We start from the raw sequence: 57671 nt of genomic DNA, 5'->3' as shown, positions 1-57671 counted from the left end.
GAGCCTCTTTCATTTTTGCGAGATAAAACACAACTTGCTTGCCATTTAGGCATATTAGACGGCAACTCAGCGATTTATTTAGCCAAAGTCGAAAGCTCTAGCGCAATTCAGGTCAAAAGCTGGCTAGGTCGCAAGCTTTCATTGCATAGCTCTGCTCTTGGTAAAGCGCTTTTAGCATGGGAACCTGAACAGCGTATTGATGAGTTATATCCAAACGAAAACTTAGTGATTAAAACACAATTACCACAAAAACGGCATACAAAAAGGAACTTAAAAAAATACGCGAACAAGGTTGGGCATTTGATAACGCCGAAGACTTTGACGAAGTGACCTGCTTAGCGGCACCAGTTTATGATAAAAGTGGCAAAGTCATTGCCGCAATTAGCACATCAGGGGTTCGATTTCAAATGCCAAGTGAAAGAATCAACGAGTTTGTTCAATATTTACTGAGTGCAACGAAAATGCTATCTGACAAAATAAAAAGCTAATCTATTTTATTTGTCCATATTCAGTTGCTGATCAAAATGACCAAAGCTTAACCTAATGGTGCCAAGTTCGTCACCAAAATCGGCACCTTCCGATACAATTATCCCTTTTGACAGCAATTGATTAAGCAAGGTTGATTCTTGCGCCACCGTGCTCACGGGCAAATGTGCATACAGATGAAAACCACCCAACGGCGCTTGATAAGTAATGTCACCACCAAAATAGCTATCTAACCACTGCATTAACTGTTCAGCTTTGATTTGTAGCGCTTGACGTAATTGTTGTTGGTGTGAAGCGTGATAACGTTGTAAATATTCTTGAGCTAATAATTGTGGCAATATACTTAAACCTGAATCAATATGGTGACGAATTTTGGCTAAATTTTCGATAATATTATGCGGAGCTAACATCCACCCGACACGAATATTACGCCCAATATATTTTGATAACGACCCTAAATAGATAACTTGATTATGCTGATCATACTTTTTCATTGGCGTTACAGCTAAATCAGAAGTAAATGCTAGACGGCTATAAGCATCATCTTCAACAATCCCGATACATTGTAGTCGGCAAAATGCCAATATTGCCAACTTTCGCTCATTGCTCATAACAAACCCTGTTGGATTTTGAAAAATAGGATTTAAAAATAACCATTTTATTTGATGTTGCCGTACACAATTTGATAGGCTATCAAGCGTTATGCCTTCATTATCGCATTCAATACCATATAAACGTAATCCCGCTGCTTGAAACAAAGGTAATGAGTAAAAATAAGAAGGAGACTCTATACCAACTGCATCGCCAGGTTTAAGTAAGCCCTGTGTAATAAGAAATAATGATTGTTGCGTACCTGATGTAATTAAAATTTCATTAATATCAACTTGCATAGCAAACTGGCTTTGCATATAAAGTGCAATTTGTGCTTTAAGTGATGGCAAACCTAATTGCAACATATCACTGTTTTTTTCGTGCATAATTAATTCATTTAACGAAATATTTGGCAACTGGAGCTTGGGGATTAAATGTGTTGGTAAATCACCATTAGCCAGATCACAAATACACAATTGTTGTTCGCGAATTTGTGCTACTTTTTGCTGATAAAATGATTGTTTATTATGATAAAAATGTGCAGGTAAACGCCAATTAATCGATGAATAAGTTTGCATGCCCCATTTTTGCTTATTAACATAGGTGCCACTCCCTTGACGGCGGATCAGCACCCCCCGTTCTGTTAACAACTCCAGCGCATGAACCACGGTTGAGCGATTAACACATAATTTTTTTGCCAGATCACGTTCTGAAGGTAGCCTTTCACCCGCGAACAACACGCCCTGCTCAATATAGTGTTCTATTAGCTGCGTCACCTTTTTAAAAAGCGCTCCAGTAAATGGTACCAGTTTTTGTTTATCCCACATTATTATTCCACTTTAATGGTTTAGCCCGTTTTTTAATTATTTTTGTTACAGCAAATTTACCCAAAATTGGATGGTTTTATTATAGTCCAATTGGCTGTTTTTTATTGTGCTTTATTTTTGAATAATACTCCACACTAATTAAAGTTAAACAATATTGCCATTATAAACCTAAAAAGGAGTAAAAGATGAACCAAGTTACAGGCACACAAACCGTTAAACGAGGCATGGCACAAATGCAAAAAGGCGGTGTAATTATGGATGTTGTTAATGCAGAACAAGCCAAAATTGCCGAACAAGCTGGCGCAGTTGCAGTGATGGCACTAGAACGAGTACCGTCGGATATCCGCTCGGCTGGTGGCGTAGCTAGAATGGCTGACCCAACCATTGTTGAGCAAGTGATGAACGCTGTGAGTATACCTGTTATGGCTAAAGCTCGAATTGGCCATATTATTGAAGCCCGTATTCTAGAATCGATGGGCGTTGATTATATTGATGAAAGCGAGGTATTAACCCCTGCCGATGAACAGTACCACTTACTTAAAGATGAATTTACCGTACCATTTGTTTGTGGATGCCGTGATTTAGGTGAAGCACTACGCCGAATTGGCGAAGGTGCATCAATGCTACGCACCAAAGGTGAACCCGGCACGGGTAACATTGTTGAAGCTGTGCGCCACATGCGTAAAGTCAATGAACAAATCCGCCTAGTGGTCAGTAAATCAAAAGATGAATTAATGACCTTTTCCAAAGAAATAAATGCACCTTACGAACTGATTTTACAAATCAAACAGCAAGGAAAATTACCCGTTGTTAATTTTGCCGCAGGCGGCATAGCAACCCCCGCCGATGCGGCATTAATGATGCAACTTGGTGCCGATGGTATTTTTGTTGGATCTGGAATTTTTAAATCACAAAACCCTGAAAAATTTGCCAAAGCCATTGTACAAGCCACGACTTATTTTGATGATTATCCACGCTTAGCTCAGCTTTCAAAAGGTTTAGGCGAAGCAATGAAAGGCATTGAAATTAGCACACTGACTCAATCTGAAAGAATGCAAGATCGGGGTTGGTAATAATGTATTCATCAAAACCAAGTATCAAGCATATTGGTGTGCTCAATTTACAAGGTGCGGTAAGTGAGCATATGACAATGTTAAGTAGTATCAACAATGTACAAACGTCTTTAGTTCAGAAAGCTGAACAATTAGCAAGGTTAGATGGTTTAATTATTCCAGGTGGAGAATCCACAACAATCAGCCGTTTAATCAAACAAAATGGGCTTTTAACACCCATTCAACAATTTGCTAAACAAGGCAAAGGTATTTTTGGCACTTGTGCTGGGCTTGTGCTTTGCGGTAAAAGCACAACACATAACGAAGTAGAGTTATTAAATTTAATCGATATAAGTGTTGAAAGAAATGGATTTGGACGCCAAGTTAACAGCTTTGAAACAACCTTAGATATACCAGTTGTTGGTCTACAAATACCCGCTGTATTTATTCGAGCCCCCTATATTGCCAAAGCAGGAAAAGCTGTTCAACAACTCGCATTTGTCCAACAGCATTGTATTATGGCAGAACAAAACAATATCCTAGTTTGCGCCTTTCACCCCGAACTAACTAATGATAATCGCATTATGCGTTACTTTGTTGATAAATGCTAAATTAAATAAGGGATTTTATATAAAATCCCTAAAGGCTATCCTTATCTAATAGCTAATTTATTTCAGTTAATTAATGGTTGATTACTCATGTTAATCAATAAAAATCTATAGCTAATTGTCCTTTAAATTCCCAATAGATTTTTACTGCCATTATAAACGCACCCGCCTACACGGCGGTAAACTGGAGTTACGCGCTATAAACGGGGGGAAAACTTTTCTAAACCGCCTACACGGCGGTAAACTAGAAGCAAATATACTATAAACTTTGTTTGGCAAAAGGCAAATAGGATTTTTGTCTTCAAAAACCCTTTTTGAAAAGGGTTTTATAACCAATTGTTTTTATTAGTTTTAATTTTTTGTTAAAAAAAAGGGTAGCAAGTTTTTAAATTTTTATATGATAACTTAATTTTTTCACCAAAAAACATCAGATACCATATTGGTTTTATTTCTATTTTAAGATAAAACCAAGGGATAAAAAATTAATGACACTAAATCAATCAATAATAAGATATCTAACCAAATAGTTTCTTGCAATTTGCTGCACAATGCCCATACTGCTATAATTTTGTTATCTTTCAAACTTGGATCTCTATTATGTACATCATCTATGGCATTAAAAACTGCAATACAATGAAAAAGGCCTTTACTTGGCTTGATAATCACCATGTCAGTTATCAATTTCATAATTATAAAACTGATGGTCTTTCTGAAGATCTTTTAGATATTTTTTTGCAATTAGTCGATTGGCAAAGTTTACTTAATATCCGAGGAACAACTTGGCGAAAATTAGATGAGTCCGTCCGTTCACAAATAAATGATGTGCAATCTGCAAAAAAGATTATGTTAACCAACCCATCCATTTTAAAACGCCCTTTGCTTATTGACGGTGGCAAGCGTGCTGTGTTGGGGTTTTCAAATGAACTTTATTCGCAATTTATTTCGCAATCTAAATAAAATCGAGACTATTATGACTGAACCTGTTATTGCGCTAACCAAAGCACTCATTGCTGAAAAATCAATAAGCCCTGACGATAAAAACTGTCAAAAGATGATTATTGAGCGATTAAAACCGCTTGGTTTTATTATTGAAGAAGTGAATATTGGGCAAACCAAAAATTTATGGGCTTATCATGGTGATGCCACCAGTAAAACTCTTATGTTTGCTGGACATACCGATGTTGTGCCAGTTGGTGATGAAAGCAAATGGCTATACCCGCCGTTTACACCGACCATTGATGAACACGGTGTGCTTTATGGTCGTGGCGCATCTGATATGAAAAGTGGTGTTGCAGCAATGGTTTGTGCCGCAGAAGATTTTGTTAAGCAATACCCAAATCATGCTGGGCGAGTGGCCTTTTTAATTACATCAGATGAAGAAGCCGATGCAAGTGATGGCACAGTTAAAGTCGTTGATTTGCTTATTAAACGAAAAGAACGTGTTGATTACTGTATTGTAGGCGAACCATCCAGTGACGTTGTACTTGGTGATCAGATTAAAAATGGACGCCGCGGATCACTCACTGCCAATTTAATTGTACATGGAATTCAAGGTCATGTCGCTTACCCACACCTTGCGGATAATCCTATTCATCGTTTTGCCCCTGCATTAGACGAGCTTGTTAACACTATTTGGGATGAAGGCAATCAATACTTTCCACAAACGACAATGCAAGTTGCCAATATTAATGGTGGCACTGGTGCTGAAAATGTTGTACCTGGTGATCTGAGTGTGCAATTTAACTTTCGTTATAGTAGTGAATTGACTGACATGGCAATTAAAACACGCGTAGAGCAGATCTTACAAAAACACAATTTAAATTATACGTTAAATTGGCGATTATCAGGGCACCCATTTTTAACCCCACAAGGCGATTTAACTAATGCAGCGGTTAGTGCCATTAAAGAATTTACCGATATTGACACTAAGCTATCGACCAGTGGCGGCACATCGGACGGACGTTTTATTGCTCAAATGGGATGCCAAGTTATTGAACTTGGCGTACTTAATAAAACTATACATAAGGTCAATGAAAACGCTAATTGCCAAGATATTATTACCTTAACTGCGATTTATCACCGCATTTTAGAAAAATTGTTGCTAACATAGCTAACATAGCTATCATTGTGTCGTTATCCAATTAGTTTAAAAGGAAATAGCATGGAGTGGTTAAAAGATTACTGGTGGATGATTGTAGTGATTTTAATTGGGATTTTTATTAATGCTATTAAAGCACTGAATCGGCTAAGTTACAAAGCATATCTTGAAAAAAAGAAAGGGATAAAACCTATCCCCTATCAAGATGATGACGACGATTGGCCATCAAAAAATTCAACTAACAAAAAGTAACACCTGCCTTAGCGAAAATCTTGGGCACTACTATCAAATAGTGCTTGATGACGATAGCGATCAACCCACATTGCTGTTGCGCCACACACAGCAATAGGCATAATAATTAAATTAAGCACCGGTACCATAGTAAAAAAGCTGACTAATATGCCAAAAGTTAAATTATCACCCCGATCTTGTTTAAGTAACTCACTCATCCGCTGAAAAGTTATTTTATGGTTATCAAAGGCATAATCAGCATACTGAATATTAATTTGCCAAGCAGTAAATAAAAACCAAACCACAGGCGTTATTGATTGTCCAATAACAGGAATAAAATAAGTTAACAATATGGGGATCGCCCATAATAGATAATTGGCGAGTTTGTGTATTTCTCTGCCAAAAATACGTGGCAGATCTTTAATGATACTAATCCACGATGTATCTGGAGCAGGGATACCCGTTAACTGCGCCTCTACCTGCTCGGCCAATAAACCGTTAAACGGTGCGGCAATAATATTAGTTATAGTGCTAAAAAAATAACAAAATAGGACAACCAACATCAATATAACCATTAAAATGAGGATATACCCTAACCAATGTAACCAACTTGGCATATACGATAATCCCCAATCGACCATGCCCGAGATGGTATGAAAAAACCAATAAAATAATATCGACATAACCACCACATTGGCGATTATGGGTAAAAAAACAAATCGCTTAATACCTGGGCTAAACGCCAATGACCATCCTTTAAAAAAATACCCAACACCTGTTGTTGGTTGATTTTTTGGTTGATTGGTTTGTGAATACCGATGTTGCGATCGGATTTCTAAATTATTATGCGCCACATTCGATTCCTTTTTAATAAAAACGAATTGAGTTAAAACAAACTAAATTGAAACATGATGATCATTGTAAACATACCCCATAGGGGTCTGCAATAATGATCAGCTAACTTTATTGGGTATTTTGTTAAAAATCACATTATCGCCTTGCCTTACCAACCATGTTTTGACCTCGTGCTTAATGGCCTGCATTAACGCTGATTTACCCGCAAGTTGATATAAATTCACGATCAATGGTTGATTATTTTTGTTTTTTATCAATGCTGACAATATCTGCATTGATAATGGTTGCTGGTGGGTTTGATTATAGTGATTCAATCGGCACAGCGCCGCATAAGTCGCTTCAAACGGTCGGTGATAGTAAGCAAATCCAGCCAGTTCATCTAAATCTTGCCCATCTAAATCTTGTGAAAGCATGGCGTTACTGTCTTTTGTGATCATCTCGCTGAAAGGCAAATCGATGATATCTTTAAGCCAGTATGCGTTGCGCTGTAGTTTTTGCTCTAGCTTAGCGGTTAAATGCAACCCAGATTCAGTTAGTGGTTTAAGCGCCATAACAGAATAACTGCCACTACTTGCCTGTTTATGGCTACTAACGTGAACCAAAACAAATCCACAAGCAGTCCAAAATTGATAATTAGTCGGGCTATAAGCAAAACTGACTGACAAAAAATCATTATGCTGTGTTTTAGCATGATCAAATAGGGTTTGTATAAGTTGGCTGGCAATATGTTTGCGCCGATAGGTGCTTAGCACCGCAATGCGGTTAATTCTAACCGAACGCAGTTTAGCTGCCAGCCGTTCTCCCGCATGTGCAACAAGCGATTGCGCAACTAAATTGCCTTTAGGTCGACGAGTTCCTTTCCACACTTCATCGATCAGGCTGTCGGGCAAGTTACCTTCATCAACGGTGAGCGCTGCAGCAACTTGCTCATTGCAAATTGTCGCCTGCCAAACCGACAAGTTTTGTGCGTCAAACAAGCGCCTTAAATCCGTTAATGTGGTTTGATAATGCGCGATTTTTAATAAATAAAAGATAGATCTTAATGCATTAATATCATTGCGTTCAATCTTTGAATATTGTGCTAATAACACATTGAGCTCGGAGCCAGCTTTTTGCTCTAATAAACCATTTAGCAACAACCGATCACTAAATTGCTCCAACTTATCACCCGCATGCCAACGAATAGGTGTGTGTAGGTAGAAATATTGACATGAATTGTCTAACAACAATTTCAACAAAAAGCCCTGCCCAGTACCTTCATAACCTTCAGCTGTAGTAGTTAATAACACTCGGCTATTATTGGCAATTGCCTGTTGTAGCAATTTTTTTAGCATTGGCAAAGGGATCATTGCTGCTTCATCAATAATCAAATAATCCGCAAAATTATTATGAGAACATGCAATTAATTCATCAGGAGCAAAAAAGGGGGTATTCGGCTTAGCAAAAGTAAAAAAGGTAGTTAATGCTGATTTATTGGGTGCAGTAACAATGCAACGCCGATAGTGGCTAAACTGCCCAGCTAATGCTGATTTTCCTCGCCCACGTTTGGCAACTACAACACTAATAGGCTTATTGCTGTTTAACAATTGCTTTAATGTGTTTTGTTGTTCGGTTAAATCGCAATAATTTTCGGTAATAACGGGTAAAGATGGAATCGAGAATGTCGCGGGTTGGGGAAAATATCTGCAATTAGAAGATAAACCACATTCCGCCAAGGTCTGCATTAAATGTGCAATAAAATTAGGCACAGTGATAGCGGTTGGATTTTCGTTCCAGCGCAAGCTGTCCTGATCATGCCAACGGGAAAAGTCGTTAGGTAATAACAAAATTAGCATACTACCTTTAACGAGTGTGCCAACCAGCATAGCAAAGGCATCAAGATTGAATCCTGCTGTTGCATCAAATATAGCATGTCGAAACTGGCGCCCTAATAACTTTTTTGTTTGGTTAGGGGGAAGCATATTAAAAACAAATTCATTTGGGCAATTAGCCTGCGAGGTGATCGTTAGCCAATCTCCAGCATAATTACCGATAATATGACTAAGTTGTGCAAATAATTGCCTAGCTTCACCCTGTAGCACCCATAGCGTTCTTGTGCTGTTGGCGTTGTACATAGACTAACTTTTTCCAATCAATAACGACAACAAACCAGCCGCAATCAACGGACCAACAGGAATGCCTTTGAAAAAAGCCACACCAACTAATGTGCCAATAATTAAGCCATTAATAATGGTTGGGTGTGCTCCCATTAGCGATACACCACGAGTACCAAGCCACGATACCAAAATACCCACAAAGATTGCCAATAAAGATTGCCAAGAGGTAAACGATTTGGCAAGATCGCCAATCTTTAATGATCCATCCGCCAATGGCACCATCATAGCTGCCGTTAAAATAACAATACCGATAGTTAAACCATATTGATTTAAAAATGGAAAGTAAACAGCTAATGGCGTTAGCTTAAATAATAACAATAATAGTACTGCAAATGTCACTGTGTTATTATGTGTTAAATAACACAGTGCGGCTAACCCTAAAAGAAGAAAAAAAGAAATATCAAACTGCGCAAACATTACAAAGGAACACCTATACGTTTTGCCACTTCTTCATAGGCTTCAATTACGCCACCTAAACCTTGTCGAAAGCGATCTTTATCCATTTTTTTTAGTGTATCTTTTTTCCATAAACGACAACCATCGGGTGAAAACTCGTCACCTAAGGTAATTTCATTGTTAAATAAGCCAAACTCAAGTTTGTAATCAACCAATATTAGCCCCGCTTTATCAAATAAATCAGTTAAAATTGTGTTAATTTTAAAACTGAGCTCTTTCATTTTAACTAATTGATCTTCACTAGCCCAGCCAAAGGCTTTGCAATGCGATTCATTTACCATTGGATCATGCAATGCATCGTTTTTGAGAAATAATTCAAATGTAGGAGGATTTAAAACTTTGCCTTCCTCAACACCTAAACGTTTAACTAAAGATCCCGCTGCACGATTACGCACCACGCATTCCACAGGTACCATTTGTAGCTTTTTAACTAACACTTCATTATCTGATAGTAAAGCTTCAACTTGGGTTGGAATACCTGCTTCACGCAATTGAGTCATAATAAAATAGTTAAATTTATTATTAACCATTCCTTTACGTTCTAACTGTTCAATACGTAAACCATCAAATGCCGATGTATCATTGCGAAACTCAAGGATTAATAAATCAGGGTTTTCGGTTGTATATACCGTTTTTGCTTTACCACGATAAAGCTCAGCCAACTTTTTCATGCTTATAACCTTATATCAAATTGCCAATAAAGAATTAAGGAGCTATTCGCTCCTTAAATTCCAAACTTATTATTGATTTTCACCACTCACGGCTGTTGCGGGTTTCTTGCCCTCGGTCTTGTCTTTCGCAGCATCATCACTTTGCGCTTTTGGTGGTACAACGCGCAATGAATCTGGTGCAACATCATCCATTATGCCATTAAATAAGCCAACAACATAACGCTGTACTTCAATAGGCTGCGAAGTTAAATCATCAGCCCCACGCGTTAGCGAAAGCGTTGAAATCACTATCGTTTCGGTATCACCCACTAATTGTCGTTTGAATGAATAAGCCGCTTCAACGGTTTGATCTTCATCTGCACGTACCATAAATGCTTTGCCAGTTTTTAGCGTATTATGATCTTGACTAACAATGGAGATATTTCTTTTGCTTAAACTATTCGGGATACGCTCCCACACGTTATAACTTAATGGCACGTTAAACGTCACCGCGCCGTTATTATAAATTGCAAAGGCTTCTTGAATAGTCGGAATCGGTAAAATGGGTGGGCGGATATCCACTCGTTTGCCTAAATCACCGCTAAGTTCAGCATTATTAACATAAAATTCACCACTTTCAGCTGGCACAGAAATGCCATCAGGAATAATTAGCGGTTTTAATGTAGGCGCTTTAAGGTAATCTTCATTTCCATCGACTTCACGCTTATAGTTTTGATTGCTCCCACAGCCAACAAGAAATAAAGAAGTCATAATGGTTAAAACAGCCACTTTTTTAATGGCTTTGTTTTTAAATAAAGTTCTGTTCAATGTGTGATTTAACATAGATATCTACTTTTTAAAATAAAGGTTATACAACACTAATTAGAGTAAATTTGCTTCTTTTAACGCTTGCTCAACTGCGGGGATCGATGATGCACTGAGTGATACCATTGGCAATCGAATTGTTGCATCTTGCATTAAACCTAATTTTGCACAAGCCCATTTGACTGGAGTTGGGTTCGGTTCGATAAATAAATTATGATGTAAAGCCATTAAGGTATCATTTAAAGTTCGGGCTTCTTGAATTTGGTTATTGGCAGCAAGTTGACATACAGTTGCAACAGCTTTAGCTGCAACATTAGCGGTAACGGAAATAACACCATCACCACCTAAAATCATAAAATCCAAAAATGTTGAATCATCACCACTAAGTAACTTAAAGTCAGGTCCAACCAATTTACGAGTAGGATAGACTCTAGAAAGATCGCCTGTTGCATCTTTTAATGCAACAATATTTTTGATTTTAGCCAAGCGTCCAACCGTTTCAGGTTTAATATCACTACTGGTGCGACCTGGCACATTATATAAAATCTGAGGCAGAGCGGTGCTTTCGGCAATGGCTTTAAAATGCTGATACATACCTTCTTGAGTAGGTTTGTTATAATAAGGTGCAACCGTTAAACAACCTACAACACCAATATTTTCAACCCGATGAGTTAATTCAATAGCCTCTTTAGTTGCATTAGCCCCTGTGCCCGCAATAATGGCTATACGACCGTCAGCATAATCAATGGTTCGTTTAATAACATCAATATGCTCGTGATGATCAAGTGTTGCTGATTCGCCTGTTGTTCCAACCGAAACAATAGCCGATGTCCCATTAGCAATATGATATTCAACCAATTTTTTTAAGCTTACATGATCAACATTTCCTTTGGTATCCATCGGAGTAACAAGTGCGACCAAACTTCCTGTAAACATAAAATGACCTCTCATATTATTGGTTTATAACACAACGTAAAGAATAAAAAATCTGCGAACAAGTATGCGATATTTCTAAAGTAAATTCAACTTTTGTTACGCCGGATTATCAATATCAATAAAAATAACTTCAACACCATGATTATTAGCTAACCATTCGCCTAATTTTTTAATGCCGTAACGCTCGGTAGCGTGATGCCCAGCAGCATAAAAATTAATGCCGTACTCGCGCGCAATATGAATAGTGCGTTCCGAAACTTCGCCAGTAAAAAAAGCATCCACGCCATTTTGCGCTGCCTGCTCAATATAATCTTGCCCTCCACCACTACACCACGCAATACGATTAATCACTGCTGGTGCATTATCACCACAAAATAACACTTGTCGCTGATTATTGTGTAACACTTGCTCTAGGTGTTGTTTAAATTGTAGCGCCGTCAGTGGCATGTTTAACGTGCCAGTAAAAAGCAGATCAGCGATATCATTAGGCTTATCGACCGCAATCCCCAACAAATTAGCTAACTCAATATTATTACCAAAAATGGAGTGTCCATCTAATGGCAAGTGATAACTGTATAAATTAATATCATGCGTTAATAGTGTTTTAAGCCGTTTATATTTAATACCTGTAATGGTTTGTGGTTCACTTTTCCAAAAATAGCCATGGTGCACAAGTATAGCATCGGCTTGTAATTCAACCGCTTTATCCAATAATAACTGACACGCGGTCACGCCAGTCACAATCTTATGCACCTGTTCGCGCCCCTGCACTTGCAATCCATTTGGTGCATAATCACGATAACGGGTAATTTGTAGTTCATTATTAATTATCTTTTCTAATTCAAAGTTGTGCATAATTCACTCGGTTTTAAGATCATTTATATGATGATGATTGATTATAATCACTTTAATCAATCAGCGCATCTTCTTGTTCGTTTTAATCTCTATTTTGCCAAAATGGCTACAATCCTTGCCACAATAAAAGCGCATTAAAATTAACTATTCAATAGCAAATCTCAATGCCAATGCTAGGCGAAATAATCAAAAGCTGTCATAATAGTCTTTTTTTGACAAATTAAGATAGATTAACGTGCCAAACGCCAAATTATGTGAACGCTTTCGTGGGTTTTATCCTGTTGTTATTGATATAGAAACATCAGGGTTTGATCCAAAACTCAATGCTATTTTAGAAATTGCCGCTATTACTTTAAAAATGACACCCGACGGCTGGCTAGAGCCAGATCAATCCTTGCAATTTAATGTTAATCCATTTAGCGACGCGATTTTAGAGCCAACAGCACTGGCTTTTAACGGAATCGATCCGACTAACCCTTTACGCTCAGCGGTAGATGAAAAACACGCTTTAGACGAAATATTCAAAATGGTTAGAGCCGGCATAAAAAATAACGAATGTACCCGCGCAGTCATTGTGGCACACAACGCACACTTTGATCACAGTTTTTTAATGGCTGCCGCTGAACGCTCAAATATCAAACGTAATCCATTCCACCCATTTGCCACCTTCGATACGGCATCACTAAGTGGCTTAGTTTTTGGGCAAACCGTACTGGCCAAAGCTTGTCAAGTAGCACAAATCGAATTTGATCATAAACAAGCTCATAGTGCGCTATACGATACGCAAAAAACTGCAATACTCTTTTGCAAAATCGTCAATCGACTTAAAACGTTAGGTGGATGGCCTTTAACAGCTATAGATGATAGAGAAGTAACGTCAATCATGGATTGTGAAAATACTTAGTAACACGAAGCATTCATCAACACAATAACAAAAAATTACCGATAAAAAAGCGCGCTTAATCTGCACGCTTAATGCTATTTAGAAATTAAGGTTTATGTTTTTCGGCAGTTTGTTGAATAAGTGTTTGCAACTCGCCAGCTTGAAACATTTCTAGTAAGATATCGCACCCTCCGACTAATTCGCCTTCAACCCATAATTGTGGGAACGTTGGCCAATTAGCAAATTTAGGTAATTCGGCACGAATATCTGGGTTTTGCAAAATATCAACATAGGCAAATGGCTCTCCACATTGTGATAAAACCTGCACCGCCTGTGCCGAAAAGCCACAACTTGGTAATTTTGGCGAACCTTTCATATAGAGAATAATTGGATTATCGGCAATTTGTTTTTTGATTTTATCGAGCGTTGTCATTTCAGTGGTCATACGATTTCCTTTATCATTTTTCGTAATAATACTGGCTATTTTAACGTACAATGAGTATTGTTCCCACTGCTATCTTAAGTCCCCATTGTTTAATGCGTATTTTTAAAACAAACAAAGAACAATAAATAGCATCAGTTTATGATTAATCGTATCATTTTAAGACTTACTTCTCATTAGTAAAAAATAGCAAAATAATTTTTAAGCTAACAAAAGATTAATACGTTTTATTATCAAAAATCAGTCAGAAAACCTATTGATTTTATTAATGTTTTTATTCTTGATTTTTATTTGAAGTTTTTATATGAGGTTTTTAACGTTATTTTTTAGCCATAATATGACAGGTCGTCATTTGATTAACAATCCCTTTTCTTGCTACTACACTTGCTACTACAAAAGCGCTTAACTGGGATGGTAATTAACTAAAGCGCCACCTGACTACAGAACGTTTGGCGCTTTACTGACTTTGCTTAATCGAATTTGATATTGCTTTTTGCAAACTTAGAATTTTTATCAATACCCAACGCTAAGGATAAGTGCACAAGGAATACCAATTGTCGCCATCCCAGTGGGAATAAACAGTAGCTTCCGCTGGACTTACCACAAAATGGCTGCTTCTATCGAAAACGTCACTAGTCCAATGCCAATCGTAGTTATCGTTGAAAAAACTAGAACCAATGTAAAAACTAACATCGCCCCACTCCGTACTAAAGCCAGCATCGATTCTACGTTGGCGAAACCAAGAGTTTGATGTTGGCACCGTCCCATTGATGCCATTTACACAAGGAAAACGGTCATCTAAACCGCACTTGGCATTGGTTATATCCTTAATTTTTGGCTGACGATACCCCAAACTATTACACCATGCTAATGAGTCAGAATAGGAAGCCCTTTTTGTACCACGATGAACAAACCACTGCTTCAACACAAATCCATATTTGATTACCACATTATTACTTTTATCATAACCCTTTAGTACAAATAGTTGCGGTAAAGTTGGCTTAGCTATTGTCCCTGGATTGCTAGATTGTCTTTGAGCTGCCGTTACCGTAGGACCTGTAAGGGTGACCTTTACCCCGCCTAAACGCTCAAAGTGATAACCGTCACCGGCTGATGGTTTTGGCGGCTCTACTGTCATGCTAGCGGTTATCCCCCCCTGACTTACCGAAGGCCAACTTAATTCGCTTGGGTTTACGCCATCATCCATATCTAAATAAAAATACAGCCCATTAGCGCCTGTTGTCGGAAAATTTTGTTCATATGTAGCCAACTTAGTTGATTGGACTAAAAATCCGCCTCTATCATTGTCCGTGTACGGGTGGCTCCAAAGCGCAAGCTGATAAGAATGACCAACAGTCTCAAAAATGCCTAATGCACCTTTTGGTGCCAAATTATTATGCAATAAATTTGGCCTTACGTATTTGATGTCATCATCATGACAGCGGGTTGATCCCTTTGGTTTGATATAGTAAACAGCACTACCACTATCAAATGTACTATTATTGGGCATGCCATAACGTGTACTTAAGCTACCGTCACTGCTTGTTAATACTACTTTATAAGGTGCATCACATATATTTAATACCGTATTACGATTCACGGCATTATCATCTTTATCGGTGATATCAACCGTTAAAGTCCCTGTTGCGCTAGCCCCATTAGCGCCTTGACCGTCGCCATCATCATCGCCCCAATAATGATATGGCGGACCGAGTAATGCATTTAGCGCTATTGAATTCACGTCCACTGGAACGAGCATAGCAATATCACTAAAACTATCACCCAGTTGCGGTAACTCAATGGGATTTGTTGGACTTGACATATTTTTTTGTGGCGTGATAATTTGACCGTCTGATAGCTTAATACTTAATAATTCCTCGGTGGTTGAGATCTTCGTTTGCCCACCATCATACGTAAAATACGGCGCACTACCTTGTATTACTTTTGTGCTTTGCGCGGATAATGCCTGCACATCCAATGAACATAATAGCAACAACGGCAACAAGAAGCGTGGCGGTAGCAATTTTTTCTTTAACGAAAAAGACAGTTTTGTGAATTTAATTAAGTTGCGTGCATAAAAGCAATTTTTGGAACTAGCTACAAAAGTTAAGATATAGGACATCCAGTGTCTAAAATAATACTGCATTACATTTCACCCATCTCGTGATTTTTGTTTTATTTTAATTTTTTTCTGCGTGTAATATCACTGTCTAGTTTAGTTTTTAAACAGCGAAATTATAACCACTAAAATTTTTTTTGCTACCTTTTTGTTAATTTTTTGTTTGTTTTTTGTTTAATTATTGATAATAAATGGCGTAACGACTTTTAAGAATTGGCTTTGTGGGAAATCGCATTATTCTATTCGATTTTATGGGATACGTTTAAGAGATTAACGCTTCATAGGTTTTCACTAATAACACACGTTACTGACAAAACTTAAAACACCTTAAACCCTACAAACCTTAAAATAAACTATTGTCAGCCTAAAAAATCATTCAGAAAACCCATTGATTTTATTAAATTTTTTTCTTGGCATTTTTTTAAAATAAAAGAGAATAGAGATACCAGCAAAATATCGACCACAAATTCTTAACTGAATAGGCGATTTAGAAAAAGGCGGTAGCAATCAAGGCATAGGACTACTAGCATTGGTGCCCTAAATAATACAGCATCACATTTCACTTACCACACAAACCTTTTTTTATTTTTATGGTTTACCACTTACTTGATAAGATTGTCTTTCAACAATTGAAATTGTTACTTTTCAAAAAAATTTAGCCCGTTTTTTTGTCAGTTTTTTGTAAATTTTTTAATGGATGGCGTACCTTTTAAAATAATTAGGCTAAAGCGTTTTAAGCTCGTTATTTTAAATGGAAGTTTTTATTGTGACTTTTAGATATGATTGATTCTTAGCATATTATTGTGTCAAAAAAACCAACCGCCGCTTAGTAATGGTAAAAATGGGCGAATTTTTTTGATGAAAAACCAGTCAGAAAAACCATTGATTTTATTTAATTTTTTATTTTCGCTTTATAAAGAATGACAATTTATGCCTACTCTTCCACAAATCCCGACAATATAGTATGCTACCAACCACCATTTCAACTCACACTAAACCGTATACACCGTGCACGCATTCATTTTGACTTTACGTAAAGTCTTTTACAGCAGTAATCTTCTTTTTAGTCTTCGAATGTTAATTAGTTTAACGGGATCGACGTTGGTTCCGTGGTATTTAGGACACACTTCGCTGGTTATTCCGCTGACTCTTGGCGTTGTCGCGGCAGGTTTAACTGAAATCGACACCCGCCCATTAAGTCGCTGTATTAATATCATACTGACATTGTTCTGTTTTTCTATTGCGACTTTTTCGGTCGAATGGTTATTTGATTACCCGGCATTGTTTATTGTGGGGCTGATGTCTTCAACGTTTATTTTTATTATGCTAGGTACGCTTGGGCAACGTTATGGCGTCATTGCTTTTGGGTCACTTTTGATTGCTGCCTATACCATGCTTGGGCATAATTTATATACAGATAACTATACATTACCCTGTTTTTTGTTGTTAGGAACACTTTGGTATAGTATTGTTTCGTTTATTGAATCAATGATTCAACCAATTCGGACAACACAACAAGGCTTATCTTACTGTTTTTTAAAGTTGGCACAATATCTTGATGATAAAGCGGCCATGTTTGATCCCGATGAAACCAATCATTTTATCAAACAAACACAACAATTGGCCGATAGCAATAATCAGTTGGTTAATGCTTTTAATCAAACCAAAAGCACACTGTTTAATCGACTAAAGAGTTACAGAGGGCAATCTTCTGTCAAAAAGATGCTTAACTATTATTTTGTCGCACAAGATATTCATGAGCGGGCTAGCTCGTCACATAGCAATTATCAAACTTTAAGCCAGCATTTTAAGCATAGCGATATTTTGTTTCGGTTTGCCCGTATTTTAAATTTGCAAGGCAAAGCTTGCACTAAGTTAGCTGTGTCAATTAAGCTAAATCAAACTTATCAGCACGATCCCCTGTTTGTGCATTACTTTTCGTACCTTGAAGAAGCTATCAAACAATATCAAATTCGTGATAAAAACAATGCATTATTGGTTAAATCTTTGCAAAGCTTATATCAAAACTTGCTATCTATTGATCTATTATTAGCCAATGTTGATACTGAGCAACATCTATCAAAAGAACAAGAAGATAACCAATTAGTTGACGAAGAGTTAACAAGCTTTCATGATATTTTTAGCAAAATTAAACGTAATTTGACGGTTAAATCAGCATTATTTCGCCACGCAATTCGTATGAGCCTTGTCTTATTTGTTGGCTATATGGTACTTTCCTTTTTCCAACTTACTCATGGCTATTGGATTATCTTAACCAGCCTATTTGTTTGCCAGCCTAATTACTCAACGACAAAACACCGATTAAAATTACGTGTAATCGGCACTCTATTAGGTATTATTATTGGCATTCCTCTTACTTATTTATTTCCTAGCGTTGAAGAGCAGTTAGTGTTAATTATCATTACTGGTTGGTTATTCTTTTTATTTAAAAATTCACAATATGCTTACGCCACCGCCTTTATTACATTGTTAGTATTTTTTAGCTTTAGCCTGATTGGTGAAAGTAGCATTTCTGTGGCTATTTCACGCATTATTGCCACCTTAATAGGGTGTTTTATTGCGTGGTTTGCCGTTAGTTTTATTTGGCCTGATTGGAAATTTAGAAACTTACCGAAATTGATTGATCGAGTTTGTCATGATGACAGCCATTATTTAGCGCTAATTGGTAGCCAGTACTTATCAGGAAAAACCAACGATCCGCAATATCGATTAGCAAGGCGAGCCGCTCATGATAGCAATGCCGATTTATCGTCTTTAATTAGTTTGATGACAAAAGAGCCTCATATGAACCCAACTGTTATTGATCAAGGATTTCGTTTATTAACCCTTAATCATACATTGATTAGTTATCTTTCTACCTTAGGCGCACACCGAGATAAAGGGATTTCGCCCCACACACTTGAACTGTTTGACGATCTATCCGTGTATATTATCAATCTGTTAACAGATAAAAAACTGGATGAAAAATATCAATTAATAAAAAAATCGACCACAGATTATATTGAAACGCTCTCGATCAATGATAATCTAGCCAATAATGATTTGTTAGTTATGCAACAGTTGGTGTTAATTTTAGATATTCTGCCAGAGTTAATTGCTCTGGCTGGTAGCCTAAAAAGCTAAGTTATACTAAAGCAAGGTTACACTAAAGCAAGGCGAATTTTCTTATAACGTTTTTCATTATTTCTTTACTTACTAAAAAACGATTGATTAATTTATCAGATTGAATCACCACTTTTACTTTTTATAGAGTTTAATCATTTTTACGATTAATGCATTGGCGATTCATTTTGGCATCAATAACAACCATTTTAACGACTTTAAAATGATTTAGGATGAGAAAGCAATTGCGCCAAAAAAACTTCAATAAAATCAATAGCTTTTCTGAAGGATTTTTAAGCTAACAATTCGGCTTAATAAGCTGTATAGGTAATTGATAATGCATTTTTTTTAATAGATAACATAAATAAACCGCTTGTAATAGATGCGTTATCGAGATGAGTTGATTGCTAAGGATTTTGTTTAACACTAAACTTAACGAGTTTAATCCTAAAGTGTCACAATCATGTTGAATCGCTTTCAATCGCTGTTTTTGATCGATAAATAATTCAAGTCGTCCTGAACAAGCCACACTTTCAAGTATTGTTAATAGTGGCTGAATAATAAAAGTTGAAAGCGAATCTTTAGTGTAATTATTTTCGCTTAACTGCATTTTTCGCATTGTATAAGTATTTGAGAGAAACATGTGTTCGGCCACTACGGTTTTTCTTCGGCGCCAAGAATCTTCAAAATCAAGATTTAAGGTTTTTATTTCATTTGTTTTTTGTGCTTTATAAAGTAAAGCGAAAGGTTCTAAATCTAAAAAACTCTCGTTTTTTACGACTTTCACTAATATGGTTAAAGGCTGATTTTGTGTTTCTAGAAAACTACGTAAAACCTCAATGCGTGATTTTCTATATTCATCCCAAAACAGCCGTAAAAATAACTGGTTTTTCTCGGCATCTTTTACGCACCAAACTAAACTTTGCCTAATTTCATCAAAATACGGTTTATCGTTATTTTGTATATGAACAAATACTACCTCATTAAAAAGCACGTCATCCAAATGGCTATTTTGCAAATAACCATTTAATACTGACCAATTTTGGAAGCCTGTAGTTGCTTTAAATTTAAGATAATTTTCATCATTCCACCCGTTTTGTTGTAACGTAGCGGTCGAACCACTACTGGCTAACTCGCCATCTTGGGATATACGTGGGTGATGAAGTGTTATGGCATTTTGCATTAACCTATCAGGGGATGTTTGCCATATCGACATACTGTTCCAAATTGTTACACGGTTAAAATTGATATTATTTTTATCAGATCTGGCTAATGTCGTTTCTTGGTATTGTTGTTGTTTTATATCCCAAAAGTAAAATGTCGCACCAACGGCTCCTGTTCTACTTTGCCACCAACGTCCCCCTAATGGTAATAAGTCAAGTGCTTGCTCTGTTGTTTTATATTGGCGCGTTATCTTACCTCGCAATTTGCTAAGCGGTTCACCTTGATTATGTAATAGCATTTCGGTATAAGTTTTTATCTGCCCCAAAAACAGTAAAATATCTTGTTCTTCAACGGTAAAATGGCGGTTAGCCAGTAACTCAACCAATTGACATAGTTGCCTAAGCATTGCCGCCAACCGCGGTAAATTTTGTGTTTTGGCTGATATATTAAATAATTGTAAATGCGATAGTTGATTATGACTAATATGAGATAAGCCTTGATAAATAAGCTTATAAATATATGTTTGAATCTGTTTTATGAGGGTAATTTCTTCAGGTGAAAGTAGTTGAGTCTCATTTTTTATCTGATCTACGGTTACTGGCCATTGCCATGCTTGATTATTTTGCTCAAAAAGATAAGCAATAATGGCTAAATGCACAGCCATTTTTTGTTTTATGGGAAGTGCTGAGATCATCCCATCAAAACCTGTTCCTGCTATATAAATAATAGGTTCAGAACTTTCAGGTACCGTAATACGTAGTTGCGATTGTTGCGATTGTTGGTATTGAATTGTCAGTAAATTATTGTTTTGCCAATTGCATACAAGTTCATAAGCCGTCAGTGTGTTCGCTTTACCTGCTTTTTTTAAAAGCTTGCTGGCATCTAATGATAATAATTCAGTTAACACGTTAGTTAAAGGCGTGATTGGCTTAATCTGATCTTGTTTAGCCTGATTATTAACTTTATTCAAATCATCTAATGGCGTTAATGGTTTTATTGGGCTTTTATCATCTCGTTTAGTGCAATGAGGGGGAGTTTCTTCTGGTAATGAGTTATTTGCTGAGTTATTTGCTAAACTATTTGCTGAACCATTCGCTAAACTATGCTCTGAATTATGCGCTTGCAACCATAAAACAGCCGATATGATATGCTTACAATGCCCATGCGCTGGGCAACTGCAACTGGCAGCTTGAATCCCTTGTGCAGGCAAACAAACTTGTTGTCCATCAGCATTGAATTGCAAAACATTATTATTTTCTTGCTGAATAAATTCAATTTTATTTGCCTCAATATCTTTACGAGCGCGGCGAATTAAACCAATGTTAGCATAAAGCGCTAAAGCGTCTTGATCATAATTTAAATAAATTTGCTGCCAACTCATTACATAACCTCCGCTAACCAAGTAGCAAAATGTTCAGGCGTTAATGCAGCAATTTGCATACCTCGATTAGCTAATTGCTGTGAGATTTGCAAATCATAAACCGGCTCGGCATTGTCGTCTAATGCGGCTAATCCTAACATTTTAATGCGGTTACTATTCATCCTTGACACGGTGGTATAAAGTTCAATGAGTGATCCCCCTTCGCAAAAATCACTAACCAATACCATAATAGTTCGATGCGGGGTTTTGACTTTTTGTTCAGCATAATTAAGCACTTTTGCAATATTTGTTCCGCCACCTAACTGAACGCTCATAAGCACTTCAACAGGATCGTGAGCTAAATGAGTAAGATCAACAATTTGCGTGTCAAAAACAAACAAGTGCAAATTAATTGTAGGTAATTTCGCCAAAATACTTGCACAAACCGCAGAATAGATAATTGAGTTATTCATTGATGCACTTTGATCAACACATAAAATAATATCCCAAGGTAAATGCCTATTCATTCGCGAGTTGAAAATGACATTTTCAATCATCAGTCGCTGGTTGTTTTGATCAAAATGTTTTAAGTTGGCTTTCATTGTAGCTCGCCAATCGAAGTTTTGGCTACAACGTATTTGGGAAGGTCGAAATCGATGTTTTTTACCGCTTATCGCATTAATAAAATTGGGTTTAATTTTTTGTAAGATCTGATCAACAACCCTTTGAATCAATTCTTTTACTGCCAAATAAACCTCTTTTTTTAATTGCCCCCGAAAATTCATTAATAAATGCAGCGAATTCATATTGGGTTCTAACGCATTAATAACGCTAGGATCGTTTAAGATCTCGTGTAATTGATAACGTTCTATTGCCTGCTGTTGCATTCGTTCAAAAGTGCTTTTAGGAAATAGTTTTCGCGTTTTATTTAACCAACTAATGGTGTTAAACACAGAATGATGATTGCTACCGCCCTTCCCTTTGTGCTTTGTGTGATCTTGTTCATCCACGTTTAACCCTCGTTGACGGTATTCATGCCGATAAAGGAAATCTAATGATTGTGCTAACCTAAGATCATTTTGATCGAATGCTATTTGATTAAGGTGATGATCAGCATATTTACCTAAAATCAACCGCCATCGTTTAATATGATTAACGGTTTGCGTGTCGATTATTGGTTTATTATTATTCATGTTTATACCTTACCGTTTAAACCAATCTTGGAGTTGTTGTTGATTAATATACTGGCAAATAGCAAATTCTAAAGCGAGTGTTTTTTGTAAGTCGTCATCACTAAATTTATATTGTTCAAAGTCCATGCTCTGCTTTTTAATATGATATTTTTTAGCAATTTTTTCAGCAATTGTCGCATTTTGTTTCGGCGTCAACTTTGCAAAGGCATATCGTAAATCAGGCAGTATTTGTATAAATTTTTCTTGATCCCAATGTACCAACAATTCATCAAGGCTCATTAGCAGTTGCGACGATTGAATAAGTAATTCTGGTGAACATTGAATCAAGCCAGTTAAATAACTACTTACCTGTTCATATTGAGCACCTAAATCAAAAGCAATTTTTATTTTTTCATCAAGTTCTGATTGGCTAATTTGCGAATCTAGGTAGCAGAGACTATCAATGGCACCACGAATTAGTGGCGCTTGGGTTAATAAAGGCTGTAAACGTTGTAAATTAAAATAAAAATCCTGCTTAAGCTTTTTCGAGTTAAGTTGCTCAGGTAAATTATTGAGTAGATCTCTAAGTGATAATAATGTATTGAAATTTTCTTGCTGTTGTTGCTCATCTGATTGCTTTAATGTATCTAGTAAGAAAAAAGCTTGCCTTGGTACTTTAGCTAATAAAGCTAACAAAGTGGCACTATCATTAAGCGCTAAAAAATCACGCCCCTGCCATAAATAAAGTAATCGATGCCCACAATCAACTAATGATGACAACGTATTATCCGTATCTAAGTATTTTGATAGCTTTGTCAATAACGCTGTAAAATAGGATGGAAATCCCATTAAAGCCGCTTTTAGCATAATTTGAACAACAAGTTGGCAAGGTTGGGTTATGCCATCTTCGGTTAATGACTCCATCAATAGATGTAGTTTTTGTAAAGCGATGTGTTCTAACCGAGTGCCTTGTTGTGATAGCTCAATTAACTTGGCTTCAACCATTGGTGTCCATTGGTATTGCCAATCTTCAAACATGATGGTTAACCGTGTTCCATACTGGTAATTGGGACCATCAAGGCGCTCGGCAAAGCCAACATCTAAAAAAGCCAGTAGATGTAAAAAACGGCTCCGTTGCCGATGTTCAGGTTTACGGTAAATATCAATATGTGCAATTTTAGGTAATGTATCGTCTAATTTAAAACGATACTTTTTGAGCATTGCATAAACTTCATTGACTAACGGCGGTGAAGCAATGTTACTTGGGATTTTGCCAAATTGGTTGCCCGATAAAGTACGATGAATTATTTGCCAAAATTCTCCACGCACATCATGAATGCTACCCTTGATAAAGGCTGACTGTATACCATCAAGTAAATCATATCGTCCTGGACCACAATGCCCTCGTAACTCGGCTAATAAATAGGTTTGTTCAATCGCAGATTTTAAGGGTACCAAGCCAATTTCATTATTGGCACCATTATCAACACTTTGCTGTTTTCGTAATTGCTGCACAATATTTGATAAAAATTGTAAGGCTTGTGCTTGTCGGTGATCTTGTGTGGTTTGTGATTGATTTTGTTCATAATTTTGTTCATAAGTTAGCATTGACTGCCACACTTCTTGATAATAAGCAGGAGAAGGCATACCGGCAAAATAGCCGTTTAATGCATCAAGGCGCTCAAAACTATAACGAATAAGCCAAGTTCGATCACCATCATTTTTATTTTGCCATTGTTTCGCCTCGCGCTGTTGATTTACTTTATTAATTTTTGCTTTGTTCGGTACAATGAGTTTTGCGTTCGCCAATCCCTCATACAGTGCTAAAGTGTGAAATCCTCCTGTGACAACGACAATTTTTGCCTCTGGCATGGACTGTTTTAATTGCCTAATAGCCGTTATCATATGCTGTTCTCGTTGGCTAGAGCCCTCTAATTCAAGCGATGAAGCAGTATATTCTAGCCTTGCCATGGCACACCAAATGAAAGTATCTTCAAAAAAAGTGCGCCAGTTAGCAATATCAGCAAAATCACGTAATTCAAACAAATGTTCCCAAACTTCGTCATGATCACGACAGTGTAATTTTCTAGCTAATTGCGTAATATATTCACTGTGTTTCAAATAGGTTTCACATAACAATGATGCATCATGCTTTGGCATCATTTCTTGAACAGCTTGCTCAGCCCAAGGTAGATCAATAAATTGAATATTAGCATGGTATTTTTTTGCCAATTGCATTGCTTGCCATTCAGGTGAATAACTACAAAATGGGTAAAATGCGGTGCGCGTAATCAATTCCGTTTCTGATAGCAATTCATTATCGTTATCTTTTTCGTTATCTTGCTCGTTACCTATCGCCTGTTCTTCATTATTTAGGTATTTTGCTATTTGGATATCAGCTTGACAAAGTATGGCTATAGGTGGCTCAGTTTCGTGATGTAATAATTCATCGAGTATGGATGAAAAGCTCGCAGGCGCTTCAATTAAAACATGGGTAGGTTTAATTTGGTTAATCAGTTGCCTAACAGCATAGCTACAAGCAGGACTATGATGACGTACAGGCGCAAAATAGATCTGCTGTTGTTGCAAAGCATCTTTACCTATTAAAGCATGTTGTAGGCGTTGTGGTAATTGTGATCGGCTCATTATCATTATTGATTAATTATTTCCAAAAATGTTTAGATACCTGATAAAACGAGTGCCATTGCGATGAATGTTTAGCCCGTTCACGCACCACATTATCCATATAAAATTGAATTCGTTTGATATCGTCAGCATTATCTTTTAAAACAACACCTATCAGTTGTTTGGCAATCTGCCCCCCATTTAGTGTGCCATCACCAAAATAATAAGCATCTAATGCTGAAGCATACACAATATTCACAGCTTCAGCCGTTGACATCACGGCATCAGGCACTTTAAGGTGAGTGCCATTTTGCGTTTGCCCTTGTCTTAGCTCTTGAAATGTGGTCACTAGCAGTTCAATGACATCAATAGGGACAATGACTTGTGATTTTAATTCGCCTAATTCCTGATTAAGTTGTGTTTGAATTAATTCTATTTCGAAATTTTTATCTGTAATAGGATTAATCGTTTCAAAATTAAAGCGACGTTTTAATGCAGCCGACATTTCGTGCACACCACGATCGTGCAAGTTTGCCGTAGCAATAAGATTAAATCCAGGCTTAGCACTCATTTTTACACTTTGCCCCATTTCAGGGATCATCATTTGCTTTTCAGACATTAATGATACCAGTACATCTTGAATTTCGGGTGGGCAACGCGTGATCTCTTCAAAACGAACAATTTTACCTTGTTGCATACCATGGTAAATAGGCGAGCCGATTAATGCGCGCTCTGTTGGTCCTTCAGCTAATAGTAAAGCGTAATTCCAAGCATATCGGATATGATCTTCACTGGTGCCAGCCGTGCCTTGAATAGTCAGATTTGAATCGCCACTAATTGCTGCCGCTAGCAATTCAGACAACATCGATTTAGCGGTCCCCGGCTTACCGACTAACATCAAACCTTGTTTACCAAGTAAAGAAACAATTGCCCGATCGACCAGTGGATCATCACCAAAAAATTTACGACTAATGCCCAGCTCTTTATTACCTAAAATAAATTGCCGTACTAATTTGGGTGATAAGTTCCAACCTTGAGGTTTATTGTTTGCATTATCTAATTCAAGTAGCGTATTTAGCTCATCAGCATAACGTTGTTCAGCACTTAAACGAATAGCTTGTGCGTTTTTTACCATAATAGCTTCTGCTCCCATTTTGGATCAAAACCACTGCTGGCCTTAGCAACAGCCATATAATCAGCATAGCCTTCTGCAAGCAATACGGGTGGCACTTGATTAAGTTCAATTGCTCGGTGTTTTAAACCGGGTTTTTTACTAAAATACAGGTTAAAAAGTGCCACAGGAACATTTTCTTCGGGTACCATACTGCCGCTAAATTCAATATTGATATACAGATTAAGGCCAACAAAATATTTATAGTAGCCATAAAAACAACCTGCGTCTTCAACAGCATCACGTTTATAGCCCAATTTTGTTAAAATGCCACGTAGGGTAAAGCTATCAGTTAACCAGCCAAAGCATTCATTGATAATATTATTTTCAACTTTACTCACATCGGGTAATGAGTGTGTAAACTGCTCAAATAGTTGCGTGACTTTGTAGTCTTTAAGATGATGTTGCCAAGCTTTTATGTTATCACTTGATAGCAATGCCGAATGTGCAACAACGATTTTATTTACTTGATTTAATGAAATTTCATCATCGTCTGTAGTAATTAAGCTACCATCTTCGGTTGGCCTGAAGCTATTTACAATTTGCCCTTTGTCATCTAATTCAAGCCAAATTAAACGTTGAACAAGCCTTCCCACAATTGGATGTGGTTGCAAGTATTTTTGCCAATCCTCAACTCGCCAATGGCGCTGTGCGCACATGGCTTCATAAAAACGGGTCATTTGCATATTGAGTAATTGCGTTAGCTCTTTTTTACTGTTAGTAAACTGTTTTTTAGCTTCTTTCACTAACGTTACATCTTCACTTTTACGTGCTTCAGGTAACGCTTTAATTTCATCACCATCTGAATTTTTTAAATGCCATTTAAATTTATCATCGAAACTCGCCGTAAAAATTCGTTCGCCATAATCGAGCGTTAACACCCCATTATCATCTAACCCTGCGGTAGAAATGGTGCGATCAGCGAGTTCATCGGTCGTCCAACCATTACGCTTCGCAATATTTTCCACCAATAATCGTGCTTTTTCTTGTATCGATGCGGTACGATAACGGCGTGCAAGCGATAAGAGGAGTTGCGTAATAAGTGGATCATCACTATTTGCAAGTGGTTCAAGCATGGCCTCAATTTGTGCTCGTCGTTGTTGATGATCTTTCATATAGTTACGTACTAGTGAAACCGCAACACGACCTTCAATACCACGAGTTAATGCTAATAGACCTTTTGCTTTAATGGCCGATCCAAGATAGACGGCAAGTGTTTCATTTTTTATCTCTTCAAATACTTGTTCAAAAGTGATATTGGCATAACTTGGGTAATATTGAGGATATTGTTGATACCACTTGATACATTGTTGTAAGCGCTTATCCGCCAATAAATTGGCTTGTGCCTCAGCCTCTTCCACTGTTGGTCTACGAGTATCTTGTTTGATAAAACTTTGTAAAATAAATTCGCCTAATAGTTGTTGGCTTGACAAACTTAATAAACGGCTATAAATGCCTAATAATGGGTTAGCGGGTTCTTTCAACTTGACAGCTAACCATACCCACCATTGCACAATTTGTGGATCAACATCTTCTCCATTTTGCCAAGTTAATGATGGTATTAGCGTTACATCAAACCAATCAAAATCAGTAGGTTTTTTACCTTTTAAGCCTTTTTGTGCATCGGCTAATAGTTTTTTAGTGGTTAATTGCTGGCTAATATCTTCACCAATTTTTTCAAGCGCAATTAATAATGACGCTTGTACGGTTTCGCGCTTTTCTTTTTGTAAAGCCTCATTTAATGCTTTAATCGAAGATTTTTGCCCTAACTGTGCAAGCCAATTAGCTGCTGCAATACGCACTTCTTGTTTAGCCGATGATAACGCCTGCTCCACTTGGTTGTGAATATTTGGTATTACACTTAAAGCATCTTGCGCTGTATAGCGTATTTGTTTGCTTTCTTCCAAGGCTAATTCACATAGATAAGAAACATATTTAGCAGGCAAAGTTGGAAAAGTTTGTAATATTTTTATAGCGCTCGCTTTATCTATATTGATATACGACCAGATTTTGTTGGCTGGAGCAAATCCCAACGCCTCATCAAGCAAAAATTCATGTTCGGCAAAAAATGGCCATAATTTGTTTGGCTCATTTTCATAGATCTCATGATAAGTGTCTGTGGTTAAAAATGGCAAAGCAATAGCATAGAGAGAACGTTCAGGATCATCAAGTTTTGCTAATACATAGGCTATCTGCCTAAGATCAAAGTCTTTTAAAAATTCGTTTTTTTCATATAATTGTTGAAAATAATAAATGCCAGAATACTTATCAGCCAATCTAACCGCACGCAAAAAATGAAAAAGTGTACATTCAGGTAAATTTTGTAGCCTATTTTTAGCCAATACAAATGACGTACTGAAGCTATTATCTATTTTTTTAAATAACGCCGAAAGCTCAATTTTACCATTTAAATAGTGATATATATCATCTAAATCTTTCGATGTGACCGCTTTTAAAGCTTTATATGTTTCTGCTTCTGTCGTCCAATTTGTTAAATATTTTTTATTATATTCAGCCTCTTTTTGCGCTGCTTTTTCACATTCTATCAAATATTCTTCATAATTTTGTTGCAAAATATCTCGAGCATTGATTGGTAAATCAATATCTTGTATTGGCTCGAAATCAGCAATGACCAACGTTGCTTGTTGTTCAACGGCATTGGCACTTTCAAGCCGAGACAGTGCACTTTCAATTGCCGTAATAACGGTTTTATTTGTTTCGCTAGCTAAGGCTTGTTGTAAAATTGTCGGATCTGATGACATTCTAGCTTGTAATGTCGCAGCACTGCTACGTTGTTTAACGGTACCTGAGGTTAATAACCGTTGTAAATGTGGTTGTACTATTTCGCGCGGAGAGCTAAGTAGCATTTCCGTTGCTAGCTGGCTAACTTGTTTTGAGCTATTTAATGACTGTACAGCAATAAAGTCAATCATCAGTGTGTGGAGCTCAGGATGTTGTTGGATATATTTTAATTGCTCAACTTGCCCTAATACCGCCATACCTTGCTCGGGTAATTGTTTGAAAATCTCGATATGCTCAATAATATAAGGTAATAAATCATTAATTATAAAGAAATTTCTGAAATAACTCTGATAGTTAATTGAAATATTTTGACGATCAAAAATAGCCATTAGTAATTTCTGGCTTGATTCTGGCTCTTGAGCATCAAGCAATTGATGTAATTGTTTAATTGACCAATTTTGTCGTTGATCCTCGTTAATACAATCTGTCATTGTGGTAATCAAACCATCATATAGCAGATATAAAAACCAAGATGGTACCTGTGAAGTAATGAGTTTAATAAAGTGTAAGTTGCTACAAACTGCGGCTAAAACTCGGGCAAAACGGGTTATCTGTTCATTAGAATACTCATCAGTCCAACGTTGGTAAAAAGCTATTCTTGCATCTTCCGATGAATTCGCTTTGTCATCAAGGCTAATGATATACAAATCACAAGGTCTTCTAAGTAATTCATAAAGATTTTTCGTCGAGTTTGAAGATTGGCTTAACTGATTTAAATCAACCAACACGTTTGGGTCTTCACCATATAAAATATATTGAGTAATACGTTCTGGCATGGCTTTATTCAATTGCTTTACAGGTTCAAATATGGCGGTAATTAGTTGTTGTGATGATAATTGATTTATTTTATTCATAGTTCTTTCTCCATCCATTCTGGATTCAATCTGTCTAAAGCGTTCGCAACGGCTATATAATCAGCATAACCTTCAGCAAATTAAAAAGGTAAAGAAAATTTCGTTAAAAATATCTGCGATATATCGCTTTGCCTTTTGCTCGCTTAGTATTATTTTGGCTAATAAGTCAGCAAATTGTCGCAAATCTGCTTACTGGAGTTATTCCTCTTTTTCAAAAAGTAAATCTAAATTATGGGTAATTTGCATATTTGTTTCAATATAATATGCCCGTAATAAATGCTGTACATGGCATTCTGGTAATTTTTGGAGACATTCTCGGTACAACGTAAGTAATAGTAGATTGTTTTGGCAAATAAATTGATTATTATTGTTTAGATCTAAACTGGCTTCTTTTTCAGCGCCATTTAAATAAGCAAAAACATCATCAAGAGTATCTGATGTCCATGCTTTTAATTTTGCATTACGTTCATGAGCATAATGATAATTTCTGCTCCAAATCGCATTATCATCAGCTTCGTTTTTTGCTTTTGCGGCTAACATGACTAATTGCTGCGCATAATTTTGTTGCATAGTCTGCCTAAAACTAGCTGGTAAAGGGCTTTCTTCAATTGGGTAATAAGGTGGAATATTAAGCTCTGTTAATGGCAATACGGATTGATTCAAACTGCTATTCCTTATTTTAACTAATTTGTTATTTATATAATTATTGTAGCTATACTAAAAATAGATAATCTTTTTAAAAAGAATCCTACATAAAATTTACTCTATTAACATCTTCTTCCTCTCAAGAACGAGATTTTACGGTTTTTCAGATAAAAATAATTTATCGGATATCAGTGCCGAGCATCACACCTTGGGACAAAATAGTCGTGCAATGGGTGCATAAATTGAAAAACAGGAGTACAAGCAAACGATGATGATTTAAAACCAAATACAACAGGTGGTTCATTCTTTAAAATTTTACCTGTCCATTGATATATAGGCTCATCTTTGCTATTTAAGTTATTTAACGGGTAAAACATGTCGCCTTCCATTATACCGTCAATCACATTCGTTATTATATTGGAGTCAGAGTCTAATATAATTAAATGTCTTGCGATGATTTCACCACTATGAAAAAATGCACTTTCGTTTTTTATTGTATAATTTTCTATAAAAAAACGAAAACCATTTGCTTGAGCCAAATAACTATCCACTTTTTTTAAATCTTTCAAATCGCCATCAAATGCTAAAGAGGTAATGTCATCATTTTCATCAAGAACAGGAGAATCCTTTTCATCAATTTTGTTCCAAAATAAAGGCGTTAAGGGCTTTTGAACAAAAGGATTTTCTTTACCAATATAAACAAGATTGCTATATGAATAATCTTTCAATCCTTTTGAATCTAATTTAAAACCAAACATATAATCAGATAAATAGAAAGGACCATCATCTGCGTCTTTATAAGGATTAACAATAGCTAAAACTTTTAAGCTATTAATAGGAAATGATTTTAAATAATTTTGATCATAATCATAAATAAAAACAGTATCGTCTTCAGATATCCCCACTTCAGAAAAGAACTTAGCTCGATACGAATCAGTTAATAAATATTCTTTCTTTTTATAATTTTTTCTTTTGCCTTCAGGAATCAAAAAAACACTTTCCTTATTTTCTTCATCATATAACTTAATATCATCAGATAATGAAACAAACATAAAGTTAGGATCATCTTTAATATAATCAATAGATGCTAGTGAATATACTCGAATATCCTTCCGATAACCACTACCATCAAACTCTATCAAAGTGTTGTTTTCAAGGTTTTTTGCATAATTATAAAAACTAGGCATAGCTAAAGTAAAAATACAAAAAAAGTAGAATACTTTTTTTATCATAAGTTCACTTGCTCCTTTAACCAAGCAATTTCTTGTGCCCAAATATCCGGATCAATGGTTTCCAATATAAGCGGAATTTCGTCAATTCTTGGATCTTGCATGATATATTTAAATGCCTCTTCGCCAATATTACCTTTGCCTAAGCTATGGTGGCGATCAACATGGCTGGCAAATTCGCTTTTGGCATCGTTTAAATGCATGCCTCGTAAATATTTGAAACCAACAATTTTTTCAAATTCGGCAAAGGTTTCTTGGCACGCTTTTTCAGTACGGAGATCGTAACCTGCGGCAAAAGCATGGCAAGTATCAATGCAAACGCCCACTCGATTTTTGTCTTCTACTTGATCAATGATTTGCGCTAAATGTTCAAATTTGTAGCCCAGATTAGAGCCCTGCCCTGCGGTATTTTCAATCACTGCCACAACGCTACTTGTTTTGTCTAGTGTCATGTTAATCGATTCGGCAATACGTGATAGACATTCATCAACCGATATTTGTTTTAGATCGCTTCCAGGGTGAAAATTCAGTAACGTTAAACCTAATTGTTCACAACGTTGCATTTCATCTAAAAATGCCGTGCGTGATTTTTCGAGCTGTTCACGATCAGGATGGCCTAAGTTAATTAAGTAGCTATCGTGCGGTAAAATTTGCTTGCTGGTAAAGCCATATTTTTCACAACGCTTTTTAAAGCTGTCGATAATTGCTGATTCAAGCGGTTTTGCGTGCCATTGTCGTTGATTTTTGGTAAATAGCGCAAATGCGGTTGCGCCAATTTGATAGGCATTAATTGGGGCGTTATCCACCCCACCTGCGGCACTGACATGTGCTCCAATATATTTCATTTTTTATCCTGAGAATGCTGTTTGTGTATGATTAGTGAATAATTAGTTAGTGCCACTATTGCGTTGTAGCTGATCACGTAAATTAGGTGGCACGCCTTTAATTACTAGCGTATCCGTTTGCGGATCCCATTTAACGCGTTCACCTAACAAATTCGAATCAAAACTTAATGTTAACCCACCGCCGCTACCCGAAAATTTTTTAAGCTGACGCAGTGCACTGCGATCAACGGGGAATGTTTCTTCTAAGTCATATTCGCTATTTTTAATAAATTCAACAAAATTATTTTCACCATTTGTTGGGAGCTCATTGGCTAGGTTTTTCAGCTCAATTTCTTCACCTGCTTGTAATTGTGCCTGACAGTAGTTGTAAACATTTTCGCGTGCGCTAGTTTTGTCTTGTTTATCAAATTGCATTTCTTGACAATAATCATCAACTGCTTTAACCAACGTTTTGTTTTGTGCTTTAGCATCTAAACCTTCACTAGCACCTAAATAGTCCATAAAAAAGTCAGACACTTTGCGCCCTACTCGTCCTTTTAAAAAAGTTAAGTACCGTTTTGAGTCAGCTTCGGTTTCCCACTCGGTAATGTCAACTCGAGCAATAATGTCAGCATGAGCGATATCGAGGTATTGCGTTTCGCTAATATCTAAGTCTTCATTAACTAGCATACTTAAACAGCTGTTTAATACCGCAATAATCAGGTATTCAACCGCTAAATAGCGATACTGACAAAATACGACCGTGCCCCCTTCAGCAAAAGGATATTTAGCCAATTCGTTACGCAGTTGTTTGGTTGATTCCTGACTAAAATGTAAAAAGTCTTGATTACCCAGGCGTAACTCTTTTAGCGATTGCTCAAACAAGCTGTCGCTATTAAATAGCCCATAGGCTTTGCTTTTGTTGTTATAAATACGGTTGATATCTTCAATTAGATTAACAACCGCCTGCTCATTATTTAGCATTGAATCACGAAGTTGTAATTCGATTTCTGTATCACTTTTTCTAATTAATTTATGCAGTATGATCTTTTCTATCTGTACGCTCATTGGTGAGGTTCCTATTGGATCGCAATAATCATTAAGAGCGTTATTTTATCAAAGCGTTGAAAAAGTGCTATTAACAATTTACCAGTCTGTTAAACTAGCACAGTCAAATTGCATCAAATAGATACTAAAACGCATCATTACCTAAAATTTTTTGACAAGATTTAACCGCCATAATGGCAATGAATAAATTAGGGTAGTTGCTATAAACCACTGTCAGCAATAATTAAAAATAAGTAAAAATAGCAAACCGTGTTTATTATTTTGGTAATATAACCAACAAACTGGCATGAATAAATCATAACGAATTTCAATAATGATTATATTCTTTTAACTCAAACACATAGTTATCTGTAACTTCTGTACAATATTTAACAGCAGGAAATTAAAAGCAATGGCTCACTCTCTTGATGTTTATAACGATTTTAAAAATAAAAAAATTAGTGCATTATTTTGGCAATATGCACTGCCCGCTGTAATTGGAACCATTGTCAATACGCTTTATAACATTATTGACGGCATTTTTATTGGCCACTGGATTGGCCGTGAAGCATTGAGTGGTGCAGGGATCATTTTGCCAGTAATGAACCTAACGGCAGGCATCGGTATGCTAGTAGGCATTGGTTCTGCTAGCCGAATTTCGATTTTTTTAGGTCGAGGCGAAAACGACAAGGCTGAAAAGGTTGCTGGCACATCGTTTATGCTAACCGCAGTTTTAAGTGGTTTTACTTTGGCGTTATTGCTCTATTTTGTTGATCCTGTTTTACATTTTGTTGGCTCTAGTGCAACCAATCATGTCTATGCCAGAGAGTTTTTAGAAGTTTATTTACCAGGTAGTATTTTTATTACGTTGACGTTTAATTACAATAATATGATGCGAGCCAGTGGTTATCCATTCAAAGCAATGGTAACTATGTTTATTAGTGTCATTGCCAATATTATTTTAGCACCTATTTTTATTATTGGCCTTGGTTGGGGAATGCGTGGCGCGGCTTTTGCAACCACATTATCGATGTTTATTAGCTTTTTATTTGTGATGCAACACTTTATCAGTAAAAACAGCAGTATTAAGCTATATCGGCGCAATTTCACTCTTAACTTAACCTATATTAAATCAATAATATCAATTGGAATGTCACCATTTGCCATGCAAGTAGCTGCCTCGATTGTGGTAGTATTTATTAATTGGCAACTAGTACATTATGCGCCTTTATCTGAAGTTTCGAGCGATGATGCCATTGCGGGCTATTCAAATGCTAATAGGTTAATTACATTGATTATTATGGTTGTAATTGGTATCAATCAAGGTATGCAACCAATTATTGGTTATAATTATGGCTCCAAAAACTATCCACGTGTTAAAGCCACCTTTTTCTATGCGGTTAAAGTTGCCACGGTGATTACCAGTATTGGGTTTCTTCTTGGATTTTTTATCCCTGATATTTTAGTACGAGCTTTTAGTTCAGATGAGGACTTGGTCTCTACCTCAGCAATAGCGCTTCGATACACAACACTTTCTTTTGCATTTGTTGGTTTTCAAATGGTGACAACTAGCTTTTTTCAATGTATCGGTATGGCAAAAATTTCTATTTTGCTCAGCCTTTCCAGACAAATTTTAATTTTGTTGCCAACACTTTACCTATTACCTCGTTTGTTTGATCTCAACGGCGTTTGGGCATCATCACCTATTGCGGATCTGTTATCGGCGGGAATCGCTTTGACTGTACTGATTTGGTATTTTAAATCGATAAGAAGTCGGCATTACCCAAAACAAGTTAATCAATAATATTCTAAAACAAAAAGGGAGCATTACGCTCCCCATTTACTAAGATTCATACAATGCATCTGTTAAAGATCTCAATAATGAATCGGTTTTATCATCAACATAGGGGTCTTTAACTAATATTCTACTAGCAACATTAATCGCTATTTTTTAATTAATGCTTGGGTTGGTTAAAATTTTTTAAAACCAATCAGTAAACAAAATAATCTCGTTAATTTTTCGTTATGTTTGATAATGACACCATTACCAAACAAATAAAAATAAGTAGCATGCCAACCCAACCGATTAACGACAATGTTTCACCCACAATTAGCATGGCAAGGGTCGCTGCAATGACTGGTTCTAACAAGGTGATCGTAGTTGCCATGCTGGCAGGTATTTTTGATAATCCATATCCATAACAAAGATAACCTAAAAACATAGGTATTAATGCCATATAAAAGCCAACAGCAATATTATTCCATGAATCAAAAAAAACAGCGCCAGTGATTAACATCACCGGAATCAGTAATAATCCGCCACAACCAAAGGTAGCCCCCATTGCCGCTTTACTGTTAACCTTTTTTAACATTAATTGCCGTGCTGTCCATGAATAAAGTGCATAAGTGAAACCGGCAACTAACCCCAATAAAATTCCCAAACTGATATGGTTATATTGAATTGTTGTTGCCGAATTGTCTGAAAAAACCAACATGCTCATGCCGATAATCCCCAAGGCGGAACCGATAACCCATTGCTTAGTGGGTATAAAATCACGACTTCGGTATTCAATGATGGCGGATAAGATAGGCGCTGAACCTATGGAAACAGCCGTTCCAATAGTGACACCCGATAAACGCATAGACGAATAAAAAGCTAAAGGATAAATAGCCACAGCTAATGCACCCACGATTAAAAACCGATAGTATAATCTTAATAAAGCACGGTTTTTGACGATGTAAGAAATGGCTAACCCACATTGCAATATTCCACCAATCCCCATTGCGAACGCACCAATAAATAAAGGCGATAACATAGGGGCAAAAGTCGCTGCTGTGCCTGTTGTACCCCATAATAGTGAAGCCAGTATAACGGCTAAAATACCTAAAGACTTGTTCATTAAATCATAAATTACTCATTGTTTTGTACGAAATTTTTTGTTGTTTAATCAAGGTTGAATCCCATTTTATTCACTTTAATATCTCGCTCACAAGATTCATCTTCCACATCTTTTTCATACGACTTTTTGAACCATTCATCTGCTTTTTCTTTGTCCCTTTTGACGCCTTTACCTCGATAATACAACAAGCCAAGATTCCATTGTGCTTTAGTATTATTCTGCGCAGCGGCTTTTTCAAACCAATATTTAGCTAAACCATAATCTTGAGCAACTGCTTTACCTTCAATATACATAGCACCTAAAGCATATTGAGCATCAGCACCACCATTTTCGGCTCCTTTTTGATACCATTCTAGTGCTCGCGTTAGATCTGATTCAACTCCTTGACCTTTTTCGTATAGAACACCTAAATTATATTGAGCAACCGCACAACCATTTTCGGCCGCTTTTTGATACCATTCAAAAGCTTTTCGGTGATCTTGCTCTACACCTTCACCTATATAATATAAATGCCCAATATTAAGACTGGCTTCGGCAAGACCTTGCCCCGCAGCTTGTTCATACCATTCTAACGCTTTAGTTAGATCTTGTTTAACACCTTGACCTTTTTGGTACATAAACCCTAAATTCAATAGAGCCCCCACATCACCATTTTCGACTGCTTTTTGATACCATTCAAAAGCTTTGCGGTAATTTTGCTTTACTCCCTCACCTGCATGATACAAGTTACCAATATTCACAGCAGCTCCTAAAATACCTTGTGCCGCAGCTTTTTCGTACCATTCTAGCGCTTTTGTTAGATCTTGTTTAACACCTTGGCCTTCTTGGTACATAGCCCCTAAATTCAATTGAGCACTCGCACAACCATTTTCGGCCGCTTTTTGATACCATTCAAAAGCTTTTTGGTGATCTTGCTCTACACCTTCGCCTACATAATATAAGAGACCAATATTAAAACTGGCCTTTGCAAAACCTTCCGCTGCAGATTTTTCGTACCATTCTAGTGCTTTAGTTAGATCTTGCTCTACGCCTTCGCCTACATAATATAAGACACCGATATTAAAACTGGCCTCTGCAAGACCTTGCGCTTCAGATTTTTCGTACCATTCTAGTGCTTTAGTTAGATCTTGTTTAACACCTTGACCTTTTTGGTACATAAACCCTAGATTCAATTGAGCAATCGCATAACCATTTTCAGCCGCTTTTTGGTACCATTCAAAAGCTTTTCGGTGATCTTGCTCTACGCCTTCGCCTACATAATATAAATGACCAATATTAAAACTAGCTTCGGCAAGACCTTGCTCCGCAGCTTTTTCATACCATTCTAACGCTTTAGTTAGATCTTGTTTAACACCTTGACCTTCTTGGTACATAGCTCCTAAATTCAATTGAGCCCCCACATCACCATTTTCGGCCGCTTTTTGATACCATTTAAAAGCTTTTCGGTGATCTTGCTTTACTCCCTCACCTGCATGATACAAATTACCAATATTCACAGCGGCTCCTAAAATACCTTGTGCCGCAGCTTTTTCGTACCATTCTAGCGCTTTTGTCAGATCTTGTTTAACACCTTGACCTTCTTGGTACATAGCTCCTAAATTCAATTGAGCACGCGCATAACCATTTTCGGCTGCTTTTTGATACCATTCAAAAGCTTTTTGGTGATCTTGCTCTACACCTTCACCTAAGTAATATAAATAACCTAGATAAAAAGCGGCTTCTGGAATGCCTTGCGCTGCAGATTTTTCATACCACTCTATTGCTTTTTGTGCATCTTTCTCGACAGAATCCCCCTGGACATACCTAACACCTAAGTAAAATTGCGCTTCTGGACTATTTTCTTCTGCCGCTTTTTTGTATAACTCCTCAAAACTCATATCTTGAAAATTTTGAGCATAAGAAAGGGGTACCATACAGATAAACAATAAGAATAATATTATTAGCTTTTTCATATAAATTCCCTTTCTAACCAAAACAAACTTCTTTAATTATAAAAATAAAAGGAGGGAAAAAAGCGCGTAATTATATCGTACCTATATCCCCCTATAGCAATACCGCAGATAATACCAAGTGCATTATTTATTAACTAAATGATTACTCAATATTTTGTACCTGCTCACGTATTTGCTCAATCAACACTTTAAGTTCAATTGCGCTAGCTGTAACATCTGCATTAATTGATTTTGATGCAATAGTGTTCGATTCGCGATTAAATTCTTGCATCATAAAATCTAACCTACGTCCAACCGCTTCGTTTTTCTTCAAAATAGAATAGGTTTCTTTAACGTGTGTCATTAGTCGATCAAGTTCTTCGGCGACATCTATACGTTGAGCAAGCATTACTATCTCTTGTTCTAAGCGAGAATGGTCAAGTTCGATATTGGCTTCTTGCAATTTGCCTTTTAAACGTTCTTTTTGCCACTCTAGTATTTGAGGCATCCAATTGCGAATCTTATCAACTTCGATAGTAATAGCTTCTAAGCGTTTAACAATCAAATCGCTAAGTGCTTTACCCTCACGCTCACGCACGGTAATAAAATCATCAATCGCAGTATCTAATAAGGCTATAATTTCTTGGGAAATCGCATCCAGATTTTGCTCTTTAGCCGATAAAACCCCCGGCCAACGTAACACATCAATAGGGTTAGTTTGCCCTGATTGATGTTCGGATTGCACCCAACTTGCTGCATTAAGTATTTGTTTAGCCAAATCTTTATTTAACAAGAGTTCTTGATGTTGCCCCGCAGGATCTAGCTCAAAACGTAAATTACATTCAATTTTTCCTCGAGTTAAACGACTCCGCAATTTTTCACGGATGATAGGCTCAAGTGAACGAAATTGTTCTGGCAAGCGAATGTAAGTTTCTAAATAACGTTGATTGACTGAACGTAGCTCCCAAGAAGCGGTTCCCCATGATTGACTTAATTCTTTTCTTGCATAGGCGGTCATACTGCAAATCATAATAACACCTTAAAATTATAAAAACTTGCTGGGCATTGTATCATATATTCTGTATAATGCGCTCTTAGCTTAGGCTAAACATTAACCCTATCTTGTTGATGTCCTCCTAAATAATGAGTTCAAAACGATATTTTTTAATTGTAACAATTGGAGAATTGCATGCGCCCGTCTGGTCGATCTGCGGAACAAATCCGCCCTATAAAAATAACCCGTCATTATACTAAGCATGCAGAAGGCTCTGTACTAGTTGAATTTGGTGAAACCAAAGTGCTTTGTAATGCCACTGTTGATGAAGGGGTACCACGTTTTCTAAAAGGTAAAAATCAAGGTTGGGTAACAGCCGAATACGGTATGTTACCACGAGCAACCAATTCACGTACCCAACGTGAAGCGGCTAAAGGCAAACAAACAGGCCGAACCATGGAAATTCAACGACTTATTGCCCGATCATTACGCGCAATGATCGATCTAGAATTATTAGGTGAATACACTATCACGCTAGATTGCGATGTTATTCAAGCCGATGGTGGTACAAGAACAGCATCAATTACTGGGGCTTGTGTTGCGCTGAACGATGCCATTAATAACATGGTTGCCGAAGGTAAAATTAAGCAAAACCCAATTAAATCTTTAGTTGCAGCTGTATCTGTCGGCATTGTAGATGGTCAAGCGCTTTGTGATTTGGAATATATAGAAGATTCAAATGCAGAAACCGATATGAATGTTGTAATGACAGATGACGGACGAATTATTGAAATACAAGGCACCGCGGAAGGTGAACCATTTAGCCATGAAGAGCTGTTAACGTTATTAGGATTAGCAAAAAATGGGATAACCGCCATTATTGATGCACAAAAACAAGCCTTGAACGACTAAACAGCTAATTGGAGAAAACCGATGAAATCATATAAAAGTGAATTTATTGAATTTGCTTTAGATAGGCAAGCATTAAAATTTGGCGAGTTCACATTAAAATCGGGGAGAAAAAGCCCCTATTTCTTTAATGCTGGATTATTTAATACTGGTAAAGATCTGGCTTTATTAGGCCGTTTTTATGCAGCTGCGTTGATGGATGCCAACTTAGAATATGATGTCATTTTTGGTCCTGCTTATAAAGGTATTCCGATTGTTTCTTCAACCGTTGTTGCACTATCAGAACACCATAATGCCGATGTACCTTATTGTTTTAATCGCAAAGAGGCTAAAGACCATGGCGAAGGTGGCAACCTAGTCGGCAGTTCAATTTATCAGCAACGAGTTATGCTAGTTGATGATGTTATTACCGCTGGCACGGCGATTCGTGAATCGATGAGAATATTAGAAGATAACCAATCTAAACTTGCTGGTGTACTAATTTGTTTAGACCGACAAGAAAAAGGCCGTGGTGAGTTATCAGCAATCCAAGAAATTAAACAAACTTATCATTGTGATGTGATTTCAATTATCACATTAGATGATTTGATCCAATACCTCTATCAATCCCCAGAGCGACAAGATCAAGTAAAACAAGTTGAAGCTTATCGGGCTGAGTATGGCATAAAATAATCACCATTCATTTTTCTTTCTTTACAAAAAGCATCGTAAGATGCTTTTCATCATCGCCTATCATGTCTTTATTAATATCGCATTTTTCATAATAAAAAATGCTCTTTTCAGAAAAAAAGATTTTTACCTAATGTTAAATAAAAATAGCTGTGATATAACAATATGGCAACATTAATTCTCATAATTAGGAGTGAATCATGTCATACCATACAAGTAATGAAGAACACGCTATAGAGATCGTTAATATTGCTTCATTAGAAGCATTAGTTAAGGCAAGAATGGAAGCTGGTGCTTTTGGTTATATCCGCGGTGGTGCAGAAGATGAGTGGACGATGAGAGAAAACACCTTATCTTTTAACCGCAAAAAAATTGTTCCCCGAGTATTACAAGGGGTTGATCATGCCGATTTAACAACAAAATTATGGGATATCCCACTAAAAACCCCAATTATTCAATCACCATCAGCCGCACAAGGTTTAGCTCACGAAAAAGGCGAAATGGATACAGCTAAAGGGGTTGCCGCTGCGGGTTCTATTTTCTCCATTAGTACTTATGCCAATACTTCCATTGAAGAAGCTGCCAGTGCTGCTCCTAATGTACCGTATTTTTTCCAACTTTATATGAATAAAGATGATGGTTTCAACCGTTTTATTGTTGATAAAGCAGTTAAAGCCGGTGCAAAAGCAATTATCTTAACAGTTGATTCAACATTAGGCGGATATCGTGAAGAAGATATTATCAATAAATTCCAATTCCCTCTTCCTATGAAAAATTTAAGCGCTTATAGCCAATCAAGTGGTAATGGTGATGGTTCAGGTAAAGGCATTAGCGAAATTTATGCAGCAGCTAAACAAGGTATAGTGCCATCTGATATTCAAAAAATCAAAGAGATGGCCAAGTTACCTGTTATTGTCAAAGGCATTCAATCGCCAGAAGACGCCGCCATCGCAATATCTGCCGGTGCAGACGGAATTTGGGTATCTAACCATGGTGGACGTCAATTAGACGGTGGTCCAGCCTCGTTTGACGTATTACCAAACATTGCCGCAGTAGTTGCCAAACGGGTACCAATTATTTTTGATAGTGGCGTTCGCCGTGGTGAACATGTATTTAAAGCCTTAGCAAGCGGTGCTGATCTTGTTGCTATTGGGCGCCCTATTCTTTATGGACTAAATTTAGGTGGCGCAGAAGGTGTTAAATCCGTTTTTGATCATCTCAATAAAGAACTATCTATTACCATGCAATTAGCTGGCACAAAAACGATCGAAGATATTAAAAATACCCCATTAATTTAATGGTAGAAATTACTCGCATCGCCTACCGTACTTAAAAAACGACGGTAATGAATATACATAAAACAAAATTATCGCCATATTATCAACAAGTGAGATGGCGATAATACCCTAAAAAACCATCGCTATTAATTTGGCTAAACGAATTATGGATCAATTATCCAACCATTGATAACCCCAAAAGACCTAATCAAGCATCAACTAACATAATACCCATTGCATATACCACACAAAAAACAAGCAACGTAATTTTTACGTGGTTGTATGATCATTATGAATATATTTACACAATTGTCACGTTTTAAGTTATTTTTTTGTAAAAAATATTCAGGATTCTATGCCGTTTCGAAATAAATAAAAACTTACAGTATCTTATTTGTTAATAACATATGATAACCATGGTATTAATCAAATTTGACAAAATCCCCCCCATGCCCACAAACGAATAAAACAGCCCAAAGAGATAGATATTTCACGGAGATATGGCAAAAACAACAAATAACTAGCGCCTCATAACGTTGACAACGCTCTATTCGCTTTTATCATACGGTAATACTGCGTAAAGTATTTTTCAGCAAAACAGCTTATCGTTATTAGGAGATCATTTATCATTTCTAAACTGCCTACACGGCAGTGAACGGGAAAACTGCAAAATGGACTTAGTCGATAAATTTCTAAACTGCCTACACGGCAGTGAACGATTTTTCAAAAATAAATGTCGAAGGTGCGCATTTCTAAACTGCCTACACGGCAGTGAACTAGAAGCTAATATACTATCAATATTGTATGTAAAAAGGCAAATAGTGATTTAGGTATTAAAAACCCTTTTTTGAGGAAAGTTTTTAATTATTTGATTTTCTTTACTTTTAAAATATGGCGAAAAAAAGGGTTTTGGCTTTTAGTTTTTTGACTTTGTCATAACATAGCACAACCTAAACCTAAAAACCAAAGACTAATTTGCTTCGCTTTTTTACATTCGTTTTTTAATAAAAGCCATTAAAAATGGCGTTAAGCGTTTTCTGATTCAAGTTTTATCTATCTATAAATAGATAATCTATATCAATTAGCTTCTTCATTAAAACGCAAATATGCAACCGAAAATGGCACTGAATTAAACGAAATGTTACCGAAGATGAGCCCACTTAATCCACAATATTTAATCAAAAAACGTCGGGTTTTTGAAAAAATAGCAACAATGGTTGAAAAATTTAAAGGGGTTGGTGGCAGTGATAATATCTAATTATTAACGATAAAGGGCATGGAATTGCACACTGACTTTTCCCTGCCCGATAAATAATCAAGCAATATGGTTTGCTATAATCTGCTATGTCTTAATTTAATATGTGTTTTAATTTAATCTATTTTTTAATAGATGAAGTTCTTATCCGTTCTATTTTTTGTAAAAAAGTGATCGATATCACATTAACCCACATTCAAATTTACTATAAAAATAAAAGCGCAATATAATAAGGCGCATTAGTGGTTTCTGTTTTAAATAGAGGAAAGTGATCATGCAATACACTAAACTGGGTAATAGTGATTTAACTGTCTCGCAGATTTGTTTAGGTTGTATGGGATTTGGCGATCCTACAACAGGCATTCACAACTGGACACTAAATGAATCAGAAAGCAGCAAAATTATTGGATATGCTCTTGAGCAAGGTATTAATTTTTTCGATACCGCAATCGCTTATCAAAATGGCTCAAGCGAAAGATATGTTGGCAAAGCATTACGCGATATGAGCCTGCGTGATGAAATGGTCATAGCAACAAAATTTTTACCACGTACAGCTGAGCAAATTGCTAATGGCATAACTGGGCAACAAGCTATCAACCAATCACTCAATCAAAGCCTAAAAAATTTGGGGGTGGATTACGTCGATCTTTATATTTATCACTATTGGGATTACAACACACCTATAGTAGAAGTTCTTGAAACCCTTCATCAAAATATTTTGGCAGGCAAAATCCGTGCAATTGGCATTTCGAACTGTTATGCATGGCAACTGGCAAAAGCAAACACCATAGCAAAATATGAAGGCTTAACACCGTTTGTTTCAATGCAAAGCCACTATAACTTAATTATGCGTGAAGATGAGCGAGAATTATTTGGATTATGCCAAGAAGATAATATTGCTATGACGCCTTATAGCGCACTTGCCAGCGGTCGCCTTGCTCGTCCATATAACACCCAAACTGTACGCGCCAATGCGGATAACTATGCGAAGAAGAAATACGACAAAACCGCCGAGCAAGACCATGTGATCATCGATCGAGTTGCAGAAATTGCTGAACGCCACCAAGTATCCATGACGGAAGTTTCATTGGCATGGCTATTAACTAAAGTTACTGCTCCTGTTGTGGGTGCAACAAAAACCGAACAAATTCAAGATGCCGTTAAAGCAACCCAATTACAATTAAGCAATGACGAGCTAAACTACTTAGAAGAATGCTATAAACCTCACGCATTAGTTGGTATCATGGCAGATAACAAACCACAAATAAAACAAGCTAATTAACTTAGATATAAAATTGTTATCGAAAATAATAAGAATTAGTGCCTATTTACCGATAATTTAACAACGTAGCGCTGGGTTTTGTCTATGTTAAGTGGCTTATTTTGAATGATTTTGTATGCAAAATCTTGCATTTTCATAATGGTAAATAATTTTCGAGAAATCAAACGGCTCACCAGATGAGGTATAAAATATTTCTTCAACGCAAAGAGCGGGATCGCCCGCTTGTAACCCAAGATATTTTGCTATATTTGCATCAAGTTTGATCACTTGAAAATATTTATCAGAAAAACCAATATTGATATTGTAATTTTCTTGAATGTAGCTAAAAATTGAACGTTCAACAATGTCTGTATTTAAATAACAAATAAGCTTTTTGCGATAATAGGACTGTTCTAAGCAATATAATTTATCATCAACATAACGTAATCTTTTTACAAAATAAACATGTTCACTATCACCACATTGTAAATTTTCTTTCACTCTTGCACTGGGTTTGATAATGTCTACATTAAACACTTTAGATGAACCATACACATCATCTAAATCAACAGTAAAGCCATGACTTTGTAAAAAACTGAGATAACCTCTTTTTTTGCGCTCACGAACAAAAATACCGCTACCTTGCACTTGATAAATAACGCCTTGCCGTTCAAGGCAGTTAAGCGCTTTAATAATTGTGCTACGGCTTACTTGATACTGATTAATAAGTCCGTCTATATTCGCAAGTTGGGTACCTTTAGATAATTGCTGCTGATAAATCATTTGCTTTATTTTTTTTGCAACATTTTGATATTTTACCATTTATATCTCTTTGCTATTCGCCCAATAATTTACATATTATTTTATATTGCTTATGTTAAGTTAAGTTAAATAGTATAAAAAGTCGATCTAGATCACAAACAATATAATTGGTCATTAACAATTATAAAATTATCTATAAGATAAGCTTACTGAATTGATTTTAAGGAGCTTAATGGATGTCATCGAAAATAAGAGATTACAACAAGCTAGCAGTTGATATTTTAAATGAGCTAGGCGGAAAAGAGAATATTATCAACGCCTCTCGTTGTGCAACACGTCTACGCCTTGTCACAAAAACAACGCCAGAACAAGCAAAAGAAAAAATCGCAAAACTACCTGGTGTGATTACGGTTGTTGAAAAAGGTGGGCAAATCCAAGTTGTCATTGGTACGCATGTTGATAAAGTCTACAATGCATTTATTCAACTGGTTGATATTAATAACCAAGCTGTTAATAACAATGAAACCAATATTTTAAACCGTATCATTGCAACCATGTCGGCGGTATTTGCACCGTTTGTTTATATTTTAGCCGCATCAGGTATTTTACAGGGGATTTTGATCTTACTAAAATTAGCATTTGAGGGAATAGAATCAACTGGAACCTTTAGAGTATTTGATTTTATCTCTTGGGCGCCTTTTACCTTTTTACCTATTTTTATTGCTATCACCGCTTCACAACATTTTCGTTGTAATCTTTATATCGCGGTTGCTTGTTGTGCTGCGCTGTTGTCCCCGACTTGGGCTGAATTTGCCAAATTAATCAGCGATGGTCAAGAAATCGATCTATTTGGCATTGCGCTATCTAAAACAACTTACGCTTCAACTGTGTTACCACCACTATTTTTAGTCTGGTTACTTTCTTATTTAGAGCGCTTCTTAGAACCTCGCCTGCACAGTATTATAAAACCGGTGCTATTACCATTATTTAGTCTTGTCATTATGGTGCCTTTAACATTACTTATTGTTGGTCCATTAACTGCCAATGGTGCACAATATATTGCTGATGGTTATAACTGGTTTGTTAATTTAGCCCCATCGTTTGCTGGTGGAATTATTGGTGCCGTTTGGCAAGTGTTTGTTATTTTTGGCGTGCACTGGGGGATCACACCAGTTATCGTTGAAAACTTTAAACAATATGGTCAAGACTCTTTCCAAGCATTTCAAACCATCGCCGTTATTGGTCAAGTCGGAGCAGCATTTGGTTTTTATTTAAAAACCAAAACTCAAGAGATGAAAGGCATTTCATTATCCGCTTTTATCACTGGCTTATTTGGGATAACCGAACCAGCTATTTATGGCGTTAACTTACGTTTTAAAAAGCCATTTATTTATGGCTGTATTTCGGCTGCTTGTGGTGGTATTGTGGCTGGGTTCTTTTCTCCTCACTACTTTGCTTATGCTGGTTTACCAGGTCCATTAACTATCGTCAATGCAATTAGCCCTAACAGCCCTAGCTCATTTATTGGTGTTGCAATTGGGTCACTTATTGCTTTGGTGGGACCTGTCGTTTTAATTCAAATCTTTGGCACTGGTGAAACTAAACAAGATGAGTCTGCTATTGAAAATGATACACCTAAAGTCTTGCTTGACGAGCTGGATATCACAAGCCCAATGACAGGACATGCTTTACCCCTAAGTGAAGTGCCTGATCCTGCTTTTGCACAAAAACTGATGGGTGAAGGGATTGCCATTGAGCCTACTGATAATCATGTTTATGCACCTTTTGATGCCGAGGTAACTGCGGTATTTGACAATTCCAAACATGCTATTGGGTTAACATTAGATAACGGCGTTGAACTATTAATTCATGTGGGGATTGATACGGTTAATTTGACTAATAACGAGTTTGCATATCACGTTGAATTACACCAAAAAGTGAAAAAAGGCGATCTACTAATCAGCTTCAACCCTGAGGCAATAAAACAAGCAGGCTACCCACTAATCACCCCAATTATTATTGTTAATACCGATCAATACCAATTCATTTCATTAACGGATAAAACAGAAGTGACAGTTGATGATATCATATTTAAAATTAAGCAATAACAAGGAATCAAAAATGACTAAAAAACCATTTTTATGGGGCGGTGCTTTAGCCGCTCATCAATTTGAAGGTGGCTGGAACGAAGGCGGCAAAGGACCAAGCGTAGTTGATGTCATGACAGCAGGTGCGCATGGCGTAGCAAGACAAATCACTCAAGATATTGAACCCGATAAGTTTTATCCAAACCATACGGCCATTGATTTTTATCATCATTATAAAGATGATATCAAACTCTTTGCTGAATTAGGTCTTAAATGTTTACGCACATCAATTGCTTGGACACGTATTTTTCCAAAAGGTGATGAGCTTGAGCCAAACGAAGATGGCCTGCGCTTTTATGATGATGTTTTTGATGAGCTCATTGCCCATGGCATAGAGCCTGTTATCACGCTATCACATTTTGAAATGCCATTACATATAGCTCGCCATTATGGCGGTTTTAGAAACCGTAAAACCGTGGAATTTTTTGAACGTTTTGCGACAGCATGTTTTGAGCGTTATAAAAATAAAGTTAAATACTGGATGACATTTAACGAAATCAATAACCAAATGGATACCAGCAATCCTATTTTCTTTTGGACTAATTCTGGTGTACAAGTTAAATCAGGCGAAAATCCGCAAGAAGTTCTGTACCAAGTCGCTCATTATGAACTTTTAGCAAGTGCCAAAGCAGTCATTGCCGGTAAAAAAATCAATCCTGATTTTCAAATTGGTTGTATGATCTCGCACGTGCCAATTTACCCATACTCTTGTAATCCTGAAGATATGATGGCTTCTGAAATTGCTATGCATCAACGCTTCTTCTTCCCTGATGTTCACGTTCGTGGCTATTACCCTGCATATGCATTAAAAGAGTTCGAACGTGAAGGCTATAAACTTGATATTACCCAAGAAGATCTTGCTTATTTAAAACAAGGTACAGTTGATTACATTGGTTTTAGTTACTACATGTCAACTGTCGTTAAGGCTGATGCGAAAAATGACAATCGTGACAACATTGTTAACGGGGCCCTACCTAATGCGGTTGAAAATCCTTATATTAAAAGCAGTGACTGGGGTTGGCCTATTGATCCTGAGGGATTACGTTATACCTTAAATCGTTTATATGATCGTTATCAGTTACCGTTATTTATTGTCGAAAATGGATTTGGTGCCATTGATGAGCTAGAAAATGGTAACCAAGTGCATGACAAACCACGCATTGAATACCTAGGTGCTCATATTAAAGCGATGCAAACAGCCATGGATTATGATGGTGTTGATGTGATGGGCTATACCGCTTGGGGGATTATTGATGTGGTGTCATTTACCACTGGTGAAATGAAAAAACGCTATGGTGTAATTTATGTTGACCGTGATAATGAAGGCAACGGTAGCATGAAGCGTTATAAAAAAGATTCTTTTGAATGGTATAAAAAAGTCATTAGCACCAATGGTGCAAGTTTAAAGTGATAATTATCCATTAATTGATAAATGATTATGAGGATGAATACAGGCTTTGCCTGCATCCTCTTTTTTATAAGAAAAAAGCTTAAAATGGAAAAATGAGCTGTTTTTCAACTTGTGGATCGATTAACGTGACATGAAAACCAATTAACCGAACGCCACGCCCGTTACGACGTTCTAGCCAAACTTTATGGGCTTGTTTAATTAAATCGGCTTTATCTAATTTTGACCAGACATGCTCTTGAGTGGTAAGTTGAAAATCATCGAACTTAAATTTGACCCCCTGCCGAGCGATCGATAAATCAGAACGCACTTTACTTAATCGTTTTTCAAGCTCTTCAAATAATGGATCAAACTGTAATAAACACGCTTCCCAATGATGAATATCATCAACTAAAGTGCGCTCGACACCAACCGATTTGCGTTGCCTGTCATTACACACTTCTCTTTCATCAATACCTTGGCATCGTTCATACAAGACTCGCCCAAATTTGCCAAAATGGTTAAATAATTTAGTCACATCATAATTGACTATATCTTGACAGGTAAATAATCCCAAATCAGCTAATTTTTTTTCAGTCACTTTGCCCACACCAGGAATTTTTTTTAAAGGAAGCTGTTCAATAAAGCTATCAACTTCATCAGGTGTTATCACATATTGACCATTAGGTTTGTTCATGTCAGATGCGATTTTGGCAAGAAACTTCAATGGGGCAACACCTGCCGATGCGGTTAACTCAAGTTCCTTAAAAATAGCTTGGCGGATATCTTGCGCAATCAAGGTTGCCGACCCGTGACACAGCTTACAATCGGTCACATCAAGATAAGCTTCGTCAAGTGATAGCGCCTCAATCGCTTGAGTATACCGCTTAAATATTTGGTGGATCTGGTTTGATACTTCTTTATAGACTGCATGTCTGCCTGGTATAATTTTAAGATTGGGGCACAGTTTTATAGCTTGTGCCATTGACATTGCACTGTGCACACCATATTGGCGTGCTAAATAATTGGCAGTAGCCACCACACCGCGCTTACGAGGATCGCCCCCCACCGCAATAGGCATATTACGATAACGGGGATTATCTCTCATTTCAACAGCGGCATAAAAACAATCCATATCAACATGAATAATTTTTCGCATAAACGGTATTACGGCAAATAAAATATAACTGTATAAATATACAATATCACACCTTAAGTGGCGGTGTAAACACCGACGATAACTACTTTTCTAATTTATCAAAATCAATTAACCCTTTTTTATCATAAGGATCACCAATCCAACAGATCGATTCATGGAAAATTTCCGATTAACTAAAATTTTTTCAGTAATATATAAGCTATCACTTAATCCAGCAAAAACTAATCATGTGTGAATTACCTTTTGTGTGCTAAATTTTCGATTGACACAGTTTGGACATACCAGTTTGATAATGGTTTGTATACGTTGATATTCACGCTAGCGATAACCAAAGCAGAAAACACAGTTCAAGTCGGTGTTTTCTCGTTTCTTACTAATATATTCTGGGATGGTATTTGATAAACATCTTCGTCGTGATCATAAATAAAAATATATAGCGGTAAAGCACAAACAAATAAGTGAAAAATAAGCTATCAGAGCTAAGTGCCGAACAACTAAACTTATGGCATATATGGCCATTTTGCATAAATAATTAATTAAAGTTGTTAATAATTAAGGTAATTTAAGCTAAATAGATTAATTAAATCTTAAGCGTTGACCAACAAAATAGAGATAGTGCAATTTATAAATATCTAATTAATAAATTTGTAATTAGTCAATTAATCGCAATTTTTTAACTCAATAAAATTACAACTTGTTTAATATTGAATAATAAAATAGGCAGGTAAAAGTGTTATTTCCAAGCTTCAACCCTTTTTAAGAATAATTAAAACCCAACATTTTGGCAATTTCGTTATGTTTAGATTGTGCAAGCTGTGTTGGTAAATCGTTAAAAACAATGTTGCCATTATCAACCACCAAACAACGTGAAAAATAATTAAGTGAATCATCAAGATAGTGTGATACCATCATTAAAGTTAAATTGAAATCATCACAAATTTGATCCACTAACGCCAACATTTCAAAACGCAGAGCTTGATCGAGCGCTGAAAATGGTTCGTCTAACAATAAAACAGGGCGATGCTGAATTAAACAACGCGCTAATGCCACACGTTGCCGTTGCCCGCCTGAAAGCTGATTAGGATAACGATTGTTAAAGCCTGCTAAACTAACCTTAACTAGCATATCTTCTATTGTTTGCCGTTCAGATGCATTCAGTTTTAAACAAGGTTTTATACCTAAACCAATATTTTGCTCAATGGTTAAATGGTTAAATAAATTATTACGTTGAAATAAAATCGAAACGGGGCGTTTGCCTGGCAAGGTGCGAGTCATATTTTGATGGTTAAGTAAAATTTGCCCCGAGTTTGGTGAAACAAATCCAGCAATCAAATTTAACAAGGTACTTTTACCAGCACCACTGCGTCCAATAATGACGACTTTTTCTTTTGCTGCAATTTTGAGATTAAAATGCATTTTAAAATTATCGTAATGATAATTAATTTGATTTAGTTCGATCATAATCCATCACAACCAATAAACTAAAAGATAAGATTAACAATAATGCGGCCGTTACGGCGCTTTCTTTATAATGATAACTTGATATTTGTTCATACAAATAATACGGTAATGTGGTCACTGATTTTCCACCAAATAAAGCAATAATACCAAAATCACCCAATGATAATATTGCAGATAAAGCAAAACTCTGGATAATTAATCTTTTTAGTGCTTTATATTCAATCAAATAAAAGTGAAAAAAGCCATTAATATTAAGTGATTGACTTAATTGCCAATAGCGCGATACAACATCAAACATAGGTACAGCAAGATTTTTCAATATAAAAGGCAATGCCATCAAACCATTACATAGCATAATTAAAAAGCAAACAACGATAAAACTATGCGCAAAGGGAAATAATAATAAAAATAGACCTGATGAAAATACCATGCTTGGAATAATTAAAATCAGCGATCCAACTAACATTAATTGATTACTCCACTGTATTTTGTGATTAATTAACAAACGGCTATTAGTATAAAGTAATAACAATGCTAGCAACATGGCAATAGTAGCAGAGCCAAAAGCAATTAATAATGAAAACACAACTGCCTGTTGAAAAGACTCAGTTAAAAATGACCATTGAAAAAAATATCCCCCTTCAATGAGTAGGGTCATAATCGGTAGCAAAATAAATAACCCACCAATAACAATAATAATCATACATAAAAAGGCTAAATGATTTGAAACAGGCAAACGGTAACTTTGCCTAACATAGCATGTATTAGGTTTTTGATGGTGGTTATTGTTATGAGTAAATTTTTGCATCAAACAAATAAAACAAACACAACAAATAAACTGTAAACAAGCTAAAAGCACAGCTTGAGCTAAATCTAAATCACGAATAGATTGATAAATGGCGACTTCAAATGTTGTATATTTTGGTCCGCCTCCTAGCGCTAATACGATCGCAAAGCTAGAAAAACACAGCATAAAAATAAGCGCAGCCATCGGGAACAGTTGCCGACGCAGTAATGGCCACTCAATCAATTTAAAGTAAGTAAAACTTGAAAAGTTTAATTGTGCTGCTAGCTGTTTGTGTTCAACTGGTGCACTATTTAACGTTCGATAGAATAGACAGCAAGCATACGGAAAATTTAAAAATACATGTGCAAGTAAAATGCCTGTTAATCCATAAATCGATGTCATAAATGGCACACCAAAATAACCGAAAACAGCCGCTAATAAGCCCTGTTTACCATAAACCGACAACAGCCCAGTGACGACAACAAGTGTCGGTAAAATAAAGGTAATTGGCATAATGCGCAATAATAATCTTTTACCTAAAAAATCAATCATCGACAAAGCTTTAGCCATGATAATTGCCAATAATACAGATAATAAAGTCGATAATGTTGCTTGAAATAAAGTTATCCAAATAACATGTAATAAATACTCATCAAAATAGACGACTAAATTATTAAATTTAATCGCAGTCAAACAAAGCGCAAAGAGTGCTGCGCCTAATATCATTAAGATCAGGCTAGCAGCGCTAATTCCTGGGAGTAATATTCTTAACTTCAACATTAGGTAAAATAAAACTACTTGCTAATGGCAGATTGCCATTCTCGTACCCACGTTTTTTGATTATGTTCAACTTGCTTTGCATCAAACTCAAGCGCTTTATTTATAGGCTTAACTTGCTTAAAAGCTTCGGGTAACGATGTATTAATAATAGGGTACATGGTATTTTTCTCAGCAAATTGACGTTGCACATCGGGGGTCAATAAATATTGTAAAAAAGCCCGTGCTAATTCGGGTTGCTGACTATATTTAGTAATACCAGCAACTTCAACTTGACGATAATGCCCTTCATCAAAAATAGCCGCAGCATAACGATGATCATTATCATTCATAATATGAGCAACAGGTGAAGTGCTATAGCTAAGCACAAAATCAGCTTCACCCTTTAAAAATAGCCCATAAGCTTCACTCCAGCCCTTAGTTACTGTCACGGTGTTTTTAGCTATTTTTTGCCATGCTGATGAGGCATCATCACCATAAATATTCTTTATCCAAAATAATAAACCTAACCCCGGAGTGCTAGTTCTAGGATCTTGATAGATAATCTTCCAGTTGGCTTTATTATCAACTAATTCATGCATAGAGCGTGGTGGATTGCTGATTTTTTGTTGATTATAAATAAAAGCAAAATAGCCAAAATCATAAGGCACAAAATCATCATCCCACCAGTTGGTATTTAAATTATCGGGTTTATTGATTTGGTGAGGAATAACAATATTGGCTTGTTTAGCCTGTTCTAAAAGATTATTGTCTAATCCCAAAACAACATCGGCATTGGTCTTATCGCCCTCAAGACGCATTCGATTTAAAATCGACACGCCATCGCCTAATGTAACAATCTCAACTTCGCAACCACACTGCGCTTCAAATCCCTTTTCAATTGCCCGCCCTGGTCCCCACTCAGAAATAAAAGAGTTGTAACTATACACAATCAAGGTAGGTTTTATGTTGGTAGCATTTGCAATATTTGCCATAAAAAGTGCAGATAATACCAAAGATAATAACAATTTTTTACAAAACATTTTGCCTCCAAAATAGCAAATAAAAGACAAAAGGTTTGAGTAGGTATAATAACTCAAATCCCTCCGCTGGCATGATCCAGTTCAGGTTCGACGGGTTACGTTAGTTTATCTAACATTCTCAGCCCCACTGGGCACCCCGTTGAGAACATTGACTAGTGTAGTGTTTAGGATTATGTTTGTAAACAACCAAGCAAATAAAGCATTGTGAGCGAAACAACAAGAAATTAAAACAACCATTGATTTTATTGTTTTTTTTATGATTTTGCTTTAAAACCAAAAAGACACTTACTACGCTGAATGCTCGAAAACGAATCGATATCAATTTTTCATCAGCTTATCCATAACGTAACAAGCTACGGTGATGTTAACATTTTCTAACTCTGAATAAATAATAATAACCTTTGACTTTTATAAAATGTGAATGCGCTATCAATAAAAAAACAGTCAGAAAAGGCATTGATTTTATTGATGTTTTTCTGATTGTTTTTGGAGGAATCCTTAATAAAACACAACAGTTAATTGCTTCATTAAACAACACTTTTACGCCAGCGTTAAAAACATATGCTGGCTGTACAAACGCACTTAACGTTAGCTCGCTTGGCGACTTAGACTAACTAACGTTGAGCATTATACGTTAACAGCTTTACCTTTGATTTATGTCAAGTTGCATATCCTTTTATATAAGAATTAAGAAGTCAGTATTAAGGGTGAACGCAAATACCATAATTGATACTAGAAACAAAATTTGAATTTGGATTTTTTACTTTACCATAGCCCGAGTCTACGAAGAAATCGCTATCGCTAGTCCAGTAGAGGTCGTTCTTGAAGCCGGCATTACTAAGCAAAGACCCCCACTCGGTTATAAAGCCAGCATCAACATGACGTAATAACGTATTATAATCTGATGATTGGGGTAAGGCGCCATCTATTCCATTTCTACAAGGAAAATCGTCGCGAGGGCGAGGGTTGGGGCGACACTTCGCATTGGTCAAGTCTTTTACTTTTGGCATACGATAATTTATCGCACTACACCATGCGGTTTGCTCTGATTGGTTACCTTCTCTACCACCACGGTGGACAAACCAGTGCTTCAACACAAAACCATATTTTACAATCTCTTCATTATGTCTATTTCTACCCACTAATTCAAATGTTTGTGGTAAACTCGGCTTAAAAAATGGAATAGGATTACCGGAATTTATCTGAGTATCATCGGCAAATGGGCCGTTTAAAGTGACACGTACAAATACTTTTGCTTCTAACTGTGGTTCACAGGGAATCAAACTCACACTCGAACAAGCTGCATGAATCCAAGAATCATTCGCTGTTATTTTTGGTTACAGTGGCAGTAATTTCTTCGTGTGTAATGGGTGTATTCCATATCAAATCATTGGCATCGTGTAACTATCCCCTAAAATAGTACAGCAAAAAAGTAGAAAATTCTCTATGATAAAAGTAAAAGAGGATTTAATTATGAAAAAAATGACTGAACATCAAATCGTCGCTATTTTAAAAGAAGCAGAGGCAGGTGTACCCGTTAAAGAGTTGTGCCGTACATATGGAATGGGTAATTCAACTTTCTATAAATGGCGAGAAAAATACAGCGGAATGGAAACGTCGGATATCAAACGCTTAAAGGAGCAGGAGGCTGAAAACCGCAAGCTTAAGCAGATGTTTGCCGAACTGAGCTTAAAATCCCAGCTTCAGGAAGAAATCATAAAAAAGCTTTAGTGCCAACTGGGGCACGTAAAACGTGGGCACAGCAACTACAACAAAATCATTTGGTTACTATTGCTATGAGTTGTGCCATTGTTGGCTTAAGCCGTTGTGCTTACTATTATCAACCTAAGTTGCAGGATGATTCCGTGATTATTTCGGTGTTGAATACTATCACAGACCGGCATTTACGCTGGGGCTTTCCTAAATGTTTTCATCGTGTAACTACCCCCTAAAATAGTACAGCAAAAAAGTAGAAAATTCTCTATGATAAAAGTAAAAGAGGATTTAATTATGAAAAAAATGACTGAACATCAAATCGTCGCTATTTTAAAAGAAGCAGAGGCAGGTGTACCCGTTAAAGAGTTGTGCCGTACATATGGAATGGGTAATTCAACTTTCTATAAATGGCGAGAAAAATACAGCGGAATGGAAACGTCGGATATCAAACGCTTAAAGGAGCAGGAGGCTGAAAACCGCAAGCTTAAGCAGATGTTTGCCGAACTGAGCTTAAAATCCCAGCTTCAGGAAGAAATCATAAAAAAGCTTTAGTGCCAACTGGGGCACGTAAAACGTGGGCACAGCAACTACAACAAAATCATTTGGTTACTATTGCTATGAGTTGTGCCATTGTTGGCTTAAGCCGTTGTGCTTACTATTATCAACCTAAGTTGCAGGATGATTCCGTGATTATTTCGGTGTTGAATACTATCACAGACCGGCATTTACGCTGGGGCTTTCCTAAATGTTTTCATCGTGTAACTACCCCCTAAAATAGTACAGCAAAAAAGTAGAAAATTCTCTATGATAAAAGTAAAAGAGGATTTAATTATGAAAAAAATGACTGAACATCAAATCGTCGCTATTTTAAAAGAAGCAGAGGCAGGTGTACCCGTTAAAGAGTTGTGCCGTACATATGGAATGGGTAATTCAACTTTCTATAAATGGCGAGAAAAATACAGCGGAATGGAAACGTCGGATATCAAACGCTTAAAGGAGCAGGAGGCTGAAAACCGCAAGCTTAAGCAGATGTTTGCCGAACTGAGCTTAAAATCCCAGCTTCAGGAAGAAATCATAAAAAAGCTTTAGTGCCAACTGGGGCACGTAAAACGTGGGCACAGCAACTACAACAAAATCATTTGGTTACTATTGCTATGAGTTGTGCCATTGT

General features: G+C 36.6%; 49 protein-coding genes and 1 riboswitch (1 of these 50 running past the window's edge). Of the genes, 21 read left to right on the top strand and 28 right to left on the bottom strand.

Features of this window, described 5'->3' with window-relative positions; genetic code table 11:
* Positions 1 to 330 carry the 3' portion of an IclR family transcriptional regulator gene (locus A9G47_RS02405; RefSeq protein ID WP_065642072.1) on the top strand. The gene continues 114 nt to the left of window position 1, outside the view, so only the last 330 of its 444 coding nucleotides appear in the window; the start codon falls outside the window, past its left edge; its stop codon occupies positions 328 to 330.
* A complete protein-coding gene (locus A9G47_RS14440) occupies positions 240 to 488 on the top strand; it encodes an IclR family transcriptional regulator domain-containing protein (protein WP_218057416.1) in 249 nt (82 codons plus the stop codon). Before A9G47_RS02405 ends, A9G47_RS14440 begins: the two co-directional genes overlap by 91 nt.
* 6 nt (positions 489 to 494) lie before the next feature.
* Here the strand turns inward: A9G47_RS14440 and A9G47_RS02400 are convergent, their stop codons facing one another.
* A complete protein-coding gene (locus tag A9G47_RS02400; protein WP_065642071.1) occupies positions 495 to 1904 on the bottom strand; it encodes an aminotransferase-like domain-containing protein in 1410 nt (469 codons plus the stop codon).
* A 185-nt stretch (positions 1905 to 2089) separates the two neighbouring features.
* Here A9G47_RS02400 and pdxS point away from each other — a divergent pair, with 185 nt between their 5' ends.
* The 5 genes from pdxS to A9G47_RS02375 all read left to right on the top strand — a co-directional run bounded on the left by pdxS (position 2090) and on the right by A9G47_RS02375 (position 5914).
* On the top strand, positions 2090 to 2977 hold the full coding sequence (pdxS, locus tag A9G47_RS02395; protein WP_065580269.1) for a pyridoxal 5'-phosphate synthase lyase subunit PdxS: 888 nt from the start codon (positions 2090 to 2092) through the stop codon (positions 2975 to 2977).
* 2 nt (positions 2978 to 2979) lie between these two features.
* Positions 2980 to 3567: a pyridoxal 5'-phosphate synthase glutaminase subunit PdxT gene (gene pdxT, locus A9G47_RS02390; protein WP_065566289.1), complete on the top strand. Its 588-nt coding sequence runs from the start codon at positions 2980 to 2982 to the stop codon at positions 3565 to 3567.
* 594 nt (positions 3568 to 4161) lie between these two features.
* Complete coding sequence (locus A9G47_RS02385) at positions 4162 to 4521, top strand: ArsC family reductase (protein ID WP_065642070.1); 360 nt, start codon at positions 4162 to 4164, stop codon at positions 4519 to 4521.
* A 13-nt stretch (positions 4522 to 4534) separates the two neighbouring features.
* Positions 4535 to 5674, top strand: a complete 1140-nt coding sequence (gene dapE / locus A9G47_RS02380) for a succinyl-diaminopimelate desuccinylase (protein WP_065642113.1) — start codon at positions 4535 to 4537, stop codon at positions 5672 to 5674.
* 51 nt (positions 5675 to 5725) lie between these two features.
* Complete coding sequence (locus tag A9G47_RS02375; RefSeq protein WP_065566287.1) at positions 5726 to 5914, top strand: YpfN family protein; 189 nt, start codon at positions 5726 to 5728, stop codon at positions 5912 to 5914.
* 8 nt (positions 5915 to 5922) lie between these two features.
* Here the strand turns inward: A9G47_RS02375 and cysZ are convergent, their stop codons facing one another.
* From cysZ to A9G47_RS02340, 7 genes are all read right to left on the bottom strand, one after another.
* Positions 5923 to 6726 (bottom strand): sulfate transporter CysZ, encoded by an 804-nt coding sequence (gene cysZ, locus A9G47_RS02370; RefSeq protein WP_065642112.1) that lies wholly within the window; start codon positions 6724 to 6726, stop codon positions 5923 to 5925.
* Positions 6727 to 6846: 120 nt separating this feature from the next.
* Positions 6847 to 8862: a tRNA(Met) cytidine acetyltransferase TmcA gene (locus A9G47_RS02365; RefSeq protein WP_065642069.1), complete on the bottom strand. Its 2016-nt coding sequence runs from the start codon at positions 8860 to 8862 to the stop codon at positions 6847 to 6849.
* Between the two features lie 3 nt (positions 8863 to 8865).
* The gene (locus A9G47_RS02360; protein ID WP_065566285.1) at positions 8866 to 9321 is read right to left on the bottom strand and encodes a DUF441 domain-containing protein; all 456 of its coding nucleotides are present in this window, start codon (positions 9319 to 9321) and stop codon (positions 8866 to 8868) included.
* Positions 9321 to 10031: a phosphoribosylaminoimidazolesuccinocarboxamide synthase gene (purC, locus tag A9G47_RS02355; RefSeq protein WP_065642068.1), complete on the bottom strand. Its 711-nt coding sequence runs from the start codon at positions 10029 to 10031 to the stop codon at positions 9321 to 9323. Before purC ends, A9G47_RS02360 begins: the two co-directional genes overlap by 1 nt.
* A gap of 69 nt (positions 10032 to 10100) precedes the next feature.
* Positions 10101 to 10853 (bottom strand): outer membrane protein assembly factor BamC, encoded by a 753-nt coding sequence (gene bamC / locus A9G47_RS02350; protein WP_065580267.1) that lies wholly within the window; start codon positions 10851 to 10853, stop codon positions 10101 to 10103.
* A 39-nt stretch (positions 10854 to 10892) separates the two neighbouring features.
* Positions 10893 to 11771: a 4-hydroxy-tetrahydrodipicolinate synthase gene (dapA, locus tag A9G47_RS02345; protein ID WP_065566282.1), complete on the bottom strand. Its 879-nt coding sequence runs from the start codon at positions 11769 to 11771 to the stop codon at positions 10893 to 10895.
* A 96-nt stretch (positions 11772 to 11867) separates the two neighbouring features.
* Positions 11868 to 12626, bottom strand: coding sequence for a Nif3-like dinuclear metal center hexameric protein (locus A9G47_RS02340; protein WP_065642067.1), 759 nt, complete (start codon positions 12624 to 12626; stop codon positions 11868 to 11870).
* 235 nt (positions 12627 to 12861) lie between these two features.
* On the opposite strand from A9G47_RS02340, the gene rnt reads away from it, so the two are divergent.
* Entirely contained in the window at positions 12862 to 13530 is a 669-nt protein-coding gene (gene rnt, locus A9G47_RS02335) for a ribonuclease T (RefSeq protein ID WP_218057348.1), read from the top strand.
* Positions 13531 to 13615: 85 nt separating this feature from the next.
* On the opposite strand, the gene A9G47_RS02330 is transcribed toward rnt, so the two are convergent.
* Positions 13616 to 13942, bottom strand: coding sequence for a Grx4 family monothiol glutaredoxin (locus tag A9G47_RS02330; protein ID WP_065580276.1), 327 nt, complete (start codon positions 13940 to 13942; stop codon positions 13616 to 13618).
* 535 nt (positions 13943 to 14477) lie between these two features.
* The gene (locus A9G47_RS02325; RefSeq protein ID WP_065642066.1) at positions 14478 to 16073 is read right to left on the bottom strand and encodes a hypothetical protein; all 1596 of its coding nucleotides are present in this window, start codon (positions 16071 to 16073) and stop codon (positions 14478 to 14480) included.
* A gap of 1005 nt (positions 16074 to 17078) precedes the next feature.
* On the opposite strand from A9G47_RS02325, the gene yccS reads away from it, so the two are divergent.
* Positions 17079 to 19214, top strand: coding sequence for a YccS family putative transporter (yccS, locus tag A9G47_RS02320; protein WP_065642065.1), 2136 nt, complete (start codon positions 17079 to 17081; stop codon positions 19212 to 19214).
* A gap of 277 nt (positions 19215 to 19491) precedes the next feature.
* Here yccS and A9G47_RS02315 read toward each other — a convergent pair whose 3' ends face one another.
* The 9 genes from A9G47_RS02315 to yejK form a co-directional block, all read right to left on the bottom strand.
* On the bottom strand, positions 19492 to 21738 hold the full coding sequence (locus A9G47_RS02315; protein WP_065642064.1) for a hypothetical protein: 2247 nt from the start codon (positions 21736 to 21738) through the stop codon (positions 19492 to 19494).
* Positions 21738 to 22910 (bottom strand): VWA domain-containing protein, encoded by a 1173-nt coding sequence (locus A9G47_RS02310; RefSeq protein WP_065642063.1) that lies wholly within the window; start codon positions 22908 to 22910, stop codon positions 21738 to 21740. The genes A9G47_RS02315 and A9G47_RS02310 overlap by 1 nt, the downstream gene beginning before the upstream one ends.
* 9 nt (positions 22911 to 22919) lie before the next feature.
* Positions 22920 to 25535, bottom strand: coding sequence for a DUF5682 family protein (locus A9G47_RS02305; RefSeq protein ID WP_081303495.1), 2616 nt, complete (start codon positions 25533 to 25535; stop codon positions 22920 to 22922).
* A 16-nt stretch (positions 25536 to 25551) separates the two neighbouring features.
* A complete protein-coding gene (locus A9G47_RS02300) occupies positions 25552 to 26667 on the bottom strand; it encodes an ATP-binding protein (RefSeq protein WP_141674786.1) in 1116 nt (371 codons plus the stop codon).
* The gene (locus A9G47_RS02295) at positions 26643 to 30341 is read right to left on the bottom strand and encodes a DUF4132 domain-containing protein (RefSeq protein ID WP_176700639.1); all 3699 of its coding nucleotides are present in this window, start codon (positions 30339 to 30341) and stop codon (positions 26643 to 26645) included. The genes A9G47_RS02300 and A9G47_RS02295 overlap by 25 nt, the downstream gene beginning before the upstream one ends.
* 198 nt (positions 30342 to 30539) lie before the next feature.
* Positions 30540 to 31004 (bottom strand): hypothetical protein, encoded by a 465-nt coding sequence (locus tag A9G47_RS02290; protein ID WP_065642060.1) that lies wholly within the window; start codon positions 31002 to 31004, stop codon positions 30540 to 30542.
* A gap of 170 nt (positions 31005 to 31174) precedes the next feature.
* On the bottom strand, positions 31175 to 32218 hold the full coding sequence (locus A9G47_RS02285; RefSeq protein WP_065588802.1) for a hypothetical protein: 1044 nt from the start codon (positions 32216 to 32218) through the stop codon (positions 31175 to 31177).
* A complete protein-coding gene (gene nfo / locus A9G47_RS02280; protein WP_065579988.1) occupies positions 32215 to 33060 on the bottom strand; it encodes a deoxyribonuclease IV in 846 nt (281 codons plus the stop codon). Before nfo ends, A9G47_RS02285 begins: the two co-directional genes overlap by 4 nt.
* A gap of 42 nt (positions 33061 to 33102) precedes the next feature.
* Positions 33103 to 34107 carry a nucleoid-associated protein YejK gene (gene yejK / locus A9G47_RS02275; protein ID WP_065579989.1) on the bottom strand — a complete coding sequence of 335 codons (1005 nt, stop codon included), beginning with the start codon at positions 34105 to 34107 and terminating at the stop codon, positions 33103 to 33105.
* Between the two features lie 391 nt (positions 34108 to 34498).
* On the opposite strand from yejK, the gene A9G47_RS02270 reads away from it, so the two are divergent.
* The gene (locus tag A9G47_RS02270; RefSeq protein ID WP_065568493.1) at positions 34499 to 35890 is read left to right on the top strand and encodes an MATE family efflux transporter; all 1392 of its coding nucleotides are present in this window, start codon (positions 34499 to 34501) and stop codon (positions 35888 to 35890) included.
* 208 nt (positions 35891 to 36098) lie between these two features.
* On the opposite strand, the gene A9G47_RS02265 is transcribed toward A9G47_RS02270, so the two are convergent.
* The 3 genes from A9G47_RS02265 to A9G47_RS02255 all read right to left on the bottom strand — a co-directional run bounded on the left by A9G47_RS02265 (position 36099) and on the right by A9G47_RS02255 (position 39947).
* Positions 36099 to 36986 (bottom strand): DMT family transporter, encoded by an 888-nt coding sequence (locus tag A9G47_RS02265; protein ID WP_065642059.1) that lies wholly within the window; start codon positions 36984 to 36986, stop codon positions 36099 to 36101.
* 44 nt (positions 36987 to 37030) lie between these two features.
* Positions 37031 to 38938, bottom strand: coding sequence for an SEL1-like repeat protein (locus A9G47_RS02260; protein WP_065642058.1), 1908 nt, complete (start codon positions 38936 to 38938; stop codon positions 37031 to 37033).
* A gap of 142 nt (positions 38939 to 39080) precedes the next feature.
* Positions 39081 to 39947: a YicC/YloC family endoribonuclease gene (locus tag A9G47_RS02255; RefSeq protein WP_065642057.1), complete on the bottom strand. Its 867-nt coding sequence runs from the start codon at positions 39945 to 39947 to the stop codon at positions 39081 to 39083.
* 159 nt (positions 39948 to 40106) lie between these two features.
* Between A9G47_RS02255 and rph the strand changes: the two genes are divergently transcribed.
* The 4 genes from rph to A9G47_RS02235 all read left to right on the top strand — a co-directional run bounded on the left by rph (position 40107) and on the right by A9G47_RS02235 (position 45303).
* Complete coding sequence (rph, locus tag A9G47_RS02250) at positions 40107 to 40823, top strand: ribonuclease PH (protein WP_065568489.1); 717 nt, start codon at positions 40107 to 40109, stop codon at positions 40821 to 40823.
* Between the two features lie 21 nt (positions 40824 to 40844).
* Complete coding sequence (gene pyrE, locus A9G47_RS02245; RefSeq protein WP_065582743.1) at positions 40845 to 41492, top strand: orotate phosphoribosyltransferase; 648 nt, start codon at positions 40845 to 40847, stop codon at positions 41490 to 41492.
* Between the two features lie 197 nt (positions 41493 to 41689).
* Complete coding sequence (locus A9G47_RS02240) at positions 41690 to 42787, top strand: lactate oxidase (RefSeq protein WP_065642056.1); 1098 nt, start codon at positions 41690 to 41692, stop codon at positions 42785 to 42787.
* A gap of 1508 nt (positions 42788 to 44295) precedes the next feature.
* Positions 44296 to 45303: an aldo/keto reductase gene (locus A9G47_RS02235; protein WP_065642055.1), complete on the top strand. Its 1008-nt coding sequence runs from the start codon at positions 44296 to 44298 to the stop codon at positions 45301 to 45303.
* A gap of 96 nt (positions 45304 to 45399) precedes the next feature.
* Here the strand turns inward: A9G47_RS02235 and A9G47_RS02230 are convergent, their stop codons facing one another.
* Entirely contained in the window at positions 45400 to 46104 is a 705-nt protein-coding gene (locus A9G47_RS02230) for a GntR family transcriptional regulator (RefSeq protein ID WP_065642054.1), read from the bottom strand.
* A gap of 176 nt (positions 46105 to 46280) precedes the next feature.
* Here A9G47_RS02230 and A9G47_RS02225 point away from each other — a divergent pair, with 176 nt between their 5' ends.
* Complete coding sequence (locus A9G47_RS02225; protein ID WP_065642053.1) at positions 46281 to 48152, top strand: glucose PTS transporter subunit IIA; 1872 nt, start codon at positions 46281 to 46283, stop codon at positions 48150 to 48152.
* A 13-nt stretch (positions 48153 to 48165) separates the two neighbouring features.
* Entirely contained in the window at positions 48166 to 49602 is a 1437-nt protein-coding gene (locus A9G47_RS02220) for a 6-phospho-beta-glucosidase (RefSeq protein ID WP_065580005.1), read from the top strand.
* A gap of 79 nt (positions 49603 to 49681) precedes the next feature.
* On the opposite strand, the gene dinB is transcribed toward A9G47_RS02220, so the two are convergent.
* The 5 genes from dinB to A9G47_RS02195 form a co-directional block, all read right to left on the bottom strand.
* Positions 49682 to 50737: a DNA polymerase IV gene (dinB, locus tag A9G47_RS02215; protein ID WP_065568476.1), complete on the bottom strand. Its 1056-nt coding sequence runs from the start codon at positions 50735 to 50737 to the stop codon at positions 49682 to 49684.
* Positions 50738 to 51493: 756 nt separating this feature from the next.
* The gene (gene thiQ, locus A9G47_RS02210; protein WP_065642052.1) at positions 51494 to 52198 is read right to left on the bottom strand and encodes a thiamine ABC transporter ATP-binding protein ThiQ; all 705 of its coding nucleotides are present in this window, start codon (positions 52196 to 52198) and stop codon (positions 51494 to 51496) included.
* A complete protein-coding gene (gene thiP / locus A9G47_RS02205) occupies positions 52176 to 53765 on the bottom strand; it encodes a thiamine/thiamine pyrophosphate ABC transporter permease (RefSeq protein ID WP_065642051.1) in 1590 nt (529 codons plus the stop codon). The genes thiQ and thiP overlap by 23 nt, the downstream gene beginning before the upstream one ends.
* Positions 53766 to 53779: 14 nt before the next feature.
* On the bottom strand, positions 53780 to 54784 hold the full coding sequence (gene thiB / locus A9G47_RS02200) for a thiamine ABC transporter substrate binding subunit (protein ID WP_081303493.1): 1005 nt from the start codon (positions 54782 to 54784) through the stop codon (positions 53780 to 53782).
* A 40-nt stretch (positions 54785 to 54824) separates the two neighbouring features.
* A riboswitch (TPP riboswitch) is annotated at positions 54825 to 54933 on the bottom strand.
* Positions 54934 to 55485: 552 nt separating this feature from the next.
* Positions 55486 to 56073: a hypothetical protein gene (locus A9G47_RS02195; RefSeq protein ID WP_065642050.1), complete on the bottom strand. Its 588-nt coding sequence runs from the start codon at positions 56071 to 56073 to the stop codon at positions 55486 to 55488.
* 184 nt (positions 56074 to 56257) lie between these two features.
* Here A9G47_RS02195 and A9G47_RS02190 point away from each other — a divergent pair, with 184 nt between their 5' ends.
* Genes A9G47_RS02190 through A9G47_RS02170 form a run of 5 tightly spaced genes read left to right on the top strand, consistent with a single transcriptional unit; the run spans position 56258 to position 57589 of the window.
* The gene (locus tag A9G47_RS02190) at positions 56258 to 56515 is read left to right on the top strand and encodes a transposase (RefSeq protein ID WP_065642048.1); all 258 of its coding nucleotides are present in this window, start codon (positions 56258 to 56260) and stop codon (positions 56513 to 56515) included.
* Positions 56515 to 56736 carry a hypothetical protein gene (locus tag A9G47_RS02185; RefSeq protein ID WP_065642049.1) on the top strand — a complete coding sequence of 74 codons (222 nt, stop codon included), beginning with the start codon at positions 56515 to 56517 and terminating at the stop codon, positions 56734 to 56736. The genes A9G47_RS02190 and A9G47_RS02185 overlap by 1 nt, the downstream gene beginning before the upstream one ends.
* A gap of 58 nt (positions 56737 to 56794) precedes the next feature.
* Positions 56795 to 57052 carry a transposase gene (locus A9G47_RS02180; RefSeq protein ID WP_065642048.1) on the top strand — a complete coding sequence of 86 codons (258 nt, stop codon included), beginning with the start codon at positions 56795 to 56797 and terminating at the stop codon, positions 57050 to 57052.
* The gene (locus tag A9G47_RS02175) at positions 57052 to 57273 is read left to right on the top strand and encodes a hypothetical protein (protein ID WP_065642049.1); all 222 of its coding nucleotides are present in this window, start codon (positions 57052 to 57054) and stop codon (positions 57271 to 57273) included. The genes A9G47_RS02180 and A9G47_RS02175 overlap by 1 nt, the downstream gene beginning before the upstream one ends.
* A gap of 58 nt (positions 57274 to 57331) precedes the next feature.
* Positions 57332 to 57589, top strand: coding sequence for a transposase (locus A9G47_RS02170; RefSeq protein ID WP_065642048.1), 258 nt, complete (start codon positions 57332 to 57334; stop codon positions 57587 to 57589).
* Positions 57590 to 57671: the final 82 nt, after the last annotated feature.

It is taken from the genome of Gilliamella sp. WF3-4 (assembly GCF_001690275.1).
Lineage (GTDB): Bacteria > Pseudomonadota > Gammaproteobacteria > Enterobacterales > Orbaceae > Gilliamella > Gilliamella apicola_C.
This window is presented reverse-complemented; position numbering and strand designations above follow the sequence as displayed.

Excerpts from the sequence above, each read along its gene's own strand:
- A9G47_RS02400 (WP_065642071.1), bottom strand. The coding sequence starts at position 1,904 with ATGTGGGATAAACAAAAACTGGTACCATTTACTGGAGCGCTTTTTAAA.
- pdxS (WP_065580269.1), top strand. The coding sequence starts at position 2,090 with ATGAACCAAGTTACAGGCACACAAACCGTTAAACGAGGCATGGCACAA.
- pdxT (WP_065566289.1), top strand. The coding sequence starts at position 2,980 with ATGTATTCATCAAAACCAAGTATCAAGCATATTGGTGTGCTCAATTTA.
- A9G47_RS02385 (WP_065642070.1), top strand. The coding sequence starts at position 4,162 with ATGTACATCATCTATGGCATTAAAAACTGCAATACAATGAAAAAGGCC.
- dapE (WP_065642113.1), top strand. The coding sequence starts at position 4,535 with ATGACTGAACCTGTTATTGCGCTAACCAAAGCACTCATTGCTGAAAAA.
- A9G47_RS02375 (WP_065566287.1), top strand. The coding sequence starts at position 5,726 with ATGGAGTGGTTAAAAGATTACTGGTGGATGATTGTAGTGATTTTAATT.
- A9G47_RS02365 (WP_065642069.1), bottom strand. The coding sequence starts at position 8,862 with ATGTACAACGCCAACAGCACAAGAACGCTATGGGTGCTACAGGGTGAA.
- A9G47_RS02360 (WP_065566285.1), bottom strand. The coding sequence starts at position 9,321 with ATGTTTGCGCAGTTTGATATTTCTTTTTTTCTTCTTTTAGGGTTAGCC.
- purC (WP_065642068.1), bottom strand. The coding sequence starts at position 10,031 with ATGAAAAAGTTGGCTGAGCTTTATCGTGGTAAAGCAAAAACGGTATAT.
- bamC (WP_065580267.1), bottom strand. The coding sequence starts at position 10,853 with ATGTTAAATCACACATTGAACAGAACTTTATTTAAAAACAAAGCCATT.
- dapA (WP_065566282.1), bottom strand. The coding sequence starts at position 11,771 with ATGTTTACAGGAAGTTTGGTCGCACTTGTTACTCCGATGGATACCAAA.
- A9G47_RS02340 (WP_065642067.1), bottom strand. The coding sequence starts at position 12,626 with ATGCACAACTTTGAATTAGAAAAGATAATTAATAATGAACTACAAATT.
- A9G47_RS02330 (WP_065580276.1), bottom strand. The coding sequence starts at position 13,942 with ATGACAACGCTCGATAAAATCAAAAAACAAATTGCCGATAATCCAATT.
- A9G47_RS02325 (WP_065642066.1), bottom strand. The coding sequence starts at position 16,073 with ATGTCCTATATCTTAACTTTTGTAGCTAGTTCCAAAAATTGCTTTTAT.
- A9G47_RS02315 (WP_065642064.1), bottom strand. The coding sequence starts at position 21,738 with ATGAGTTGGCAGCAAATTTATTTAAATTATGATCAAGACGCTTTAGCG.
- A9G47_RS02310 (WP_065642063.1), bottom strand. The coding sequence starts at position 22,910 with ATGAATAATAATAAACCAATAATCGACACGCAAACCGTTAATCATATT.
- A9G47_RS02305 (WP_081303495.1), bottom strand. The coding sequence starts at position 25,535 with ATGAGCCGATCACAATTACCACAACGCCTACAACATGCTTTAATAGGT.
- A9G47_RS02300 (WP_141674786.1), bottom strand. The coding sequence starts at position 26,667 with ATGGGAGCAGAAGCTATTATGGTAAAAAACGCACAAGCTATTCGTTTA.
- A9G47_RS02295 (WP_176700639.1), bottom strand. The coding sequence starts at position 30,341 with ATGAATAAAATAAATCAATTATCATCACAACAACTAATTACCGCCATA.
- A9G47_RS02285 (WP_065588802.1), bottom strand. The coding sequence starts at position 32,218 with ATGATAAAAAAAGTATTCTACTTTTTTTGTATTTTTACTTTAGCTATG.
- nfo (WP_065579988.1), bottom strand. The coding sequence starts at position 33,060 with ATGAAATATATTGGAGCACATGTCAGTGCCGCAGGTGGGGTGGATAAC.
- yejK (WP_065579989.1), bottom strand. The coding sequence starts at position 34,107 with ATGAGCGTACAGATAGAAAAGATCATACTGCATAAATTAATTAGAAAA.
- A9G47_RS02270 (WP_065568493.1), top strand. The coding sequence starts at position 34,499 with ATGGCTCACTCTCTTGATGTTTATAACGATTTTAAAAATAAAAAAATT.
- A9G47_RS02265 (WP_065642059.1), bottom strand. The coding sequence starts at position 36,986 with ATGAACAAGTCTTTAGGTATTTTAGCCGTTATACTGGCTTCACTATTA.
- A9G47_RS02260 (WP_065642058.1), bottom strand. The coding sequence starts at position 38,938 with ATGAAAAAGCTAATAATATTATTCTTATTGTTTATCTGTATGGTACCC.
- A9G47_RS02255 (WP_065642057.1), bottom strand. The coding sequence starts at position 39,947 with ATGATTTGCAGTATGACCGCCTATGCAAGAAAAGAATTAAGTCAATCA.
- rph (WP_065568489.1), top strand. The coding sequence starts at position 40,107 with ATGCGCCCGTCTGGTCGATCTGCGGAACAAATCCGCCCTATAAAAATA.
- pyrE (WP_065582743.1), top strand. The coding sequence starts at position 40,845 with ATGAAATCATATAAAAGTGAATTTATTGAATTTGCTTTAGATAGGCAA.
- A9G47_RS02240 (WP_065642056.1), top strand. The coding sequence starts at position 41,690 with ATGTCATACCATACAAGTAATGAAGAACACGCTATAGAGATCGTTAAT.
- A9G47_RS02235 (WP_065642055.1), top strand. The coding sequence starts at position 44,296 with ATGCAATACACTAAACTGGGTAATAGTGATTTAACTGTCTCGCAGATT.
- A9G47_RS02230 (WP_065642054.1), bottom strand. The coding sequence starts at position 46,104 with ATGGTAAAATATCAAAATGTTGCAAAAAAAATAAAGCAAATGATTTAT.
- A9G47_RS02225 (WP_065642053.1), top strand. The coding sequence starts at position 46,281 with ATGTCATCGAAAATAAGAGATTACAACAAGCTAGCAGTTGATATTTTA.
- A9G47_RS02220 (WP_065580005.1), top strand. The coding sequence starts at position 48,166 with ATGACTAAAAAACCATTTTTATGGGGCGGTGCTTTAGCCGCTCATCAA.
- dinB (WP_065568476.1), bottom strand. The coding sequence starts at position 50,737 with ATGCGAAAAATTATTCATGTTGATATGGATTGTTTTTATGCCGCTGTT.
- thiQ (WP_065642052.1), bottom strand. The coding sequence starts at position 52,198 with ATGATCGAACTAAATCAAATTAATTATCATTACGATAATTTTAAAATG.
- thiP (WP_065642051.1), bottom strand. The coding sequence starts at position 53,765 with ATGTTGAAGTTAAGAATATTACTCCCAGGAATTAGCGCTGCTAGCCTG.
- thiB (WP_081303493.1), bottom strand. The coding sequence starts at position 54,784 with ATGTTTTGTAAAAAATTGTTATTATCTTTGGTATTATCTGCACTTTTT.
- A9G47_RS02190 (WP_065642048.1), top strand. The coding sequence starts at position 56,258 with ATGAAAAAAATGACTGAACATCAAATCGTCGCTATTTTAAAAGAAGCA.
- A9G47_RS02180 (WP_065642048.1), top strand. The coding sequence starts at position 56,795 with ATGAAAAAAATGACTGAACATCAAATCGTCGCTATTTTAAAAGAAGCA.
- A9G47_RS02170 (WP_065642048.1), top strand. The coding sequence starts at position 57,332 with ATGAAAAAAATGACTGAACATCAAATCGTCGCTATTTTAAAAGAAGCA.